Origin of the sequence: Blautia sp. MSK.20.85 (assembly GCF_013317245.1) — a bacterium.
Classification (GTDB): Bacteria; Bacillota; Clostridia; order Lachnospirales; family Lachnospiraceae; genus Blautia_A.
The window spans coordinates 115,343-162,719 of record NZ_JAAIUN010000007.1 but is presented as its reverse complement, the minus strand read 5'-3'; the positions used below and the strand labels follow the sequence as shown (position 1 = coordinate 162,719).

Below are 47,377 nucleotides of genomic sequence, written 5' to 3'. Positions count from 1 at the left end.
TCCATACCATTGTGCCTGCACCCTTGCAATCTCTTTATGAAAATATCTTTCCAATGCAAGATATCTTCTGCCCAGGATAAATGTATTCCCATTCCCGGAATCATAGCATGTCATAAGATTATGAAGTCCCAGATCAACTGACAGATAGTGTCCATTCTGCGAAAGTTCTTCCCTCTCTGAAATCTCATAAACAACAATAACTTTACATTCACCTTTTTCCGGTGGGTAGATCCGCAACTGTTTGATCTGATCCATGCCCCTGAAAATCTTATTTTCAAGATAAAGAAAGTTCTCATGGATCTGATACGTTTCTTCCATATATCTTTTTAATGCTTTTGGAAGGGACAGACGGACTTTTTCTGTGTCCCATTCATGTATAATTCCCATCTGCATATAGGTAATGGGGATACTTTCCTGTTTAAACCGCGGTGGTCTGGGATTCTCAATCCCTCCGGATCTTTTCAAGGCGTAAAAAGATTTCCATGCTTTATCCAGCAGCTTGCAGACTTCCTGGGCTGTCTGAGATGGAAGCTGTTTATACCACAGATCCTCTCTATGGGATTTTTTCTGATAATACCAGTCCGGGTATTTCTCCATTCCCATTTCTTTGTAATGCTGACGTTCGTAATTACAGACATTCCAGAGCTTGGATGCCGCATAACACATATGTCCGATGACGTTTGCATATTCCTGACTGACCTTTATGGATGTTTTCTTTGACAGCAGCATTTCCCACCTCTATGATCTCAATAAGCTTTACTCTGATGCTCAATATATCTGCGGATATTTTCTTCCGACACAGACCCGACCGTTTCCACATAATAGGAATGGTTCCACAGCTCTCCTTTCCAAAGCTGTTCTCTTATTTCCGGAAAACATTCGAATAATTTCCTGCCGGTGATCCCTTTCAGATATTTCACGATCGCAGTTATGGATAATTTGGGAGGAGCAGACACAAAACAGTGCACATGGTCTCCTTCCCCACATTCAAACAAATGGACGGTAAAACCTTTATCCGCTGCGATCTCCTGCACCAGCTCCTGAAGATATGCTTCAATCTCCGCATTCAATATCTTCCGCCGGTATTTCACTGACCATACCATATGGTAATTAATATTGCACACACAAGTGCGGTAATGTATAAGATTCTCCTTCATACATATAGTATAGCATAGTATTAAGAATATCACAATAAAATGCCGAACATATTTTCTTTTTTAATAAAGCTGGATACAGCATTTTTTAGTAAAAAAATAAATATATTTTACTTATAATGTGCAGATATGCACAGTTTACGCTTTCATCTCGGCAATTGAATTACCGAGGATTCCCGCTTATCTTCCTAAACTTATTTTTTATCTGCATTGGATCTTCTCTATGCTTTTTTATCATAACACAAACACCTTCACCTGTCGTCCTGTATGACAAAATGTTTCTTATTTTTCCAAAACCATTGACACAAAATCTCTGCGCGTTATAATGTTAGTTGTAACTAATTTATGTTGGCGGATATCTTTCCGCTTTCACTGTTCACATACGGCTTTTTATGGAGGAATCATGCCACTGAATTTAGCTGATATCAACACCGATTATATCATTCAGAAAATATGCGGGAATGAAGGGGACCGCCATTATCTGGAAACCCTGGGGTTTATCGAAGGCGCAACTGTACGGATCGTATCAATCCTTCTCGGCTCTTACATCGTCCGCATACAGGAAAGCAAAATCGGTATCAGTCAGGATTTTACAAAAATGATCATCGTGCAGGCCTGAAAAAGCCTGCTCAATTTTATTTATCAATAAACAAGGAGACTTATTTTACCCATGAAAAAAGAAAAAAGTGTACTTCATCTTTGCGAAGGCACCCTGCTTGCGCTTGTGATCCTGTTGATTATGGATCTTTATCTTCTGAAATTTCTTCAGGATCCGGAAGTATCCTACTATCCCATACTTCATCTTATGGAAGCAGCTCTGGCACTTCTGGTTGTGACCCTGGCGCTTTCCCTGATCCAGAGAGAACTTCTCTCCCGTCTTATCGTAAAGGCATTTCGGGATATCACCGGTGTCCACAACAAAACATCCCTGGAAAAGCTGGTTCAGGACTTAAGTAACCGCCCAAGCACTTTTGGCGTTGGCGTCATGATGTTTGATCTGAACAATCTGAAATATGTCAATGACACTTACGGACATGAAAAAGGCGATGAATTTATCCAGACCTTCACCTACTGTCTCACCCGGATCCTGGATTCTGACAGTTTTCTGGCCCGCTATGGCGGAGATGAGTTCATCCTGATCCAGCAGAACACCAGCCTCTCCGAGCTTCAGCATATGGCAGAGAAACTGGATTCCCTTGTTCAGGAATACAACACCAGAACTACACTGCCTTTAAGTTATGCCATCGGATATGAAGTCAGTTTCCAGAATCACTATTTTATGATGGAAGATCTGATCAATGCCGCAGACAAAAAAATGTACCAGGACAAAGCCAGCAGGAAAATTGCTGCTATCCGGGAACTTGCCCCTTCCACCCATTCCCGCAATACGGTAATCCCTGCCATCTCTTCGGAAGCCCTTTCTGAAAAGATCCGGCAGATCCAGAAAAGTACCGGAAGTTCCCTCTCCATCGCCCTGATCTCCACAGACATAGAAAATTTTCATTACATCAATGACAAATACGGATATTCCCTTGGAGACGAAATTCTGAATATTGTCTATGAAGAGCTGGCAGGAGCTTCCTTTACCATCCTTACCACCCGCTTTTTCTCCGATGTATTTGTCAGCATTGCAGATATTACGGACCTTACCAGTGAAGCGCTTCTGTCCCAGATCGCAAAACTTGATCAGCAGATCAGCCAGCGCATCCGCAATACCTACCACGTTAATTTCTTCCGCACAAACTCCGGAATCTGCTTTATCCCGGATGCCGAAACCTCACCGGAAACCGTACTGTCCTGTGCAAATGTGGCAAGGCGGCTCTCCAAAAAAATGATTCCGCCCTGCTGCATCTATTCAAGGGAAATTGACCGGCAGGAAAAAATGCAGGCAGAAATTCTCCATTCCTTCCATCAGGCTCTGAAAAATGAAGAATTTCAGATTTATTTTCAGCCCAAAGTATCTCCCACCAACGGAAAAATCTCCAGTGCGGAAGTCCTCGTCCGTTGGCTCCGTGACGAAAAAACGCTCTGGTCCCCGGCTGTGTACATTCCATTATTTGAACAGAATGGTTTTATCATCAGTCTGGATTATTATGTTTATGAAAAAACCTTCCGATGGCTTCAGAAATTTTCCATTCAGCTTCCGGCAGATTTTCGCATTTCCCTGAATGTCTCTCCACTGCACTTTGAGGAACCGGAAAATTTTGTCAAAAAGATCTGCGAACTGATCCGCACCTATCAGGTGGACACTTCACGCCTTACTTTTGAGATCACGGAATCCACCTATGTAAACAATACCGAGGCCGTCAACCGTGTGATCCGTGGCCTGAAGCAGCATAATATTCAGATTTCCATGGATGATTTCGGCTCCGGATATTCTTCCCTGAATACCTTAAAAGATCTGCTGTTCAATGAAGTAAAGATCGATCGGAAATTCCTTGGCGATTCCCTTACGGAAAATGCAAAGATCGTTCTTCAGGAAGTCTTCCATATGCTGAAACGCATGGGAAAATCCATTGTATGCGAAGGTGTGGAAACAGAAGATATTGCCGAATTTCTGAAAAAAGAAGGCTGCGATGAGATCCAGGGATTCCTGTATTACCGTCCTATGTGTGAGGAAGATTTTGAAAAGCTGCTCCTTGCACCGGGGGTATGATGTCAGTCTCTCATTTCTCCGAAGCAATCTGTTATGATAAAAAACCTCCCGGAACAGTACAGCATTTTTAACTGCTGACTGTTCCGGGAGGTTTTTATATTCATATATGTTATTTTTCGGATACTGATTTTGATCTTGCTTAAGGGAAGATCAATACCACCGTGTCATTGGCAGATCGTTGTTGATTCCTTTTGTCATAAGGATCTGATGAAGATCGATAATTCCATTATGGAAAGTTGCCGCACATGCAGACAGGTAGAGATCCCACATACGCAGAAATTCTTCGTCAAACATGGTTTTCTCTTTTTCAATGTTATCACGGAAATTCTTTTCCCAGTGAAGCAGTGTCTTATTGTAATGCAGACGGAGATTCTCGATATCCAGAGTATGGAAATTATCCTCTGCCATATGGTTCAGGATCTCACGTAAACTCGGAACGGTTCCGCCCGGGAAAATATATTTCTTAACCCACGGATCACCCGGGTGCTCCTTCAGGGCACTGATAAAATGAAGCAGGAACAGTCCACCTGGTTTCAGAACTTTCTCCACGCAATCAAGAAACAGCTGATAATTGTCACGGCCAACATGCTCCAGCATACCAACACTGACAACACGGTCAAACTGATACTCTTTCTTGGGAAGATCACGATAATCCATCAGCTCTACGGTAAGGTAATCTTCCAGTCCCTGCTCTTTGATCCTTCTCTGAAATTCCGCATACTGCTCATGGCTTAAAGTGATGCCGGTACCGTGGATCTTATACTTCTTCGCCGCCTCGATCAGCAGAAAACCCCAGCCACAGCCAATATCCAGAAGGCTCATGCCTTCTTCCAGATGTAATTTCTTAAGAATATAATCAACTTTATTTACCTGTGCCTGATACAATGTATCATCTTCATGAATAAAGTATCCACAGGAATAACTCATCGTCTCATCCAACCATAATTTATAAAAATCATTGCCAATATCATAATGGCTGGTTACTTCCTTTTCCTGGTTTTTCTTGGATGTTGAGCTGAACATGATCTTCTTCAGAGCAGACTCATTGGTAGAAAATTTCCCCATCTGTCCCAGAAAATGATCCAGTGCCTCATAAAGATTTCCCTCAATATCCAGATCCCCTCTCATATACGCCTCGCCCAGCGCAAGGGACGTACTTTTCATCAGATCTGCAAGAGGAATCGCTTTCTTAAAATTCACCGTAAATGTAGGTTCACCCTCTCCGATATGATACTCGGAATTCTTGAACTTTACCAGAAATGGATAATCTGTAAAGCGTTCAAGGAACTGCACCATTGCTTTCTCTTCTGTCTTTTCCTGTAATGTCTCAAACATAATAGTCTACCTCCTTTAACACTGCATATGATACACCCGGAGGAAGGCTTTATGTCAAGGTGCGATTTTCACAAAATATTCCCAAAAAAGCGGCCTAATTTCAGACCGCTTAAAAATTTATTCTATCATTCCTTTTTCTTTCAGAAATTCCACAGCTGTTTCTTTCGGAGTTTTTCCCTCTACATCTACCTGGTAATTCATATCCATCATCTCTTCTGTGGTGATAGCTCCTTCCATCATATCCATAACTTCCTGAAGCTGCGGATATTTTTTCAGGGTTTCATTCCTGGTAATGGACACAGCCTGATACGGCGGAAAAAACTCGATATCATCTTCCAGTTTCACAAGATCCATCTTTTTCAGTATGGCATCGGTCTCAAAAGCATCGATCACATCCACTTTTCCAGATGTGAGTGCCTGATAACGGATATTTCCTTCCAGACCATTCACTTCTTTAAAGGATACCTGAAATTCTTTTTTTAGCTTGGGCAGAAGATCCTCACGCTGGGTAAATGCTGTTGTGCAGCCCAGTTTCAGGCTGCCCGCCTGAGCCAGAAGTTCGGAAAGCTTTGTGAGATGACACTGCGCTGCTGTCTCCGGAGTGACTGCAAACACATAGGTATTACTGAATCCCAGAGAATCGGATACCTGCATGCTGTAGTTTTCTTCCATGCCTGTTTTTACTCTGTCATAGACTTCCTTCGAATCTGAAGACATTTCTTCTTTCAGGACGTTGGAAATCAGCACGCCTGTGTAATCGGTAAATGTGTCGATATCTCCCCGCTCCATGGCGGACATAGTGATCATGGTTCCGTTAAGATTAAATTTCTCTTCAACCTTGATATCTGTCTGGTCCTGGATCAGCTGGCTGTAAATATTTCCCAGGATCAGTGCTTCTGTAAAGTTCTCACTGCCAATTACGATTTTCTCTTCTTTTCTCTGGAACACACTGTATACAGAAGCGAAACATGGAACTACCAGGATCAGGACAAGAAGACAGACCGCCATAACTGTTCGTCTTTTCCGTTCTGCTTTTGTACGGTTTGTGATCTGGTCTACCGGTTTCAGGCCTTCCGGAGTCAGTGCATTCTCCACTTTTCCGAGAACAAAATCTACCACCAGGGCCAGAAGACAGGCAGGCAGTGCACCAAGAAGTACCAGATCCGCATCATTGGCATTTAAGCCCAGATTGATCAGCCATCCCAGACCTCCCGCACCTGCAAAAGCAGCAATGGTAACGGTTCCAACAGCTGTTACTGCTGAAATACGCACACCTGCCATAATATAAGGCATTGCGATGGGAATCTGTATTTTGTACAAAATCCTCCATTTTGTCAGGCCGATGCTGCTGGCTGATTCAATGGCCGACTGCTGGATACCGGTGATGCCGATATATGTATTTTTTATGATCGGAAGCAGGGCATAAATGATAACCATGATAATGGCCGGCTTCTGTCCGATTCCCACCACAGGAACCAGAAAAGCCAGAAGGCCGATACTTGGGATAGACTGCATGATATTTGCAATTCCGATCACAATAGACGAAGCCTTTTTGTTTTTTGTTACAAAAATTCCAAGAGGAATACCGATGCATATGGAAATCAGTACTGCTGCCGAAGTCATCTGAATATGTTCCAGAAGAAGCTGGACCAGCTCTTCTCTTCTCTGCATAAAAACTTCAAGAAAAGTATTCACCTGTCACCCCTCCTGTTCTTTTTTGTAACGTTTGCTGAGTGTCGAAAGAAGGATACTCTTGGTCAGTGCCCCCTTCAGTTCCCTGCGCTCGTTCAGTACCGGAATGATTCCGGATTTATAGTAATCGATCTCGTCGATGATCTCCTGAAGAGAGCTTTCTTCATAAACAGATACATAATCGGATGAGATCATATCCCCGATACTTGCGGACATATGCTGCACATCCAGTTTGCTTAAGTCTTCCAGCCAGACGATTCCCAGAAATCCCCTGGATTTTCCCTCTGTGATAAAAATACTGTTGATCGCATTCTGGCGCATAACCTGAAGCGCCTGTATCACAGTTCTGTCTTTGGAAAGTGTGTATGGTTCTTTGCACATAATGTCAGATGCATGTATATATTTCGGATTTCCCCACAAACGGTTCTTTCCTACGAATTTTTCCACATAATCATTGGCCGGATGCCTCAGGATCTCTTCTGTCTTATCGAACTGTATGACAGTTCCGTTCTGTATAAAGCAGATCTTGTCTGCACATTTGATAGCCTCATCCATATCATGGGTGACAAATACAATAGTTTTCTGGTATTCCTTCTGCAGCTTGACGATCTCGTCCTGCAGTTCTTCTCTTGTAAGTGGGTCCAACGCTGAAAAAGGCTCATCCATCAGGATCAGATCAGAATCTGTGGCAAATGCCCTGGCAACTCCCACTCTCTGGCGCTGTCCGCCGGAAAGCTGACATGGATAGCTGTTGCTGTACAGCTTGGGATCAAGATTTACCATATCCAGGAGTTCATTGATCCGCTGTTCCCGTTTTTCCGGTTCCAGTCCCTCAAGCTGGGGAACAATTTCAAGATTCTCTTTTACTGTAAAATGTGGAAACAGTCCGCCTTCCTGTACCACATACCCGATTTCTCTTCTTAATTTGATATCGGGGATCTCGCGGATGGATTTTCCGTCAATGATAATATCTCCCCGGTCCATGGGGAGAAGTTTGTTTATCATTTTCAGAAGGGTTGTTTTTCCACATCCGCTGGAACCAATGATGGCAACAAATTCCCCGGAAGAAAATGTCATATTGATATCCCGCAGGATCAGTTTATCTTTATAGGATTTCGAAACATTTGTAAATTCTATCATAGGCTTCACCTTTCCAATTCTACCTCATTATCCAGGTTGTCTCTCGATAGCTTCTTCTGATACATATCCAGAGTGAAGAAGGGCATTGACTGTGAATGCCCCTCTTCCTGTTCCATAATTATTTTACATGTTTTACGATCAGTGCATCGGCAACGCCTACACCTTCGCCTTCCGGATATACAAACAGTGGATTGATATCCAGCTCTTTCAGAGTATCTTTATTTGCGTTGGCGTATCTGCTGATTCCCGCGATGGTTTTGCACAATGCCGGAATATCGCATTTTGCGTTTCCTCTGTAGCCGTTGAGGAGTTTGTAGGATTTCAGTGATTTCAGCATATCCAGAGCTTCCTCTTCACACAGTGGAGCCGGATATAAAGCCACATCTTTAAATACCTCTACAAACACACCGCCCATTCCTACCATGATCATAGGACCAAACTGTGGATCGTTGTTTACTCCGATGATCATTTCCACGCCAGGTTTCAGCATGGGAACCATAAGGATTCCGTTGATCTTCGCATCCGGTCTCGCACCCGTTACATTATTCATGATCTCCTCATAAGCTTTTACAGCTGCTTCTTTTCCACGGATATTGAGTTTTACACCGCCAACATCACTCTTATGCAGGATGTCTGCGGATTCTACTTTCATAGCCAGCGGGCAATCAGCACTTTCTGCAAACGCAGCTGCTTCTTCCACTGTTTTTGCAATGACTTCTTTTGGAATATCTACGCCAAAATCTGCAAGTTCCATCTTGCTGTCATGCTCAGACAGTGCAAAGGTCTCCTTGCCAACTGGTGCTCCGGCAGAAAGTTCCAGTGTTTTTCCTTCGGAAGTATAGGAAATAAAATCAGCCAGATGACGGAGAATCTTAAATGCATATACCGGAGGAGGGAGAATCGGCACTCCGATCTTGAAGAGTTTTTCCTGGTATTCCGGGTTTCTGGTGTTTTCTGCAAACGGTATCATGGCAATCGGTTTGCAGTTCTTGCCTTTTTCCCGTACAACTTTTTCAATTCCCTGATACATATAGTGAATCGCAGGATCTGCCACTTCAAGAAGCAGAGTATAGCCGATCAGTACCATCTCAATATTTGGATCATCCATGACTGTACGCAATGCTTCTGCATACAGATCTGCATCGTAGGAAAGACTGGCTGTCATATCCAGCGGATTATTCGGAGATGCATAGGATGGAAGCTGTTCTTTCAGTTTTGCAAGAGTTTCCGGTGCAAAATCCGGATATTCGATTCCGTTAAGACTTCCTACATCCGCACAGATTCCGGTCTCGCCTCCGGAAAGGTTCATGGATGCAAAAACAGCCTTCTTCGGATAACGATTCAGTGTGGCAAGCATCAGTGAAGTGGCAATCAGTTCTTCCAGATCATCCACACGGATCGCTCCGAATTTTTTCAGAACTGCATCAAAGGATGCATCGGAACCTGAGAGACTTCCTGTATGGGAAGCTGCGATTGCTCCGCCTTTGGCACTTCTTCCTGCTTTGAGAATGACTACAGGTTTCTTTTTCGCAGCTGCTTTTTTCAGAACATCTGCAAATTTTGCCGCATTTTTTACACCCTCGATATAAACACTGACAACTTTTGTATCTTCATCTTCTACAAGGAAGTCCATATAGTCTTCCATCTGGACAATCTTTCCGTTTCCGGCTGAAATACTGTAGGAAAAACGCATTCCGGGATCATCCATCATGGAAAGGCACAGCTGGCCGCTCTGTGAAACAACGCCAACACTTCCTTTTCGGTCTCTCTTCGCAGAAATAAAAGCGAAAGCCTGCACATTATCAATGTAATTTACAAATCCGGCACAATTTGGTCCCATGACTGCAATGTCCAGTTCTTTTGCTGCTGCGATCAGTTCCGCCTCATTTTTCCTGCCTTCATCTGTTCCGATCTCGCCATATCCGCTGGCAAAAACAACGGCTCCGCCAACACCCTTGGCTGCTCCTTCTTTCAGAAGCGGAATGACTGTTTTCTGTGAAGTACAGATCACCATCATATCAATGGTATCCGGTATATCGGAAATACTCTTATAGCAGGGAACTCCAAATACACTTTCTCTTTTCGGATGTACAAAGTATACTCTGCTCATGTCTTCTACATAGCTGAGAGTATTACGGCATACATCTCCACCAAAACCTTCTTTTTCACTTGCGCCGATAACAGCAACTGATTTTGGTTTTAACAACTTGGTAAGATTCATATATCAGTCACCTCCTGATCTTATTTACCGGCTACTCCTCTTCGATAGCAAGCTACATTTTTCTCATTGTATTTGCCTTTTCCTTTTTTTTCAAAGAAAGAAACGATAGCGGATTCCATATATTCTACTGAGAACAGGTCGCTGTTGGCAGCCAGTGCTCCAAGCATGACAAGGTTCGCACCTTTTGGATTTCTGACTTCTGCCGCAATGTCTGTTGCAGGAATTTTTATAATTTTAATATCGTCTCTGTATTTACGGTCTTCCGGAACAATAGAGGAATTTACCAGAAGGAGTCCGCCTGGTTTTAATCTCTCTTCAAATTTGTCAATGGCAGGGGTATTCATGGTAAAAAGAATATCCGGATGTTTGGAGATCGGGCTGGCGATCAGCTTTTCGCTAACTTTTACTGTACAGTTTGCGGTACCGCCACGCATCTCGGAACCATAGGAAGGATAAAACAGTACGTTTTTGTCCTGTTCCATTCCTGCATTTATCAGAAGCATACCGGCAGTGAGGACACCCTGTCCGCCGAATCCCGCGCAAATAATTTCTTTTCCCATAATCTATGCCTCCTCTTTCTTATCCTTGAACTCTCCCAGCGGGAAGTATTTGATCATCTCGTTTTTGATACGTTCCACACTCTTTACCGGAGTCATATTCAGGTTTGTCGGACATGGAGAAAGAAGTTCCACAAGGCAGAAGCCTTCTCCTTTCATGTGCTTTTCAAAAGCTTTTCTGATGTATTTCTTGGATTGCATCATTCCTTTGGCATCTGCCATGGAGCCTCTTGCGAGGTATGCAATATCAAATCCTGTAAATGCCTGTTCTACACGGAATGGCATTCCAGCTTTTTTCGGATCTTTTCCTCTCGGAGTGGAGGTTGTGATCTGCCCTGGCAGAGAGGTCGGTGCGCACTGTCCACCTGTCATACCGTAGAGGCTGTTATTGATAACGATGGTTACCACATTGTCATTTCGGATTGCAGTGTGCATGGTCTCAGCCATTCCGATGGAATACGCCGCACCATCACCGATATATGCCATGACCGGATTTTCCGGACGGATCTTTTTTACACCGACAGCCGTTGCGATGGGACGTCCATGTGCTGCCATAATGGTATCAAATCTCCAGGAATCAATATTTAAAGAACCACAGGCAACGTCAACGATTGCCAGGAGTTTTTCACTTAAACCCATCTCTTCCATAACTTCTGCGATCAGGCGGACAGCCAGTCCATGCCCACAGCCCGGACAGAAACCGCTCTGTGTAAATGTAATTGTTTCAGGAGCTACTAATCTCATGTTATGCTTCCCCCTTTTTCAACATTTCTTTTGCTTTTGCAATGATTCCGTCAGATTCCGGAATTTCGAAGATCGATCCATAATGATCTACCGGATATCTACCGCCTGTTGCAAGTTTTACATCGTCTACCATCTGTCCGAGGATATTCATCTCTACGGTAAGAAATGCCTTTGCTTCTTTTGCCTGTTCAAAAGCTTTCACAGGAAACGGCCACAGTGTGATCGGACGGATCAGGCCCAGTTTAAAGCCTTCTTCTCTTGCGATCTCAACCGCCTCTCTGCAGACTCTGGAACTGATTCCATATGCTACCAGAACAACTTCTGCATCCTCAACCTGAATGCATTCGTATCTCTGTTCTCTCTGTTCCATCTCTGCATATTTATTGGAAAGGTAAGTTTCATAATCTGGATGTGTATAGTAAACATTCTGGATCTTTCTCTGCTCATCGCCTTTTTTACAGCCTTTGATCGTCCAGTCATATTTATTGATATCGTGCTCAATAAATTTCGGAATCTCCACTGCTTCGATCATCTGTCCGATCGCAGCGTCAGAAGCGATCAGTACCGGATGACGGTATTTCTCAGCAAGATCAAATGCTTCTGCCATCATATCTGCATTTTCCTGAACGGATGCCGGCGCAAGAACCAGTGTGTGGTAATCGCCGTGGCCGCCGCCTCTGGTAAGCTGCCAGTAGTCTCCCTGACCCTGTGCGATATCGCCAAGACCGGTTCCGATTCTCATTACATCAACGATAACTGCCGGAAGGTCTGCTGCTACAAGGTATGAAATTCCTTCCTGTTTCAGGGAAAATCCAGGGCCTGATGAAGTTGTCAGTGCACGTGCCCCGGCTGCCGCTGCTCCAAGAACCATGTTGATACCTGCAAGCTCGGATTCAGCCTGAATAAAAGTTCCGCCTACATCTTCCATTCTCCAGGATAAATACTCCAGGATCTCTGTCTGCGGGGTGATCGGATATCCACTGTAAAAACGGCATCCTGCTGCCAGTGCAGCTTCGGCCAGTGCTTCATTTCCTTTTAACAATACCTTAGCCATAACTGACCTCCTTCATCTTATTTCGAATACATAATCCGGACATACACGGTAACACATACCACATGCCACACATTTCGTTTCATCTACCTGAACTGTATTGTAACCTTTTTCATTTACAAAATCGGATACACTGAGTGCATCCTGTGGACATGCGTTGATACAATATCCGCAGCCCTTGCATCTCTTTGGATTCATATATAATTTTTCTTTATTTTCTTTTCCCATAATCGAACCCTCTCTATATAGCCTGTTCTCTGTTTTTCTTTCCAAGACGGTAAATAGTGAAAGCCAGTACCGCACCGATAATACCTGTTATCATCAGGAATGTAAAAATATAGTTATATCCCGCTGCTCCGTGCTGATCCATCCATTTTCCAAAAATAACGGAATAAATGGAATCTGGCAGGTAACCAATGATTGAAGCAATTCCTATTGTAGTTCCCGTCATCATTCTCGGGATTCCCGCCTCACTGACTGTGGAGAATACAACGCCGTACATCATCATTGCAAATGCACCCGGGATCAGTGTGTAAAGGCTTGCTGCCATTGGACTGATATCCGATGGAAGGATCATTACAATACCAAACAGCGCTGCTAGGATCAAAAATGCTGTCATCAGCCATTTACAGGTTGATTTGAACACTTTATCCGCAAGGATTCCACCTACCGGTGCAAGCAGAAGCAGAAGATAATTTCTGATAATGGAAATCAGGCCGGAACTTTCCGGGGATACTCCGATCACTTCTGTAAGGAACGGATTAAAATAAGAAGTACTTGTGTAATATCCATATCCACAGAAAATCGTAAGGGCAACCACCCATACAACCGGCATCTTTAAAAGTTTACCCAGATCTGAGAGCTGGAACTTCGGTTCTCCGTCATCTGCTGCGGATGCGTCTTTTTTGTCCTCTTTCATAAGGAAAATAAGAAGGATACCTGCAACTGCCGCAACACTTCCACCGCTTATTACGGCGCGTACAAAACCGGATGACATATCATTGCCTGCTGTTTTGTATACATTTAATGCGAAAGTATTGGTCAGGGCACCTGTGATACCATTACATGCATAATACAGTCCGTACATAAATCCCTGTTCTTCTTCTGTTCCGATAATACGGATTGCTTTCATCAGAGAGGACCAGAATACAAATGCAGTACTGAAGGACAGTCCCAGCCAAATCACCATGGCTACTGCAAAATTCATAGAAAACGCATAAATATATGCCAGCGCCGTTGTACTGAGAAGTGAGATTACCAGTGCCTTCTTCGGTGATACCTTATCCGCAATGATACCTCCTGGAATATACAAGATCATATTTCCGATTGTATACATTGTCAGCATAAGTCCTGACTGTGTATTGGTGATTCCCATAGTTGAAATCTGCGCATCATAAAATACATACTTTATATATGGTAAAAAGTAGATCGAGCCGCCTGCAAGCCCCAGCGCAATAATGGTAAGATACTTTCTTAATTTCGAATTCATACAAACCCCCTGACCCTGTCTTCTTTGAAAAAAGGATGCCCCATCACGGGGCATCCCCTTAATCGGTTCTCAATACTGGTACTTTATCAGTTATTCATCCATCACATATCCGGTGTGTCGGATTTGTCAGGAGTAAACAGTCTTCTTGCTACATCTCTTGTGAACTCGCCTGTCTTCGCGGATTCTTCAAATACAACTTTTGTCTGTTTGCGGATCAGATCTACGGTATCTTTTACGATCGCTGCAGCTGCATCTTCATCGCTCATGTTCTCAATCTTAACAATACGGAAGATAACTGCCTCGTAAATACGGATTCCACCAAGGTTGGAGATGAAGTCTACGGCTACGTCGATGCCTTTCCTGCGAAGGATCTCATCTGCTTCCGGTGTTGTCGGAATATTGGCTGCCTCTACGATAAGAGATGCTTTGATCTTATCTGCGTTATCTTTATTGATAACATCTTCCAGAGCTGCCGGAATGAGGATATCACATTCCTGGCTGAGCCATTCGGAGTTCGGAAGTACTTCATAATTATCTTCAAAAGCTTCTTTATTTAATTCACCCTTCGGAAGTCTGGTTGCTACCAGTTTCGGAATATCAAGGCCATCTTTGCAATAAACAAGTCCATTTACATCTGCGATACCAACAACTTTATATCCCATCTTATTCAGAGAGTTTACACAGCTGGCACCAACACATCCAAATCCCTGGATAACAACGGAGGCGCCTTCCTTTCCGCCTTTAAGCTTCCAGGCTTCATCTGCTGCTGCCGCAACACCGTAACCGGTGATCATGTCATACATCTTGAATCCATCGTAGGTAAGCTCTTTCTCTGCTCTGTCATGGTTTAAGATGCCCTGATGAATATCCGGATCTTCTTTCATAGCCTTTGTCTGAGGAATTCCGATTCCCAGATCATCAAGAATACGAAGAACTACAGAATAATCAACACCAAGGTCGCCGCCAATGGAAACACCAGCTTTAATATAAGGAGCTGTAGCTGTGAGGAATCTGCGAAGAACATCCTCAGCATCCGGAGCCTTGTAATCATAAGCGATACCGGCTTTACATCCGCCAGTTGTCAGAGATTCACAGGCTTTATATTTATATCCCATGGTTGTTGCAAGACGGATAACTTCTTCCTTGGTTACTGTAGGATGCATTCTTGTACCGCCGCCACAGTAATGCCCTACAAAGTTATATGCACACATCCATCCTTTTGCATCTGTCTCTGTGTCGTTCCATTCCACTACTACATAAGGTTTGTTTGCCATTTGAAAATCCTCCTTTAGCTTTACGTTCGTTCTTTATTACGGAACGTTGTTCTCAATATATTTTATTTTTTAACCCGGTCTGAGTACCGGGTTTCATTTCTATTGTTCTTTATTAGAGAACTACGTTCTTTATTTCGTGATTTAACTATAGCACTGTTGGTATATTTTTTCAATAACAAACTTTCATTTTTTTATTTTTTGTGCAATTTTCATATATATTACAAAAGTTTTTGTATCTTTCGCGCACTGGTCTTCAGAATTTCCGCATATTTCTGAATATTTTCTTTATTCATCCTCAGAGACGGAGCGCTGATACTTAAAGCACCCTCCGCTTCCCCTTCATGATTAAGAAGAGCCACGCCTACACATTTCACACCAAACATAACTTCCATATCATCCACTGCATATCCACGCTCCCGAACCAGCCGGATCTCCTCATCCAGTTCTCTCCGGTCTGTGATCGTGTACTCTGTAAAAGCTTCCAGTTCCTCCGGAATATGCTTCTCCCTGTCCTCTTCGGACATAGTCGCCAGAACTGCTTTTCCAACACTTGTACAGTACATCTTTGAGCACTCACCGGTTACAGATTTTGTTACAAGCCTCTGGTTCTCCGGAGAAACCGCCTCCAGATACAGCATATCCTCACCCTTCGGCACAGCCAGATAAACCAGTTCCTGCACCTCATTTGCGATCTCACGCATAACCGGCACAGCAATCTTCGTAATATCAAGATTTTCACGAAATGCCCGGCTCAGCATCATAACCTCCGGACCCAGCCGGAATTTCCCAGACTCCGGATCCTGCACCAGATACTCCATAGCAGTAAACGTAACCAGGATATTATGAACATTACTCTTATACAGACCCAGCTTCTCACTGATCTCCGTTACACCCAGGGGCTGCTTCACAGCAAAACAGTTCAGGATTTCCAATGCCTTCTGTAAGCTCTTAACTTTAATCTCTCCATTGTTCTCCATTTATCAATTCCCCATTTCTCTGCCCGACAGCCAAGCACGGACCCAACCGGAATCCAGTCCCGCGCACTCCTGGCCGCTGCAGTTTTTATAATAAAATTATCTCTTAAATTCATAAAACCTGTCAATAGATTTCATAAAAAAAGAACATAAATATCCTAAAATGACGTGAAAAACGTAAAAAAACGCCTGATATTTTCTGCACATATTCGTTAATCATATATCTTTTTCCATAAATTGCCTTTGTATTTTACGGTTTTTTATTGATTTATGCACAATTCAGACTTATAATAAAAGATACAAAAAAGAGCGAAAACAATATAAAAATACAATTCTGGAGGGAACCTTATGAACGAAGAACTTTTTAATGAAGCATCAAAATCCAACATCCTGTCAAAACAGCTGGTCGATCAACTTCAGGAAAGCATGACCTACAGCAGCATCTCCTTCATCAATTGGACCATCGAAGTCCTCAAGCTCCTGAAAGCCCGCATCGAACGCGGCGACAAGATCAAAGATGAGACCACCGGCGTGATCTACGATCTCTACACCTTCCGCCAATTTGTAGAAAACAACTTCTCCACCTACATCACCGGCCAGGTCTTCAACACCTCCATCCGATCCCAGAAAATCTACTTCACCCTGGAAGCCTGCCCAGGCGGCTACAACCTCCTCATGGCAGACTCCGGCAACGAAAAAACCTACCGCTGGATCTCCAGCTTAAGCAAACGCTTCTCCCTGGTAGAAATGATCGCCACAGGAATCGTCTACATCAAGGACACCCGAACCGACACCTACCAGCCATTCATCTCCGAAAACGGCAAATACTGCAAATACAACAAAGACCTGGGCAAACTCACAGAACTCTGATCAAAACGGGGAATCCGCAACCGCAGATTCCCCGTTTTTCTCATCCATCCAGCGCAGCGCCGATGACCCATTCCCCTCTTCAAGCCACAGGGAATCTCAGCCTTTCCTCCCAGCCATCCAGCGCAGCGCCGATGGCTCATCCAACTCCCGTCATACCACAAGGAATCTCAGCCTTTTCTCCCAGCCGTCCAGCGCAGCGCTGACGGCTCATCCAACTCCCGTCATACCACAAGGAATCTCAGCCTTTTCTCCCAGCCGTCCAGCGCAGCGCTGACGGCTCATCCAACTCCCGTCATACCACAAGGAATCTCAGCCTTTCCTCCCAGCCGTCCAGCGCAGCGCTGACGGCTCATCCAACTCCCGTCATACCACAAGGAATCTCAGCCTTTTCTCCCAGCCGTCCAGCGCAGCGCTGACGGCTCATCCAACTCCCGTCATACCACAAGGAATCTCAGCCTTTCCTCCCAGCCGTCCAGCGCAGCGCTGACGGCTCATCCAACTCCCGTCATACCACCCCACTAGCAACACTCCCCACGAGATTTAACACGTCTCACGGCCAATGCACAGCCAGTGAGGGGCTTCTTTCCAGGCTGACTCTGCAGGAGGGGAGCTGATTCTTAGGTGGCGGAAATCTGCGTTGCTTCAAAAAATCTCGCTGTTTGAGCGGCTTCAGACGCGAGTTCGAGATTTTTTGAAGCGCTTTTAGCAGAATTCCGGCACCTTAGAAGCCAGCCCCCGACGAAGCCCCAGCCTGGAAAGAAGCCCCTCACTGGCGTCCCCTTCCGCCATATAACTACCTCCGTTTAAATCTCCCCAAGAAATCCAAACACCTCCTCATCCTCAAGAAAATGCATCAGCATATAAGCACACATGATCGCAACCCTCTCCTCCTTCAAGATCCTCCTGACCTCATCCCGGTCCGCGATCACAACCTCGATCTCCTCACTATCCTCCTGAGCAGCCTTACTAACCTCACCACTGGCATACCCATAAACCGTAGCACAGGATTCATCCGTCATCCCTATCGTCGTAAAATAAGGCTTCTCAAAAGCCTCCGCAACCTTGATCGGCTCCAGCTTCAACCCGGTCTCCTCAAACATCTCACGCACAGCACCCTCATGGAAATCCTCCCCAGGCTCCACAAGCCCCGCCGGAAACTCATAAATATATCCGCCGATCGTATACCGATACTGACGGATCAGCACAACCTTATCCCGCTTCTCTCCATAAACACTGTAAATGATCACCCCATCCGGATGATTCTCCCCCGTAGAAAGCTTCAAATCCTCCACACACTTCGCCCTGGAGGCCACAAAATAAGAAACCGGCGTATCATGTACACTGGTCGCATCCACCCCATAAAGATTCACAAACTTATTATCTGTAAGTTTTTTCACACTGTTGATCTTACCCATCTGAAAAGCTCCTTCCCGAAAATTTTTTCTAAAAACATTTTATCCCATCCAAAACCAAAGGTCAATTTTTTATACTTACACTCACTTCACAATAGTGCTATAATAAATACCCTGCTATAAAATTTAAAATTTACTTATTACATTACCAAACAGCTACTGTAGACAAGAAAGAAGGAAAAAACATTGAAAAACCAGACCAATGCTGCCCAGGCCGAAAACCCTCTGGGAACTGCCCCTGTAGGCAGCCTGATCACCAAATTCGCCATTCCCGCCATCATCAGCATGCTAGTCAGCGCTCTGTACAACATCGTTGACCAGATCTTTATCGGACAGGGCGTAGGAATGCTTGGAAACGCCGCCACAAACATCGCATTTCCCGTAACCATTATCTCTACTGCTGCTGCATTGCTCCTGGGAATCGGCAGCGCCTCCAATTACAACCTGGAAATGGGCGCAGGAAACGAAAAAAAAGCCAGCTCCATTGCAGGAACCGGACTCTCCACGCTGATAATCTCCGGTACGATACTCTCTGTCATTGTCCTTCTGTTCCTGAAGCCACTTCTTCATTTTTTCGGCGGAACACCGGACGTCATGCCCTATGCCATTGATTACATAGGGATCACCGCCATTGGACTTCCCTTTTATGTTTTAAGCACAGGCGGCAACCACCTGATCCGAGCAGACAGGAGTCCTACCTATTCCATGGCCTGCATCCTGGCCGGTGCCGCCATCAACACCATCCTGGACCCGCTTTTCATCTTTGGATTCGGCTGGGGCATCAAAGGTGCAGCCTGGGCAACCGTGATCGGCCAGATCGTATCCGGACTTCTGATCATCTTTTATTTTTCCAGACTCCGGAAAATGTACCTGGACCACTCCATGCTGATTCCTAAGGCACGCAATCTGTCTGCCATTTTTTCTCTGGGAATGGCATCCTGTATCAATCAGGTTGCCATTGCTGCAGTGCAGATCGTCATGAACAATACACTTCGCCATTACGGAGCACTCTCCGCCTACGGGAGTGATATTCCAATCGCCTGTGCAGGGATCATTTCCAAAGTCAATCAGGTATTTATGGCCATCTGCATCGGAATCTCCCAGGGCTCCCAGCCCATCTTGGGATTTAACTACGGTGCCGAAAAATACAGCCGTGTACGCCAGACATACCGCTATTCCGTAACCTTATGTACTGTGATTGCAACCATATTTTTTATCTGCTTCCAGTTCTTCCCGCATCAGATCGTAGGCATCTTCGGAAACGGCAGCGACCTGTACTTTCATTTTGCAGAAAAATATCTCCGCATCTTCATGCTGATGACCTTTGCTAACGGGATCCAGCCTATGTCCGCCTGCTTTTTTACCTCCATTGGAAAAGCTAGGCTTGGTGTGATTATGTCCCTCACAAGGCAGGTGCTCTTCCTGCTGCCTCTGATCGTCATCTTCCCGGTCTTCTTCGGAATCGATGGCGTCATGTACGCAGGACCAATTGCAGATACCTCTGCATTTGTGCTGGCCGTTGTTTTTGCCAGACGTGAGCTTGGAGTCATGAAAGCTGCAGAACAAAACGCCTGACACAAGAAAGAATCCTGCTTGCAGGATTCTCCGCCTGCGACGGGTCGCTTCAGCGACATTATTCCTCTCCGTCGCAGTGCGATCCTGCCCGGAGGGCTTTTTTATGTTATAGGAACATTACGGAGTAATTTCCTATAACATAAAAAATGCCATGTAATTTACTGCCCATCGGCAATATATTACATGGCATTTCTCACATTCTCAGATATTTATCTGAAACCACCAATTTCTGATCTTTTCTTCATCCTCCGGCAGCTGATTACGATCAGTCACCCTTCAGTACAACACGGATCTTCTTATAAATTACAAATACGATCAGAGATGTCAGTGCATATTTAAAGATATTAAACGGCGCAATGATCAGCAGCGCAAAAGTAAGCAGTCCGTTTACGGAGCTGTGTACCGCACTTCCCATCTGGATAAATGTCTCGATCGGCATTCCAAAAGCCTTACCGTAAGCCGGAAGCAGTACAAAAGCATTAACAAAACATGCAAGAATTGCTGTCAGAACTGTACCCACTGCCATGCCTGCAACAGCATGTGCTCTGCTCTTCTTGTGATGGAAACGGTAGATTAGTCCGGCCGGTACCACATAGGCACATCCGAACAGGAAGTTGGCAACATCACCAACACCGGCAGTCATGGTTCCCTTGGTCACAAGATGTACGAGAATCTTCACAAGCTCGATCAGAATACCTGCCACAGGTCCCATGGCAAAAGTTCCTACCATAACCGGTACCTCGGAAAAATCAAGCTGATAAAAAGACGGTGCAAGAAACGGAATCGGAAACTCCAGATTCATCAGTACTCCTGCCACAGCCCCCAGCATGGCTACCTGTGCGATCGTCCTTGTTCTGCTCCTTTCCACGGCATTTCCTCTCTGCAATACCTGTTCACTCATAATTCTCTCTCCTTCTTTAGAAATATTCAAAGAAAATTTCTACAAGAAATCTTTATGCGAAAAAATATTTCCTCACATAAAAAGCCCCGGGAACTTCTTCCCGGGGCACTGAGCACGTTCATGAAATACTGCGCGTTCTTCTCTCATCCAGACTTTACTGTCGGTTCCGGAATTTCACCAGATCAGCCGCCGAAGCGGGTCGCGGACTATACCGCCGGTAGGGAATTGCACCCTGCCCCGAAGAAATTTTCTTTTATGAGTTCATTATAACTCACTCTTTTTTCAATTACAAGCCTTAATTTTTCGCTTTTCCTTACAGGATATCGATATGCTCTCCGGCAAGTGCTTTGTTCATGCTTCGTACTGCACAGAATTTACCACACATGGAGCAGGTATCTTCATGTTCCGGCTTACGTTCGTTCCAGATACGTTTCGCTGTTTCCGGATCCATGGCACACTCCCACTGTGCCTCCCAGTCGAGCTTTCTTCTGGCATCTGCCATCTTGTCATCGATCTCACGGGCCCCACGGACACCCTTGGCAATATCTGCCGCATGAGCAGCGATCTTGGAGGCCATGATTCCCTGTTTTACATCCTCAAGGTTCGGAAGTGCAAGATGCTCTGCCGGTGTCACATAGCAGAGGAATGCGGCTCCGGACATGGCAGCTACCGCGCCGCCAATTGCAGATGTGATGTGATCATATCCCGGTGCAACATCTGTTACGATCGGTCCTAATACATAGAACGGTGCACCCTGACAGATAGACTGCTGCACTTTCATATTAGCCTCAACCTGATCGAGCGGCACATGTCCCGGTCCCTCAACCATAACCTGGACATCTTTTTCCCAGGCACGTTTGGTCAGCTCACCAAGACGTACAAGTTCCTCGATCTGGCATACATCTGTAGCATCCGCAAGACATCCCGGACGGCAGGCATCTCCAAGAGAAATCGTCACATCGTACTCACGGCAGATATCCAGGATCTCGTCATAGTATTCGTAGAACGGATTCTCCTCACCGGTCATGCACATCCATGCAAATACAAGGGAACCTCCTCTGGAAACGATATTCATTTTTCTCTTATGGTTACGGATCTGGTCGATCGTCTTTCTTGTGATTCCGCAGTGAAGAGTTACAAAATCAACACCATCCTGTGCGTGAAGTCTTACCACATCGATAAAATCCTTGGCTGTCAGTGTGTCAAGATCTCTCTGATAGTGGATAACAGAGTCATAAACCGGAACGGTTCCGATCATTGCCGGACACTCGCTTGTCAGTTTGCGGCGAAATGGAATGGTATTTCCGTGGGAAGAAAGATCCATGATCGCATGTGCTCCCATGTTGACAGCTTCCATAACTTTCTGCATCTCTACATCGTAATCCTTGCAGTCTCTGGATACACCAAGGTTTACATTGATCTTGGTGCGGAGCATGGAACCTACGCCTTCCGGATCAATACATTTATGATTTTTATTTGCACAGATAACAACTTTGCCGGAGGCTACCAGCGGCAGAAGCTCCTCTGTTGTCATTCTCTCTTTCTTTGCAACAATCTCAAGCTCAGGTGTGATGATGCCTTTACGGGCAGCTTCCATCTGTGTACTGTAATTTCTCATATAAAAAAAATCTCCTTTCGTTTCGTATCTGGATCTGGAAAATCTGTCACTGCCGCCGGATTCCTGACTGCTATACAAGCTCGGTTCCTGGCAGATATTCGCGGGATCTTTCCGTAAACTCTTTATGTTTTATGCAGCAAAAAACCGGTTGCTGCAACGCATACGCATCACAACAACCGGCCCTTAATCTTTCGTACTTAATGAAAATCTTCTGTACTTCTGATATCTTCTGTACTCTCTGATCTTCTGTGCCTTTAAGACTCCTTCGTGCATATGTCCCTACGTTGGCATTATCCAAATCAGGTTATGGGTCAAGACATTCACAGTCTACTCTCAGCTCGCTTCAGCGGGCCCCCCTGTTTTCATATGTATGGGACGTCTCCGCCCATGTGGTTATTATAGTATACATGCCCTGATTTGTAAACTACAATTCCACATTTTATGACTTTTTCTTTCGACAAAACCTGTCATATTATCCCTGAAAATCCCCGGAATATTTTACATAAGCGTCAGGATAAACGCTCTGCACTCCTCTCTTTATACACATTCAGCCCATTGCGGAAAACATTTATCCACAATGAGCTGAGTTTATTTTTCTATTTTGTTTTTATTTCTTTACTACTGCGCTCTTTACATAAGAAGTTGCTCCCCAGGCGTGTTCTCCATCCGTATATACCGTATATGGAGTCACTCTTACGTAATATCTTTTTCCTTTTGAGAGTTTCGTCAGAGTTTTAATTCTTACCGGTGAATAGATGGTCTTTACACCTTTACGAAAACGATAATCTGTGGAATACTGGATACGGTATCCGATGGCATATGGAACACTCTTGCAGGATACGGTCAGCTGACCGGATTTATTGCTTTTCAGAGATGTGATGCTGCCACGTGCTAATGTAATCAAAGGTTCTGCTGTGATTCTAAAATCATGATCACGATATGTTCTCATTTTTAGATAGTACGTTCCCGCATTCAATGTTCTTGAAACTTGTCCTCTTGACGTGTCTTTCACATTATTATAGCTCCACGTCATATTGTTGCCATAAAAAACATGTCTTCCAGAAGCATTGTATAATTCTATATAATCATAACTAACACTACCATACATCGTCATGCTAAATGTGACATGTGACTTTTTTGAAAGACTAAAACGATAGCAGCCATCATTATGATATGTTTCACCAAGTGTATAATCCATAGATTCATCTTCCATAGATGCATATACCGGCACTACACTGCTCCAGAATGTTCCCACGCAGACCATCAAAGTTAAAAGCAGCGGCATCCAACGTTTCATAAATTTTTTCATTTTCATTTCTCCTTCCCGTTTTATGATGTTTCACGCCTGTATGATACTTTATACCTGTATGATATTTTATATTATAGGCTTTTCCGCTTTACCCTGTCAATTCTGTTTCACGATTTGCGGCTATATTTTCCGACTCCCCTGATACTTTTTTCTTTTCTTATTTCATCTGTACGCATTCCTCTGCCGTTTCGCTGCTCCCCTTAAGCTCTGCAAGGTTTTCTGCACCTGCACGGCGGATCCCCGCAAAAATGGAGCCCGCAATATTGTGCCATACACTGAAGATCGCGCCCGGAAGTGTTGCAAGCGGATTGGCTGCAAAATTAGCTGCTGCCAGTGAGACAGCAAGGCCACTGTTCTGCATGCCTACCTCTATAGCTATAGCTGTTGTTCTGGAATACTCCACATGGAAGATTTTTGCAGCCAGAAATCCCAGCATCATACCACAGAAATTGTGGATCGCCACTACTCCAAGCACCAGAACTCCACAGCTTACGATCTTCTCTGCATTTACAGCCACAATTCCTCCGATGATCATGACAATAGCCACAACCGATACCAGCGGCATAACATCCGATACCTTATCCACATGTTCTCCCGCAAGACTTCGGAGAAAGACTCCCAGAAGGACCGGGACCAGAATTACTTTTACCACAGAAAGTACCATCGCCCAGAAAGAGACTTCTACCCAGGCGCCAGCCAGAACATACACAAGAAACGGCGTCATCAGTGGCGCTGCCAGTGTGGAAACAATGGTCATTCCCACAGAAAGTGCCACATCTCCTCCTGCGATATAAGTAATTACGTTGCTGGCCGTTCCGCCCGGGCAGCAACCTACCAGGATCACTCCCAGGGCCAGATCTGCCGGAAGGTTCATCACTTTGCACAGCAGCCAGGCGATCACCGGCATAATGGTATACTGAGCCACCGCACCGATCACCACTTCCTTGGGTCTGGAAAAAATAGCCCGGAAGTCTTCCATCCGTATTGTAAGTCCCATTCCAAACATGATCACGCCCAGAAATACCGACGTATAATTCGTCATCCAGGCAAATCCATCCCGCCAGAAAAATGCCAGGCAGGAGAAAACGATGATAATGATCCCTATATATCTGGATGCAAAGCTGCTGATGGTTCCGATTTTTTTTAAGATTTTTTCCATATATTATACCTCGTAGCTGAAGTTATCGATCAGTCTTGTTTTTCCGATGTAAACAGCCATTGCTACGAGAACATCCCGGTCTGCTTTTTCAACCGGCTGCATGGTAAGTGCGTCTACCATGGAAACGTAATCAATTTTTGCAAGAGGCTCTGCTTCGATTACTGCTCTCATTTTTCCCAGAAGTTCTTCTGCGGCGATTCCTGTGTGAATGGTTTCCTGTCCCAGTTTTACTGCTTTTGACAGGCAGAGTGCTGCTTTTCTTTCCTCCTGGCTTAAATATGTATTTCTGGAGGATTTTGCAAGTCCGTCCTCCTCACGGATGATCGGGCAACCTACGATCTCAATGTCGAAGTTTAAGTCACGCACCATCTTGCGGATGATCGCCAGCTGCTGCGCGTCTTTTTGTCCGAAATATGCTCTGTCCGGTGCCACAATGTGGAACAGTTTGGTCACAACCGTGCATACACCTTTGAAATGGATCGGGCGTGTTTTTCCACAGAGTGTTTCAGACAGGGTGTCTATGCTTACAAATGCGTGGGGATCGTGATACATCTCGGAAGGTTCCGGGCAGAAGATCAGGTCTGCTCCCAGGCTTTCGCAGAGTTTGCTGTCACGCTCAAAGTCTCTCGGATAGGCTTCCAGATCTTCCGTCGGTCCAAACTGTGTTGGATTGACAAAATCCGATACTACTACGATATCGTTCTGCTCTCTGCACTTTCTGATCAGGCTTGCATGTCCTTCATGGAGAAATCCCATGGTTGGCACAAGACCTACTGTTTTTCCTTCTTTTTTCCACACTTTAATCTGTTTTCTTGTTTCTTCTACTGTTTTTGTTACCTGCATTGTTCTCTCCTCTTTCTCGGTTCTGAACCGGTTTTCCTTATAGATTTCGAGATAGCCTCTTTTCTGAATTCACCTTCGTCTTACTTCTGTATGTGTCTTGATTTCTTCTGTTACAAAATTCTGTCAGGCCATATCTTTCAGCAGTCCGTGTTTTTCATAATTGGTCACTCTGCTGATCTTATTCTCTTCATCTACAAATACAACTGCAGGCTTGTGGGTACGTGCTTCCTCCGGATCGTACCCTGCATAAGCCATGATGATGATCTTGTCACCGGTGCTTACGCATCTTGCTGCTGCTCCGTTCAGGCAGATCATACCGCTTCCGCGTTCTCCGCAGATGGTGTATGTCTCGAAACGGCTGCCGTTGTTCACATCTACGATCTGAACTTTTTCATATTCCAGTATTCCGGCAGCTTCCAGCAATTCTTCATCCACAGTGATACTTCCCACATAATCCAGTTCCGCCTGGACAACGGTTGCTCTGTGGATCTTTCCTTTTAACATCTCTATTGTCATCTTATATAAGTCCTTTCCTGCAGGGAATGATTTTCTGTGACACAAAAAAGGCGCTCCAGGGTACACTTCGACCTTGAAACGCTTCTGATTGATTCCCTGTATATTGAGTCCTGTTTTTTGTACACGAAAAGCATGATCTTCAACAGTTTCTCAAAATTCCATAACTGTTGTAACACCTTCGTTATCATCGATACAGGCTCGTATCTTTTATAATTTTCATATATCCGTCCGTTCCCGTTTCCCGGGTTCCGGCTGGTTATTTATATAAGATTCCAGTGATTTCAGCCAGAGTATAGTTTTGAGTCCAAATACTATCTCTGTGGGGTATTATGGCATTGTGGCACTGGTTTGTCAATAAAAACTGCTGCTATGATCTGCCACAAAGCCATTCTTCCACCGCACTGTGTACCGGAATGGAAGGTGCCGCACCTTTGGCCGAAACTGCCATCGCGGAAGCTGCCGATGCTTCTCTCAACGCTGTTTCCACTGATTTTTCCGCACAGAGTGCTGCCAGGAAATATCCGCAGAAAGTGTCTCCTGCCGCAGTTGTATCTACAGCATTTACTTTAAATATCGGATGGGAATAAAATTCTTCTTTATATCCGTAGAAAACCCCTTCTTTTCCAAGTGTCATAACAATGGCTGCCTTTGGATACTTCTTTTGAAGTGCTTTCAGAATATCCCGGAAATCCCCTTCTGTGGAAGTCCCTGCCAGAGCTGCTGCCTCCAGTTCATTTACCATAAAGATATCCACCAGTTCCAGAGGAAGTTCCTCCGGCTTCCCGGGAATCGGCGATGCATTAAAAACAACTCTGCAGCCTTTTTCATGACTGAGTCGGATAATTTCCCCAACCATATTGATCTCATTCTGCAAAAGCACAAAATCTCCGGCTTCTGCCTTTTCCAGCACATTTTTGATATATTCTTCTGTATACATACGGTTTGTTCCCGCACTGACAATAATACGGTTCTGTCCCTTACTGTTTACTTCAATAAAAGCACAGCCGCTTTCTGTATCCATGACCCGCAGACAGGAAACATCCGCACCAGCATCTGCAAGGATTTCTTTCAGAAAAAGTCCGTCACTGCCAACAGCTCCCGCATGCAGTACCTGCGCGCCCGCACGGGCAGCTGCTACTGACTGGTTCAGTCCTTTTCCGCCGGCATTGACACTGTATCCCGTTGCCATAATGGTTTCTCCTGGCTGAACAAACTCTTCCACACTGCAGACTTTATCAATATTTAAAGAACCAAAATTAATAATCTTCATAATATTTGCCATCCCCCTGTTTTTTCTTATATTCTATTTTCACACAAAAAAGTCCGCAATACAAGCCACAAAAAGCCCCTTCATACAGCAGTTTTCCTACCATATAAAAGAGCTTTTTCTTCAAAAATAATTTCGTTCTTATTTATGCAGATGCACATCCAGCTGATTATAAGGAATCTCAATTCCGTAATAATCAAAATCTTCCTTAATTCGCTGGTTGAGTCTCCATCTGGTATCCCAGTAGCGGTCGGTGTCTACCCAGACACGAAAGCCCATGATCACGGAGCTTTCTGCCAGTTCGTCTACGAATACTACCATCTCTTCGTCCTCTCTGGTGTCCGGATCATCGGTGAGGATGTCTTCCAGGATTTCCTTGGCTTTCTGGATATCTGCATTGTAGGAAATTCCTACCTTGATCTCCAGTCTTCGCTGGTCTCTGGCTGTTACATTGGTAATGGTCGTATTGGAAAGCGTACCGTTGGGGATTACGATGTGCTTATTATCGATGGATAAAAGCGTTGTGTAACAGATCTCGATCTTGGATACGGTTCCCTCACTTCCATCCTGTCCGTTGACGATGATGTAATCACCTACCTGGAAAGGTTTGAACAGAAGGAGCATCATACCTCCTGCCAGGTTGGAAAGTCCGCCCTGCAGTGCAAGACCCAAAGTAACACCGGCAGTTCCAAGAAGTGCTGCCAGGGATGATTCCTTTACGCCAAAGCTTATGGATATGTTAAAGAGCAGAAGTATGTAAAGCACGATCTTGACCAGAGATGACATGAACTGTGCCACTCCTGTATCCAGTCTGGATTTTGTCAGAGATTTTCTGACAAACTTTACGATCCATTTGATCACCGTGCTTCCTACCCAAAAAGCAACGATAGCCAGGACAACCTTGATTCCAAATTTTGTGATGTCCGGAAGATAATTCTCAAACATCTGCTTATACTGGCTTACCTGACTTCCTACCTCCTGCACTGTCTGTACAGTACTGTCCAAATAAAATCCCTCCTGTCTGATCGATCACTCAATATGTACGGATCAAAATATGGTTTTCAGGGTGCATCACGTTCTCATCATCTCTTCATTGTTTATCCTGATATAAATCTTCTCTATAATCCGCATCTGGTAATATAATAATACAGCAGCGGTTTTTCCCTGTAAAACCGATTTCTCCGGTTCCATAAAGTATAGGGTATAAACCACTGCTGCATCTGTATCGCAATTCTGTTATATTTTGTCTCGTAATGCAATGCGAAGCATTCCTGCCCGCTGCGCCTTACTGAATGTTTCTCTTTATTTATTAATTCCCTTCATGGAAAGGCTGATCCGCTTCTTCTTCATATCCACACCAAGAACACGGACATCCACAATATCACCCACGCTGACTGCTTCCAGCGGATGTTTGATGAATTTCTCGCTCATCTCGGAAATATGGACCAGACCGTCCTGATGAACTCCGATATCTACAAAAGCACCGAAGTCAATAACATTGCGGACAGTTCCCTTCAGTACCATACCCTCTTTCAGGTCTTTCATATCCAGGACATCGGTACGGAGGATCGGTTTCGGCATCTCATCTCGTGGATCTCTGGCCGGTTTTTCCAGCTCTTTTACGATATCACGAAGAGTCGGCTCACCGATCTCCAACTCTTTTGCCAGTTTTCCGTAATCGCGGATCTGTCTGGAAATGCCAGTAAGTTTACGCTCTGCCACATCTTCCGGTGTGTAGCCAAGTTTTTCCAGGAGTTTTTTGGCTGCGTCGTAGCTCTCCGGATGGACACTGGTTGCATCCAGAGGATTTTTGCCCCCTGTGATCCGTGTGAAACCTGCACACTGCTCAAAAGCTTTCGGTCCCAGCTTGGCAACTTTCAGAAGTTCTCTTCTTGTCTGGAAACGGCCGTTTTCTTCACGGTAAGTGACGATATTTTTTGCGATGGTTTTGCTGATTCCGGAAATGTATTCCAAAAGGGATGCGGATGCGGTATTCAGATCCACGCCGACTTTATTAACACAGTCTTCTACAACGCCGTTCAATGCTTCGCCAAGCTTCTTCTGGTTCATGTCATGCTGATACTGGCCCACACCGATGGATTTCGGGTCGATCTTTACAAGCTCTGCCAGCGGGTCCTGAACACGTCTTGCGATGGATGCGGCACTTCTCTGTCCCACATCGAAATTCGGGAACTCTTCTGTTGCAAGCTTGCTTGCAGAATATACGGAAGCTCCTGCCTCGTTGGTGATCACATACTGAACTTTTTCCGGGATTTCCTTAAGAAGTTCCACGATGATCTGCTCGGACTCTCTGGATGCGGTTCCGTTTCCTACGGAAATCAGGGTCACGTGATATTTGCTGATGAGTTTTTTGAGGGTTTCCTTGGCTGCACGGATCTTGTTCTCGTTGGTAGGCGCTGTTGGATAGATCACTGTAGTATCCAGAACTTTTCCGGTTGGATCTACCACTGCAAGCTTACATCCCGTACGGAACGCCGGGTCCCATCCAAGAACTACCTGCCCCGCAATTGGAGGCTGCATGAGAAGCTGCTCCAGGTTTTTGCCAAAGACATGGATAGCACCGTCTTCTGCTGCCTCTGTAAGGGCACTTCGGATTTCACGCTCAATGGCCGGTCCGATGAGACGTTTGTAGCTGTCCTCAATGGCTTCTTTCAGCACCGGTGTGGTATTGGGATTGTCGCGGACGATCACCTGTTTCTCCAGATAGCGGATGATCTCTTCCTCAGGTGCAAGGATCTTTACAGTGAGGAATTTCTCTTTCTCACCACGGTTCAGGGCAAGGACACGATGGCCGGCAAGCTTCTTCACCGGCTCCTCGAAATCATAATACATCTCGTATACGGACTGCTCTTTCTCATCTCTCGCAACGGAACAGATCGTTCCTTTATCCATGGTTCTTTTACGGATGCTGATACGGTAGTCTGCCTCATCAGAAATATGTTCCGCAAGGATATCCCTGGCGCCGCTGATGGCTTCTTCCACAGTTTTGACTTCTTTCTCTTCTGAAAGAAATGCTTTCGCCTCTTCCTCAAGAGGTTTCTTCGTCATCTGAAGAAGAATGATATCCGCCAGCGGTCCCAGGCCTTTTTCCCTGGCAATGATAGCTCTTGTACGGCGTTTCGGCCGATATGGGCGGTAAAGATCTTCTACCACTACAAGTGTCTGCGCTGCCTCGATCTGTTTCTTCAGTTCCGGAGTCAGCTTGCCCTGTTCCTCGATGCTTCCGAGAACCTGGGCTTTTTTGTCCTCAAGGTTTCTTAAATAGGCAAGTCTTTCGTTAAGGTTACGAAGCTGTTCGTCATTGAGTGTACCGGTTGCTTCTTTGCGGTATCTGGAAATAAAAGGAATGGTGCAGCCTTCGTCGATCAGTTTGACTGCTGCCTCGACCTGCCATTTCTCAACGTTCAATTCTCTGGTAATTACCTGAATAATATCCATTTTTATCTTTCTCCCGTTGTTTCAAATTTGCCTGAGGCTGCATTTCCCTCTTTACACAGCTTCTGACATTTATCAAAGATCAATCTGTGCGATCACGTCCTTCAGAGCATTGGCGCTTGCATGAAGCTTCTCTGTCTCCTCCTCGGTCAGCGGAACACGAACGATACGTTTTACACCTTCCGGTCCGATAGAAGCCATGGTACTAAGACATACGTCTTCAACACCGTACTCTCCGTGAAGCATGGTTGATACACTGACTATTGTATCAGATGCTGCAAGAAGAAGCGAGCAAAGTCTGCAAACAGATACGGCTACCGCATAAAATGTAGCACCCTTCTTGGCGATCACAGTTGATCCTGAAGTATGAACATACTCCAGAACCTCTTCTCTGTCAAGTGGCTGCAGATCTTTCTGATCCTCATGAACGATCTTGTCAAACTCATCAAGGGTCGCACCTGCAACAAAGGCTCTGGACCACGGTACAAAGGAAGTATCTCCATGCTCTCCGAATACATAGGCGTGGATGTTTTTCTCAGATACACCGTAGTGCTGAGAAAGTCTGCAGCGGAGACGGGCCGTATCCAGGGCGGTTCCGGAACCAAGGATCTGATTTTCCGGCAGTCCGGAAAGCTTTGCAAATGCATAAGTCATAACATCACATGGATTACTTACGATAATATAAAGCGCTTTGGGAGCCACCTTTACGATCTCCGGAGTAATACTCTTCATAATGTTGACGTTGGTCTGTGTCAGCTCGATGCGAGTCTGTCCCGGTTTTCTGGCAATACCGGAAGTGATGATCACAATGTCAGAATCTGCAGCATCCGGGTAATCTCCTGCCACGATGGAGATCGGCTCACGGAAACTGGTTCCCTGCTCAATATCCATAACCTCACCTTCAGCCTTATCTTTGTTAATATCGATCAGAACGATCTCTGATGCAATACTCCTCTGTGATAAGGTATAAGCGATAGTTGCTCCTACACTTCCTGCTCCGATGATCGTAATTTTACTGCTCATGTTTGTTCTCCTTTCAGCGTTGTTTGTCACATAAATAACGATTTTAATTGTATCTACTCAAACATAACATAAAACATTGGTGTACGCAATAAAATTATGACTGGATTTTTTAATGGATTTTGCGTTAATTATTGATGTAATTCAAAATTCTTTTTGTATATTCTGTATTTTTATATATTATTCTGTGCATTTATATGTTATTTTTTTGTCGATACAAGAGTAAAAAAGTGGATTATGCGTTTATATATAGATGCAAAAACCCCGGGAACTTCCTGGATTTTGTGAAGTTCCCGGGGACTTTGACTTAGATCAAGAGTATTGGTTATAGTCAAGCAGATATTCGCAATCCGCATTCGCTACTTGCTCATAACCGAATAACTGCTTTGCAGTTAATTCGGTTATTTTTTTGCCTGTGCAAGTGCTTTCTGCGCTGCTCCGAGAATGCCCTCGGATGAGAGTGTCGCACCACTGACAGTATCAATACCATCTGCAGTCTGGTTTGCCATAATCTGCGGATAAATGGTATTCCATGCCTCATTAAAGAATTCCGGAGTATCATTATTCGTCTGTGTAATCTCAACAATCTGACCTCCGGAGATGGTTACGGTCAGTCTTGTTTTGCCACCATATCCAAAAGCTGAGCCCTGATAAGTTCCGTCATTATACATTCCTGCAGGGGTCGGTTCCGGATCTTCGGTAGGCTCCGGTGTTACATCAGGATTCTCCGGATCTGGAGTCGGTGTTACATTTGGGTCATCCGGATCGGTTGTAGGTTCCGGTGTTGCCGTTGGAACCGGAGTTGCGGTCGGCTTCGGCGTTGCCGTTGGTTTCGGTGTTGCCGTTGGCTTTGGTGTCGGTTTCTTTGTCGGAGTTGGAGTTACTTTCTTTCCATATTCTGGATTAAGCGCAGACTTCAGAGCCTTTTTCACAGCATTCAGAATTCCGTTGGAGGAGTAGGTTGCTCCGCTGACGGTATCAATATCGTCTACATAATTCGTTCCCACAATCTGCTCTTCCAGCACACTCCACGCTTTTTCAAAAAACATCGGAGTATCTGAGTTTTCCTGTTTTACCGCTGTGATGATTCCATCCTTGATGGTTACGGTCACTTTTACATCTCCGCTGTAACCTTTTGCGGATGCTTTGTATGTACCATCCAGATATTTTTTCGGACTGTCAGGATCTGGATTTGCAGTTGGCTTTGGTTTCTTTGAAGGGGCTTTTGTTGGCGTTGGTGTGGAGGTTGCCACAGGTGCAGGGGTGACCTGCTGGCTGCTTCCATCTGCCGCTGCCTGGGATAACGCATTCTGTACTGCCTGGATAATTCCGTTGGAAGAATAGGTTGCTCCGCTGACTGCATCTACATTTGGTGTATTTCCCGCGATCATTTTGCTGATCACTCCCTGGGCAGATGCAAAATAAGAAGCAGTCTCCCCGGATGCATCCAGAATATCGATCGCCGCGATCCTTCCTCCGCTGATTGTTACACGCACACGAATGGTTCCTCCGAATCCGGTTCCGGTTCCTTCGTAAACTCCGTCTTTATATCCATTGGCCGGAACATCTGCCACCGGTGTCTGAGTAGATCCTTGGCCGGCTGCACCGCCACTGTTTTTTGCAGATTCTGATACAGTTCTTTTTCCTGAACTTTTTTTTGCTGCTGTTTTTTTCGTACTTTTTTTTGATGTGGTTTTCTTTGGCGTACTGCTCTTTTTGTTGTCTGCCGTGCTGGCGCCGGAAACAGAAGTTTCCTCTTCATATCCGAAATATTTTTCCAGTTCGGACGCAGACATTACCGTCGAATCTGCCTTCGGGACAGATTCCGTACTTTCATCAGAGCCCTGTGCTTTTATACCTGAAAATACAAGTGCCGCAATGACAGCAGCTGCAGGGATCAGTTTTGGCCAGGGTACTTTGGGTGTGCCATTTTCAGCTGGCTTTTTGTCTTTTAAATCTTTTTCCATAATTCTTTTTCTCCCCTCTTTTTGTGCGGCTTCTGTCAGGTATATGCTCTTTACGGCGTTTCCGGTCATTTTCCGAACCGCCACAGAAAATGAGCAGACCTCTGCCGCAGATATTTCCGTATACCTGCGGCAGAGGTTCCTACTCTTTGATGAACCGTTGTATTATTTAACAGTTACCACAAATTTCTTTGTAATTCCGTTGCATTTAACTGTGATGGTTGCTTTACCTTTGCTGATTCCTTTTACAACACCTTTGCCTGTTACGGTTGCAACTTTCTTGTTGCTGGTTGTGTATGTAACAGTGGATACTGGTGTTGCTTTGGATCTGATGGTTGTTGTTTTTCCTTTTGCAATTGTTGCAGAGGATTTTGTAAGTGTAAAGGTCGGGTTCTTAACTGTCAGCTTGTAGGTTGCTTTCAGTTTTCCGCTTGTTGCTGTGATCGTTACAGTTCCGGCTTTGATTCCCTTTACGGTACCTGTCTTGCTGTTTACTGTTGCGATCTTTGTATTGCTGCTCTTGTATGTTACAGAAGATACTCCGGCCAGTGTTGCTTTTACAGTGGCTGTTTTTCCTTTGTAAACAACTGCAGATTTCTTTGCGAATTTTACAGATGGAGCTTTTACAGTTACTTTGCAGGTTGCTGTTGCGTTTCCACAAGTTGCTGTGATCACTGCTGTTCCGGCTTTCACACCTTTTACAACACCTGTGCTGCTTACTGTCGCAACTGCATTGTTGCTGGTTGTATAAGTTACTGTTTTAGCTGCATCATTGGAAGTTGTTTTCAGAGAAGCTGTTTTTCCTGTGTAAACAGTTGCTGATGTTTTGTCAAGAGTAACTGTCACTTTTACAAGTGCTGCCTCTGCGGCTTTAAGATGCTCAAGTGCCTCGTCAACTTCTGCCTGTGTTGCGTCTTCTCTTGCAAGAAGCTCCTCTGCCTCCTGAAGCTCTGTCTGCATTGCTGTCCAGGATTCTTTTGTATAATCGTTTTCCGCAAGTGCTTTTGCTGTTTCGACCTCTTTTGTAAGAGCTGTTGTGTCTGCCGGATTTTCCGCTGGTTTTACAATATTTGCATCTGTAGCCTGTACTACAAAGCTGTAGTCTGCATAGCCAAGTGCATATACGGTCAGTCTCCAGTATCCGGTTCCGTCTGTTCCTTCCGGAAGCTGGCATCTTAAAGAATCGGTAAGTCCAAGCTGGATTCCCATGGCTTTATGCATCCAGTTATCTGCCGCAAACTTGGTTCCGAAAGATCTCAGCACCTTTGTTCCTGTAGCGTCATCTCCACAGTAATCCCAACGTACTGCCTGCATGTTTGCTCCAAGATCTCCGTATCCGTCTCCTGTAATATCTACACGGAGGAATTCTCCGTAGCTTCCGCTTGCATCTTTTACAGTCGGTGTTACATTTGTCGCTGTTTTCTGAGCCTGATCCTTGATTCCGGAATCTGCTCCTGTTTTTCTTGCCTCAAATGTAAAGCTGTCGCCGTTTTTCACTGCATATTTCAGACCGTTGGTATCTGCTGTTACTGCTGCTGTTGCTGTATAGGCGCTCAGCTGTACCTCACCATATCCACCTTCCAGTACACCATCATTGGTAACTACGTTGTATTTCTGGCAAAATGCTGCATAATCTTCTGTTCTTACAGCAACCGGAACGTATTTCAGGCCATATACTTCATAATGATCCATATCTACGGTTGTTCCGTCTGCTTTTGTAATGGTTCCTTTTTTAAATCCTACAGTTTTTCCGTCTGTCAGCTTGATAGTATTCTGATCCACCCATGTTGCGATCGGATATCTGCTTCCGTCCTCTGCCACGATAGTTGTCTCTGTCTGGAAGCTTCCTCTGTGAAGTCCATGGTTTGTAGTTGCTCTTGTTACCGTATCAAAAGCACCTTTGTCAAGTTCCTTATGGCCGTCCAATTCCTCAGAAGAAGTTGTATCTCCTGCTGCATACACACCTTCAGATGCCCAGTACTCTGCCCAGGTCAGGCCTGCATACACATACTGATACTCTCCCTGAAGTTCATCAGAATCCGCAAATGCCTCTGTCTCATCTTCTGCTGCTGTAAATTCGTCTGCACCGGAAGCTTCTTCCTCCGTATTCTCTGCTGCGCTTTCCTCTGTGATCTCATCAGCGCTCTGGTCCTCTGCCGCAATTTCTTCTGCATCAGCAGCCTCTCCCGCAGCTGCCTCGTAATCGGAAACCTCAGCAATCTCTTCCTCATCGCTCTGCTCGGTTTCGTCTGCTACAATGCTGCTGTCCAGGTCTGTTGCCATTACAGCTGTAGGAAAACTTGTTGCTGCCACTGCAAGACTTAAGATGCAGGGAGCCGTTTTTTTCAGTAAATTCCACTTATGCATTACTTATTCCTCCTAAAAATATGAAATATTTATAGAAACCTTTCCAGGGGTTACTACCGTAAATACCGTCAAACTGCTTTGAAACTTACGTTTATTCGATGATATCCTCCACGCTGTAGGAATCCGCAAGCAGGCTGAACCGCTCTTTCATCCCCTCAGTGAGATACACATGGTGATCTTCATCCACAAAGAGTCCGTCCGCACCGTAAGTTTTCAACAGTTCGGCACCTTTTTCCACCCCCAGCACAAAACATGCGGTGGAAAGTGCGTCTGCCTCAAGGCCTGTGTCGCAGACTACCGTAACTCCGGTCACTCCGCTTTTTGCCGGATAACCGGTGGACGGATCCATAATGTGGTGATACCTTACACCATCTTCGATAAAATATTTCTCGTAATCTCCGGATGTGGAAAGAAATTCTGTGCCATTTAAGGCAACCACACCAAGATAATCGTCGTCATTTTCAGCACGGGGATCTGTCACTGCCACGTTCCAGGAAGAACCGTCCGGTTTGCTTCCATAGGTCATGACACTGCTTCCCCCAAGGTTCATAAGCGCCGCAGAAACATCCTTCTGTGTTTCCAGATATTCCAGAATCGAGTCACAGCCAATTCCTTTTCCGGCTGCACCAAGATCCAGCGAACATCCCTCGTCCATGCGGATCGTCGTTCCGTCAAGAGAAACTTTCTGATATCCGGAATCTTTCAGAACATTTTTGATTTCTGCTTCTTCAGGAATTTTCTGATTTTCCCCGCCAATATCCCACAGACGGATCAGTTTTCCGATGGTCGGATCAAAAGCTCCGTCAGAATCTTTCGCAATTTTCAGAAGGCGTTCCAGATATCCGGAAAGTTCATCGGAAATCTCCTTATCTTTTCCGCTGTCTGCGTTCACCTTGTAAATCTGGGAACTTTCATTGGTCCATGAAAGAAGGTTTGTTTCCACATCTGTCAGTACAGATGTCAGTTTACTGTTTATATCGTCTCCTGTGGTATAAAGTGTTTCTGATACCACAGTATCCATGGCAAAATCTGTATTGGTATATGTCTGTATGTCATTTTCCGAAGCTGCGCATAATACAGGAAAAACCATGGTAATTCCTGCAGCTGCAGCCGTTGCCAGAAAAGCTTTCTTTTTCAGAGCATGAGATCTCATAGATTAATTTCCCTCATTTGTTCCAATGTGAATATTTTTTCTCGGACAGGTTGCCGCACATGCGTGGCAGCAAAGACATTCGCCGGACCTGGCCGTGTCGCCGTCAATATCCAGATGAGCCGGACATCTTTTTTTACAGAGACCGCATTTCGGCGGACATTTTTCACGGTTTCTCTGAAAAAGTGCTCCCGGAAGGATCGGCATTAATGCAAAAACCGCTCCCATAGGGCAGAGAAACTGGCAGAAAAAACGTTCCTGTGTACACATTCCCACCATGATCAGAACCAGAATCACGATTCCCGCCAGATATTTACTGTTAGGGAAACGTCCTGCTGTAATCATGGAAAAAACATCCCACGGGCTGGTTCCTGTAAGCTTTCCGTATACTCCTGTAAGGCAGGAAAGTAAAATCAGGGCCAGTACGATATATTTGACTTTCTGAAGTCTGTGTACCATTCTTTCAGAAAGAGCTGGTTTCTTTTTTTTATGAAAACATTTCATCCAGATCAGAGAAAAACCTTCATACACGGCATCTCCAAAAGATCCGAATGCACATGCATATCCGCAGAAATGTCTTCCGAAAAAACACGTAAAGATCAGAAGCACTGCTGTTACAGTCAGAAAGGAGTTCCACTCTACCGGCTGACCGGCCGCAATGGCGAGAAAAATTGATTTGATTCCCGCAAAAGCTGTGGAAAACAGAGACGGGGCAGCAATAAAAAATGCCAGCTGTATCCCCGCACGCATCAGCCTTACTTCCCGCTGTCTTTTTTTCATGAGTTTTCCGCCTTTCCAAGTGCATCATCCACCGCATTCAGGATTCCTGTAGAACTGAAAGTTGCTCCTGATACAGTATCCACATCTGTACTCTGCGCACTTAAGATGGAATCGATCACACTCTCTGCCTGTGAAAGATATGCGCTGTCCTCACCTGGTGCACTGACCACATTAATGGATGTAATTTCATCACTGGCAAGTGTCACTTCCACCTGAATGGTTCCGCCGTATCCATCAGCTTCTCCTGTGTAAGTTCCATCTTTATATACGTTATCGGAATCTGGCGCTGCTGTGTCCTCTGCGTTTGCATCGGATGTCTTGCCGTCCGAAGTGTCTGCTGCCTTGTCACCGTCTGTTGAATCTGCATTACTGCTGTCAGTTCCTGTGGATGCTGCCTGATTCTGCATACGGTTTGCATAGCTTGTCTCCAGTGCACTGAGAAGTTCATTCTGCTGCTCCTGAAGCGTGTCTACCTTATCTGTCAGAGCCGAAATTTCTTTTTCGTTTGCCTGGGCTTTCATACTGCTGTTATAAAAAAGCACAGCCAGAACTACCAGCAGTAAAGAAATCACTCTCATATAAAAATTCTGGTTTTTCATCTCTTTTCTCCCCTGTATTTAGTCAGTCAGATATTCACAGTCCGTTCCTATCATCTGCACATAACCGTTTTTTGAATAAGTTATATATCTTTTACTCGTATTTATAGATTAGTTCTAATTAATCATTTTTCTTTAATTAGATATTGCTAACTTACAGCTAGGTATTATATCACCTGATTTTTTTCTTGTCTATACTTTTTGTTAGTACGCGGTAACTTTTTTCTCCGTATCTTTAATTTTTGCTGTAACTTTTCCAGATATTGGTTAGATATCCTTAACTTATATTTGCCTTTTGAATGGGAGTATGATATGATTTTTTCTGAATCTGTGACAGAAACGGAGTTTTTATTTTGAAGAAAAAAGAAGTGATTTTTATTGCCGGGATCCTGATTCTGGCCGGGGTTCTCTGGCTTGGTTTTCAGATCACAGGGAAACGTTCCCACAATACGATCCGTATTACCGTTGACGGAAAAGAATTCGGAACTTATTCTCTTTCCCAGGATCAGGTCATACATATCGGAGACACCAATGTCTGCGAGATCAAAAACGGAAAAGTTACCATGATCGAAGCAACCTGTCCGGATCATTACTGTATGAAACAGAAAGCTGTGGATGAACATGGCGGTTCTATTATCTGTCTTCCTAACAAAGTGGTGATAGAAGGAGAAAATACCACGGAGGATTCGGATTCGAAGAGTTCACCGAAGATTGATGCGGTGACGTAAGATGAAGATGTTACGGAATATATGCGTAATGTGCGTTCGCCATGCAGCTCTCCTCCGACAGATGACATTTGGTCCGGGGCACATCTGTAACAAATGAAAGGGTTTATTTATGAAACGAAAAACAGCTTATCTTGGATTATTTTCCGCAGTAGCGATCATTTTGGGATATGTGGAGTCGCTGATTCCTGTGTTTGCAGGAATTCCGGGAATCAAGCTCGGACTTGCAAACCTGGCAGTGCTTTTTATCCTGGATCGGTATTCTGCGAAAGAGGCGGCTCTTGTGTCCGTTGTCAGGATACTTGTGATTGGGTTTATGTTTGGAAATCTGTTCAGTATTTTATATAGTATGGCTGGCGCCGCGCTTAGTTTGACTGTGATGAATCTGCTGAAAAAACATTCCGGGTTTAGTCTGATCGGGATCAGTGTGGCTGGTGGGGTTACGCACAATATTGGGCAATTGATCGTTGCCATGATCGTGGTGAGTAATACGAGTCTGATGGTTTATGCACCGGCACTGCTGGTGGCCGGGGTCCTGGCGGGGATTCTCATAGGTGTTTTGACAAAGGAAGTTGTGGGACGACTTCCTTTGAATCTGTAATGTTTGTGTGTTTCTTTTTTGGGATTATGGTTTTTACTTTGTGAAGTGGATTTTTGAAGTGTGTGTATTTCTTTTTGGGATTATAGTTTTTACTTTATGAAAGTAGGAAATTTGCGAGAAGGGGAAGCACTCATAGTTGCGAAGGCCGTCTCCCCTTCTCGCGTTCTTCCCCTCCTGGCCACGCCGCTGTGATGCGTTATGGAATGTGTAACTTTATCGGCTCAGTCCTGTATTCTGCTGTACTGGCAGTGTCAGGCTGAGCCGATTGTTGGTTCAGGGCGGACGGGAAAGCGGCCTGCGTAGCAGGCCTGTTCCCTGAATTACAGCGTATAACTTGTATGGCTGTTATTTCACTGTTATTCAGAAACAGGTCTGCTTCGCAGACCGCTTTTTGTACGGAGCGAATAAAAAACACTTCGTCAATATATTTACGTCAGCATAAATCGGCTCAACTTTCCGCAGCCGACACAGTAGAATCCATCGCCCCGCCAATACTTTCACACATTCTCACAGCCTACAACAACTGCGTGCCCGGAAAGGGGGAGCTCGAGGGGGAAAAGCGGGCTTCGCAACTTTGAGTGCTTTCCCCCTCGTACCTGCCCATGCCAAAATGGTCCCCCTGAAAGGAAAAAATGCCTACGCTTCTAGTATCCTCTCTGGAAAGGAAAAAGCCTACGCCTCTAGTATCCTCCCTGGAAAGGAAAAAGTCTACGCCTCTAGTATCCTCCCTGGAAAGGAAAAGTCTACGCCTCTAGTATCCCCTCCAGAAAGAAGATGCCCGCCGCATCCAGGCGCCCTCGCCGGGAGGCATCAGGCTTCGGTTTCATCATGAAACTGAGGAACCGGTGTCACCGGGTGATACGGCTCCGCCGGTGGCTCATCAAATTCTCCGGAAATATTCCGATAGAAAACTGCCATGCAGGTTTCTATATAAGGCACCAGCCAGATCAGTGCCAGATAAAGCGTAAACATAGAAAAAATAATCCACGGTATAAAACTTAAGAGCATTTTCAAATACTCCCAGTAGTGCCCCTTCATAAGTTTCGCACTTGCTTTCAGTGCCTGTGTTCCTTTCATGTCCGGATTATCGGACAGAATATAATAACTCATGGTGAAAGGCATGGCTATCAGCAGGTTCAGCCCAAACCCGAGAAGTGTCAGCAGCATATAAGTCACTGCCCAGTTCATCTGCTCTTCCACTGTATTTCCCATATCGCTTGTGAACGAAAACCACGCCAGTGGAAGTGATGTCACCAGATTGATCAGTGCCAGCACAAAGGATACCACGATCACATGGTCTGGCTGGTGGCTGAAAAAGTACAGAAGATCTCCAAAAGAATATGCTTCCCTTCTGGAAATATTCAGGTAGATCCGGTAAAGTCCTGCGGAAAAAACGCAGATCACCAGAGAAAGGATAAAGCTGAATACTTCTCCTCCGATGATCGCGTACGCGGAATCTCCCGGAAAAAGTGCTGTGGAAATGTAGCTTGAAACCACACTCATCGCCGCAACCGCAATACTGCCGATCACCGGAACCGTAAAATTACCAGTCAGCGTTTCCCTTGCAAGCTTCTTACAGCCCTTCAGATTTTTTCTCATAAAAATTCTCTCCTTATGAACGGCCACATCTTTCCGGCGGACAGCCCGAATGCACGCACCGTTCCGTTATAGAAGGCGGAGACTTATACCAAGCCTCCGCCCCGTCATTTCTCATTTTCGCTCTGGCATATCCTGCTGCTTATGCTGCATAACTGCACGCCAGATCATTTTTCTGCAATGTCAAACGGATATTCGCAATTCGCAATCCGCATTCACTACGCAGCTCTACACCGATTAACTGCTTCGCAGTTTATCCGGTTAATCTGCAAGATTAAACGCATCATGTACCGCATTCATGGCACGTACGCCATCTTTCTCATTGATGAGAACAGTCACACGGATCTCAGATGTCGCGATCATATTGATGTTCACGCCCTCATTATAAAGGCTCTCGAACATTTTTGCGGCAACACCCGGATTACTCATCATACCAGCTCCCACGATGGAAAGTTTGGCGATGTTTTTCTCCGCATGAAGCTCATCATAGCCGATGCGTGCCTGGTTGGATTCCAGGACTGCCATTGCATCGTCCAGATCATTTTTATCAACAGTAAAGGAAATATCCTTGGTTCCGGCACGGCCGATAGACTGAAGGATCATATCCACATTGATATTTTTCTTGGCCAGGGTATCAAAAAGCTTAAATGCTACTCCTGGTGAATCTTTAAGTCCGATCACAGCAATACGTACTGCATCTGTATCCAGAGCAACACCGCTGATCAGCATTCTCTCCACTGTTACTTCCTCCTTTACCACAGTTCCTTCGCTGTTGTTGAGACTGGAACGTACCACTAGCGGTACACCGTATTTCTTCGCCATCTCCACAGAACGGTTATGAAGCACTCCCGCACCCAGAGTTGCCAGATCCAGCATCTCATCGTAAGTGATCTCCTTAAGCTTGCGGGCTTTCGGAACCTTACGGGGGTCAGCAGTATAAACGCCATCCACATCGGTATAGATCTCACAGGCATCTGCATGAAGCGCTGCTGCAAGAGCTACGGCTGTGGTATCCGAACCTCCACGGCCAAGTGTGGTGTAATCATTATATTTATCAATGCCCTGGAATCCTGTAACCACAACAATTCTGCGGTTATCCAGTTCTCTGCGGATACGTGCGGCATCGATCTTTTTCAGACGGGCACTGCCGTGTGCGCTTGTTGTGTGCATAGCCACCTGAAATGCATTCAGGGAAACTGACGGTACTCCCAGGCTGTCCATAGCCATGGCCATCAGTGCTACCGACATCTGTTCTCCGATGGTAAAAAGCATATCCATCTCACGTTTCGGAGGTTTGTCGTTGATATCTTTCGCCATGGTGATCAGCTCATCGGTATATTTACCCATTGCGGAAAGCACGACCACCACGTCGTTTCCTTTTTTATAATCTTCGATACATCTTCTGGCAACATTAAAGATACGCTCTTTGTTTGCCACAGAAGTACCGCCGAATTTTTTTACGATTAACATGTTCTTATTTCTCCTCAGGCATCAATCCTTCACGCGGATCATTGCCAGTACTTTTCCGGTAAGCTTACTGATCTTCTCTTTATATTCAGCCTGCTTCATCACCGGTGTGATAAATCCGAATTCGTCCGGAAGGTCATCCGGCTCGATGGTCTGTACATCACCAAAAGCTTTTTCCACTTCATCCATAGTAGTATCAGACACACGTACGAAGAAACGTCCCTCAACTTCATCCATATCCATAAGCTTCAAGGCATAGCTGCTCCAGTTTGTCATGATATTTCTGTGGAGATGCTTTGCTTCATCCACAACATCTGCAACTACTGCACTTGCAGTCGGAAGCTTACCTGCTCCGCTTCCGTAGAACATGGCATCTCCGAGAACATTTCCGTGCACAAATACTGCATTAAACACATCATTTACACTGTAAAGCGGGCTACTCTGGCCTACCAGGAACGGCGCTACCATTGCATAGAAAGAATCTCCGATCCTACGGCTTGTGGCAAGAAGCTTGATAGTCATGCCAAGCTCTTTTGCATATTCCATATCTGCCGGTGTGATCTTTGTGATTCCTTCTGTATAAATATCCTCGTAATTCAGGAACTTTCCGTATGCAAGTGAAGAAAGGATGGCGATCTTACGGCATGCGTCAGCACCTCCTACGTCTGCAGTCGGATCTGCCTCTGCATAGCCCTTTGCCTGAGCTTCCTTCAGAACCGTATCAAAATCACAGTTCTCTGTGCTCATCTTGTAAAGCATGTAGTTGGTGGTTCCGTTAAGGATTCCTGTGATCTCATCGATCTCATCTGCTGTCAGTGAAGAATTCAGTGCACGAATGATCGGGATACCGCCGCCGCAGCTTGCCTCAAAAAGGAAATTGATATTTTTTTCTTTTGCGATCTCCATGAGCTCGGAACCATGCTTGGCTACCAGAGCCTTATTGGATGTGCTTACGCTCTTTCCTGCCTGAAGCGCTCTTTTTACAAAGGTATAAGCCGGCTCGATCCCGCCCATAACCTCAACAACAATATCTACCTCCGGATCGTTTACGATCACTTCATAATCATGAACCAGAACTTTCTCAACCGGATCTCCCGGAAAATCTCTTAAATCAAGAACGTACTTGATGTTAATCTCATCTCCAGCTCTCTTGTTAATGCTCTCATGATTGGTGTTGATGACTTCAACAACTCCGCTTCCTACTGTACCGTAGCCTAATACTGCTATGTTTATCATATGCTTACTCCCTGCCTAAAATTTTCAAATAGTGTATACCGTCTCTCTGCTCAATATTCTCCACCATAGCCTCTGCGTCGCCTTCTCCCGGAAGGATGTCAACGCTCAGCGTCAGCGTTGCGACTCCGTTAATGGGAATACTCTGATGTATGGTCAGGATATTACCGTGAAAACGGGCAATCGTCTGCAGCACCATTGATAAAAGCCCCGGCTCATCGTCCATCTGAATGATAAAGGTGATGGTCTTTCCCTTGGTCTCCTCGTGGAAAGGAAAAATATCGTCCTTATATTTGTAAAAAGAGCTGCGGCTGATCCCGGTCCTTTCAGCAGCTTCCTGAACAGTAGCCACCCGTTTGGATTCCAGCAGTCTCTTGGCCTCAACCACCTTGAGAAGTACCTCCGGCACTGCCCGTTCTCTTACTACATAGTATTTTTTCTTCTCAACCTGTTTCTGCATAGCAACCTCTCTAGTTGCTGTTCACATTGTGTGCAGCAACCTTTCTGTCCGTTTCATAAAGACAAGTGTTTTTGTATAAAAGATATATTATCATAATAAAAGAAACTCCACAAGCGATTTTTTGCCTGCGGAGTCCTTTTCTCTGTCTTTATGGGGTTCCGTGACAGTAATGTTATTCTTTCTTTTTCGCCAGCGCGATCCATTTCAGGTATGCATTGATAAAGATGTCAATACCACCGTCCAGAACTGCGTCAACATTACCGGTTTCTTCATTGGTTCTATGGTCTTTTACCATGGTGTATGGCTGCAGGACATAGGAACGGATCTGGTTTCCCCAGCCGATATCTGTCACTTCGCCTCGAATGCCGGAAAGTTTCTCCTCAGCTTCCTGCTGTTTCAGAAGATACAGTTTGGCTTTCAGCATCTGCATGGCCTTGTCCTTGTTCATGTGCTGAGAACGTTCATTCTGGCACTGTACCACGATTCCTGTAGGGAAATGGGTGATACGGATCGCAGAGGATGTCTTGTTGATGTGCTGTCCACCGGCACCGCTGCTTCGGTAGGTATCAATACGGATATCATCATCATTGATCTCAACGTCCAGATCTTTCTTGATATCCGGCATAACATCACAGGATACAAAAGATGTCTGTCTCTTTCCTGCCGCATTAAACGGGGAAATACGTACAAGACGGTGAACACCTTTCTCGGATTTCAGATAACCGTAGGCGTTCTCTCCGTTTACCTGGAAGGTTACGGATTTCACACCGGCCTCATCACCGTCAAGGTAATCCAGTACTTCCAGTGCAAATCCTTTTTTCTCCGCCCATCTGCTGTACATACGGTAAAGCATTCCACACCAGTCGCATGCCTCTGTACCACCGGCTCCTGCGTTCAGCTTAATGATGGCATTCTCTCCGTCATACTCTCCGGAAAGAAGTGTCTTCACACGGATGCTGTCAAAGCTTGCCTGGAATTCGTCCAGCATTTCCTGGATCTCAGGGATGATCTCCGGATCATTCTCCTCATATCCCATCTCGATCATGGTTTCCATATCTTCCATCTGTGTTTCCAGATTATGGTATGTCTCAATATCATCCTTGAGACTCTTTAACTGTTTCATCTTCATCTGAGATACTTCTGCGTTATCCCAGAAATCAGGCGCTTCCATCTCGCGCTCTAATTCTTCGACCTTCTGCTCTTTGTTAGCGAGGTCAAAGTGAATCCCTCACTTCCACTAATGGCTCTGTGTATGTTGCAAGAATACTCTTGAACTGATCTAACTCAACCACAGCTTCACCTTCTTTCTATATATTGATGCAGGAACTCCTGCCTGTCTTATACAATACCATATGGGCCTGAAAATTACAACGAAAACGTGGTTCAGGCATTTCTATTTTATCTGCGACAATTCATAGATATCCCCTCTCCGGTGCTTCAGAAGCGGCAGCTGTTCCCGGACTTTTTTTATCTCATCCAGATCCAGTTTCACAACCTTCACGTCCGGCTTTTCTTCCATTTCCATGAGGACTTTTCCCCAGGGATCTACGGCAATGGAATGGCCCCAGGAATGGTATCCGGCGTTCAGATCTCTGGCAGGTGCAGCTCCAATGGTGTATACCTGGTTGTCCACAGCTCTCTGACGGAACATCAGCTCCCAGTGGAGAGGCCCTGTTGTCATGTTAAAAGCAGCCGGCACAATGATCACCTCTGCGCCCTGGTCCACCATCAGCCTGGCAAGTTCCGGGAACCGGAAATCGTAGCAGATGCAAAGGCCAATCTTTCCAAATTCTGTGTCAAAAACTGTCACCTGATCTCCCGGTGTCAGGGTATCCGATTCTTTAAAATACTGGCCACCTTTTACATCAATGTCAAAAAGATGCATTTTCCGGTGTTTCCCGATCTGATGCCCGTTTCTGTCAAAAACATAGGATGTGTTGTAAATATGACCGGCTGCATCTCTCTCCGGCATGCTTCCGGCTACAAGATAAATTCCACGTTCTGCTGCCAGCCTGGAACATTTTTCCCAGGTGTCCCCACCTTCGGCTTCCGCATACTCCGGAAAGTATTTATTCTCGTAGGGACAGCAGAACATTTCGGGCAGGACTGCCAGGTCGATTCCCTGAAGTTCCGGGCGGGCAAGAATTTCTGCTGCCTGGGTGATGTTACGGGATTTTTCTGTATATACATGTGTCTGAAGAATTG

41 protein-coding genes and 1 riboswitch (1 of these 42 only partly in view) are annotated in these 47,377 nt (G+C 45.2%); of the genes, 6 read left to right on the top strand and 35 right to left on the bottom strand.

The genetic code is table 11. The features are described from left to right. The coding region (locus G5B12_RS06240; protein ID WP_244096049.1) for an RNA-guided endonuclease InsQ/TnpB family protein at positions 1-729 on the bottom strand (729 nt) is incomplete at its 3' end. Positions 730-746: 17 nt separating this feature from the next. Beyond that, positions 747-1,157, bottom strand: coding sequence for an IS200/IS605 family transposase (gene tnpA, locus G5B12_RS06235; RefSeq protein WP_180214417.1), 411 nt, complete (start codon positions 1,155-1,157; stop codon positions 747-749). 400 nt (positions 1,158-1,557) lie between these two features. Between tnpA and G5B12_RS06230 the strand changes: the two genes are divergently transcribed. Next, on the top strand, positions 1,558-1,773 hold the full coding sequence (locus G5B12_RS06230; protein WP_021975815.1) for a FeoA family protein: 216 nt from the start codon (positions 1,558-1,560) through the stop codon (positions 1,771-1,773). A 51-nt stretch (positions 1,774-1,824) separates the two neighbouring features. Beyond that, positions 1,825-3,810 carry an EAL domain-containing protein gene (locus tag G5B12_RS06225; RefSeq protein ID WP_021975816.1) on the top strand — a complete coding sequence of 662 codons (1,986 nt, stop codon included), beginning with the start codon at positions 1,825-1,827 and terminating at the stop codon, positions 3,808-3,810. A 150-nt stretch (positions 3,811-3,960) separates the two neighbouring features. Here the strand turns inward: G5B12_RS06225 and G5B12_RS06220 are convergent, their stop codons facing one another. The 11 genes from G5B12_RS06220 to G5B12_RS06170 form a co-directional block, all read right to left on the bottom strand. Further along, the gene (locus tag G5B12_RS06220; RefSeq protein ID WP_021975817.1) at positions 3,961-5,145 is read right to left on the bottom strand and encodes an SAM-dependent methyltransferase; all 1,185 of its coding nucleotides are present in this window, start codon (positions 5,143-5,145) and stop codon (positions 3,961-3,963) included. Positions 5,146-5,262: 117 nt separating this feature from the next. Continuing rightward, a complete protein-coding gene (locus G5B12_RS06215; protein ID WP_202031870.1) occupies positions 5,263-6,840 on the bottom strand; it encodes an ABC transporter permease/substrate-binding protein in 1,578 nt (525 codons plus the stop codon). 3 nt (positions 6,841-6,843) lie between these two features. Further along, a complete protein-coding gene (locus G5B12_RS06210) occupies positions 6,844-7,977 on the bottom strand; it encodes an ABC transporter ATP-binding protein (protein ID WP_021975819.1) in 1,134 nt (377 codons plus the stop codon). Between the two features lie 118 nt (positions 7,978-8,095). Beyond that, entirely contained in the window at positions 8,096-10,198 is a 2,103-nt protein-coding gene (locus tag G5B12_RS06205; RefSeq protein WP_021975820.1) for an acetate--CoA ligase family protein, read from the bottom strand. Positions 10,199-10,218: 20 nt separating this feature from the next. Then, complete coding sequence (locus G5B12_RS06200) at positions 10,219-10,758, bottom strand: 2-oxoacid:acceptor oxidoreductase family protein (protein WP_021975821.1); 540 nt, start codon at positions 10,756-10,758, stop codon at positions 10,219-10,221. A gap of 3 nt (positions 10,759-10,761) precedes the next feature. Then, positions 10,762-11,499, bottom strand: coding sequence for a thiamine pyrophosphate-dependent enzyme (locus G5B12_RS06195; RefSeq protein WP_021975822.1), 738 nt, complete (start codon positions 11,497-11,499; stop codon positions 10,762-10,764). Between the two features lies 1 nt (position 11,500). Then, on the bottom strand, positions 11,501-12,553 hold the full coding sequence (vorB, locus tag G5B12_RS06190) for a 3-methyl-2-oxobutanoate dehydrogenase subunit VorB (RefSeq protein WP_021975823.1): 1,053 nt from the start codon (positions 12,551-12,553) through the stop codon (positions 11,501-11,503). 12 nt (positions 12,554-12,565) lie between these two features. After that, positions 12,566-12,778 carry a 4Fe-4S binding protein gene (locus G5B12_RS06185; protein ID WP_118061818.1) on the bottom strand — a complete coding sequence of 71 codons (213 nt, stop codon included), beginning with the start codon at positions 12,776-12,778 and terminating at the stop codon, positions 12,566-12,568. Positions 12,779-12,791: 13 nt separating this feature from the next. Continuing rightward, a complete protein-coding gene (locus G5B12_RS06180; protein WP_174087925.1) occupies positions 12,792-14,039 on the bottom strand; it encodes an MFS transporter in 1,248 nt (415 codons plus the stop codon). Positions 14,040-14,140: 101 nt separating this feature from the next. Beyond that, positions 14,141-15,313 carry a Glu/Leu/Phe/Val family dehydrogenase gene (locus G5B12_RS06175; protein WP_021975826.1) on the bottom strand — a complete coding sequence of 391 codons (1,173 nt, stop codon included), beginning with the start codon at positions 15,311-15,313 and terminating at the stop codon, positions 14,141-14,143. Positions 15,314-15,531: 218 nt separating this feature from the next. Next, positions 15,532-16,290, bottom strand: coding sequence for an IclR family transcriptional regulator (locus G5B12_RS06170; RefSeq protein ID WP_118070912.1), 759 nt, complete (start codon positions 16,288-16,290; stop codon positions 15,532-15,534). 345 nt (positions 16,291-16,635) lie between these two features. On the opposite strand from G5B12_RS06170, the gene G5B12_RS06165 reads away from it, so the two are divergent. Beyond that, a complete protein-coding gene (locus tag G5B12_RS06165; protein WP_174087924.1) occupies positions 16,636-17,157 on the top strand; it encodes a hypothetical protein in 522 nt (173 codons plus the stop codon). A gap of 803 nt (positions 17,158-17,960) precedes the next feature. Here G5B12_RS06165 and G5B12_RS06160 read toward each other — a convergent pair. Further along, positions 17,961-18,572, bottom strand: a complete 612-nt coding sequence (locus G5B12_RS06160; RefSeq protein WP_118070910.1) for an NUDIX hydrolase — start codon at positions 18,570-18,572, stop codon at positions 17,961-17,963. 183 nt (positions 18,573-18,755) lie between these two features. On the opposite strand from G5B12_RS06160, the gene G5B12_RS06155 reads away from it, so the two are divergent. Beyond that, the gene (locus G5B12_RS06155) at positions 18,756-20,144 is read left to right on the top strand and encodes an MATE family efflux transporter (protein WP_244096048.1); all 1,389 of its coding nucleotides are present in this window, start codon (positions 18,756-18,758) and stop codon (positions 20,142-20,144) included. Between the two features lie 265 nt (positions 20,145-20,409). On the opposite strand, the gene G5B12_RS06150 is transcribed toward G5B12_RS06155, so the two are convergent. The 15 genes from G5B12_RS06150 to G5B12_RS06080 form a co-directional block, all read right to left on the bottom strand. Beyond that, positions 20,410-21,045, bottom strand: a complete 636-nt coding sequence (locus tag G5B12_RS06150) for an ECF transporter S component (RefSeq protein WP_021977426.1) — start codon at positions 21,043-21,045, stop codon at positions 20,410-20,412. Between the two features lie 131 nt (positions 21,046-21,176). Continuing rightward, positions 21,177-21,294: riboswitch (FMN riboswitch) on the bottom strand. Positions 21,295-21,358: 64 nt separating this feature from the next. Further along, positions 21,359-22,663, bottom strand: a complete 1,305-nt coding sequence (thiC, locus tag G5B12_RS06145) for a phosphomethylpyrimidine synthase ThiC (RefSeq protein ID WP_021977425.1) — start codon at positions 22,661-22,663, stop codon at positions 21,359-21,361. 607 nt (positions 22,664-23,270) lie between these two features. Continuing rightward, entirely contained in the window at positions 23,271-23,972 is a 702-nt protein-coding gene (locus G5B12_RS06140; protein ID WP_021977424.1) for a hypothetical protein, read from the bottom strand. 157 nt (positions 23,973-24,129) lie between these two features. Next, on the bottom strand, positions 24,130-25,131 hold the full coding sequence (locus tag G5B12_RS06135; protein ID WP_174087923.1) for a bile acid:sodium symporter family protein: 1,002 nt from the start codon (positions 25,129-25,131) through the stop codon (positions 24,130-24,132). A gap of 3 nt (positions 25,132-25,134) precedes the next feature. Next, entirely contained in the window at positions 25,135-25,974 is an 840-nt protein-coding gene (panC, locus tag G5B12_RS06130; protein ID WP_174087922.1) for a pantoate--beta-alanine ligase, read from the bottom strand. Between the two features lie 123 nt (positions 25,975-26,097). Beyond that, positions 26,098-26,490, bottom strand: coding sequence for an aspartate 1-decarboxylase (gene panD, locus G5B12_RS06125; RefSeq protein WP_021977421.1), 393 nt, complete (start codon positions 26,488-26,490; stop codon positions 26,098-26,100). 367 nt (positions 26,491-26,857) lie between these two features. Then, positions 26,858-27,760 carry a ribokinase gene (locus G5B12_RS06120; protein ID WP_174087921.1) on the bottom strand — a complete coding sequence of 301 codons (903 nt, stop codon included), beginning with the start codon at positions 27,758-27,760 and terminating at the stop codon, positions 26,858-26,860. Between the two features lie 138 nt (positions 27,761-27,898). After that, the gene (locus G5B12_RS06115; protein WP_021977419.1) at positions 27,899-28,762 is read right to left on the bottom strand and encodes a mechanosensitive ion channel family protein; all 864 of its coding nucleotides are present in this window, start codon (positions 28,760-28,762) and stop codon (positions 27,899-27,901) included. A 297-nt stretch (positions 28,763-29,059) separates the two neighbouring features. Continuing rightward, complete coding sequence (locus tag G5B12_RS06110; RefSeq protein ID WP_174087920.1) at positions 29,060-31,216, bottom strand: Tex family protein; 2,157 nt, start codon at positions 31,214-31,216, stop codon at positions 29,060-29,062. Between the two features lie 72 nt (positions 31,217-31,288). After that, positions 31,289-32,236, bottom strand: a complete 948-nt coding sequence (locus G5B12_RS06105; RefSeq protein WP_173761993.1) for an L-lactate dehydrogenase — start codon at positions 32,234-32,236, stop codon at positions 31,289-31,291. 398 nt (positions 32,237-32,634) lie between these two features. After that, on the bottom strand, positions 32,635-34,200 hold the full coding sequence (locus tag G5B12_RS06100; protein ID WP_118070930.1) for an FMN-binding protein: 1,566 nt from the start codon (positions 34,198-34,200) through the stop codon (positions 32,635-32,637). A gap of 162 nt (positions 34,201-34,362) precedes the next feature. Next, positions 34,363-36,564, bottom strand: a complete 2,202-nt coding sequence (locus G5B12_RS06095) for a penicillin-binding Tp47 domain C-containing protein (RefSeq protein ID WP_174087919.1) — start codon at positions 36,562-36,564, stop codon at positions 34,363-34,365. 91 nt (positions 36,565-36,655) lie between these two features. After that, positions 36,656-37,717 carry an FAD:protein FMN transferase gene (locus G5B12_RS06090; protein WP_118061808.1) on the bottom strand — a complete coding sequence of 354 codons (1,062 nt, stop codon included), beginning with the start codon at positions 37,715-37,717 and terminating at the stop codon, positions 36,656-36,658. Positions 37,718-37,720: 3 nt separating this feature from the next. Further along, complete coding sequence (locus G5B12_RS06085) at positions 37,721-38,494, bottom strand: 4Fe-4S binding protein (RefSeq protein ID WP_021977948.1); 774 nt, start codon at positions 38,492-38,494, stop codon at positions 37,721-37,723. Continuing rightward, positions 38,491-39,093 carry an FMN-binding protein gene (locus tag G5B12_RS06080; RefSeq protein ID WP_021977949.1) on the bottom strand — a complete coding sequence of 201 codons (603 nt, stop codon included), beginning with the start codon at positions 39,091-39,093 and terminating at the stop codon, positions 38,491-38,493. Before G5B12_RS06080 ends, G5B12_RS06085 begins: the two co-directional genes overlap by 4 nt. A 350-nt stretch (positions 39,094-39,443) precedes the next feature. On the opposite strand from G5B12_RS06080, the gene G5B12_RS06075 reads away from it, so the two are divergent. Together G5B12_RS06075 and G5B12_RS06070 are read left to right on the top strand one after the other, a co-directional pair. Beyond that, the gene (locus G5B12_RS06075; RefSeq protein WP_021977950.1) at positions 39,444-39,818 is read left to right on the top strand and encodes a NusG domain II-containing protein; all 375 of its coding nucleotides are present in this window, start codon (positions 39,444-39,446) and stop codon (positions 39,816-39,818) included. A 109-nt stretch (positions 39,819-39,927) separates the two neighbouring features. Further along, the gene (locus G5B12_RS06070; RefSeq protein WP_118061806.1) at positions 39,928-40,416 is read left to right on the top strand and encodes a Gx transporter family protein; all 489 of its coding nucleotides are present in this window, start codon (positions 39,928-39,930) and stop codon (positions 40,414-40,416) included. An 810-nt stretch (positions 40,417-41,226) separates the two neighbouring features. Here the strand turns inward: G5B12_RS06070 and G5B12_RS06065 are convergent. From G5B12_RS06065 to G5B12_RS06040, 6 genes are all read right to left on the bottom strand, one after another. Next, positions 41,227-42,015 carry a DUF975 family protein gene (locus G5B12_RS06065; RefSeq protein WP_174087918.1) on the bottom strand — a complete coding sequence of 263 codons (789 nt, stop codon included), beginning with the start codon at positions 42,013-42,015 and terminating at the stop codon, positions 41,227-41,229. A 258-nt stretch (positions 42,016-42,273) separates the two neighbouring features. Further along, the gene (locus tag G5B12_RS06060) at positions 42,274-43,482 is read right to left on the bottom strand and encodes an aspartate kinase (RefSeq protein ID WP_118061804.1); all 1,209 of its coding nucleotides are present in this window, start codon (positions 43,480-43,482) and stop codon (positions 42,274-42,276) included. Positions 43,483-43,503: 21 nt separating this feature from the next. Further along, the gene (locus tag G5B12_RS06055) at positions 43,504-44,715 is read right to left on the bottom strand and encodes a homoserine dehydrogenase (RefSeq protein ID WP_174087917.1); all 1,212 of its coding nucleotides are present in this window, start codon (positions 44,713-44,715) and stop codon (positions 43,504-43,506) included. Positions 44,716-44,719: 4 nt separating this feature from the next. After that, the gene (locus G5B12_RS06050; protein ID WP_021652696.1) at positions 44,720-45,172 is read right to left on the bottom strand and encodes an ACT domain-containing protein; all 453 of its coding nucleotides are present in this window, start codon (positions 45,170-45,172) and stop codon (positions 44,720-44,722) included. A gap of 172 nt (positions 45,173-45,344) precedes the next feature. Further along, a protein-coding gene (gene prfB / locus G5B12_RS06045) for a peptide chain release factor 2 (protein ID WP_118061801.1) occupies positions 45,345-46,464 on the bottom strand; the annotation gives its coding sequence in 2 pieces (ribosomal slippage) (positions 45,345-46,388 and positions 46,390-46,464; 1,119 coding nt in all). 101 nt (positions 46,465-46,565) lie between these two features. Beyond that, positions 46,566-47,377 carry the 3' portion of a carbon-nitrogen hydrolase family protein gene (locus G5B12_RS06040; protein ID WP_174087916.1) on the bottom strand. The gene runs 19 nt beyond the window's last position, so only the last 812 of its 831 coding nucleotides appear in the window; the start codon falls outside the window, past its right edge; its stop codon occupies positions 46,566-46,568.

Coding starts and splice junctions, on each gene's coding strand:
- G5B12_RS06090 (WP_118061808.1), bottom strand. CDS start 37,717: ATGAGATCTCATGCTCTGAAAAAGAAAGCTTTTCTGGCAACGGCTGCA.
- G5B12_RS06060 (WP_118061804.1), bottom strand. CDS start 43,482: ATGTTAATCGTAAAAAAATTCGGCGGTACTTCTGTGGCAAACAAAGAG.
- G5B12_RS06210 (WP_021975819.1), bottom strand. CDS start 7,977: ATGATAGAATTTACAAATGTTTCGAAATCCTATAAAGATAAACTGATC.
- G5B12_RS06080 (WP_021977949.1), bottom strand. CDS start 39,093: ATGAAAAACCAGAATTTTTATATGAGAGTGATTTCTTTACTGCTGGTA.
- G5B12_RS06225 (WP_021975816.1), top strand. CDS start 1,825: ATGAAAAAAGAAAAAAGTGTACTTCATCTTTGCGAAGGCACCCTGCTT.
- G5B12_RS06185 (WP_118061818.1), bottom strand. CDS start 12,778: ATGGGAAAAGAAAATAAAGAAAAATTATATATGAATCCAAAGAGATGC.
- G5B12_RS06050 (WP_021652696.1), bottom strand. CDS start 45,172: ATGCAGAAACAGGTTGAGAAGAAAAAATACTATGTAGTAAGAGAACGG.
- G5B12_RS06140 (WP_021977424.1), bottom strand. CDS start 23,972: ATGAAAAAATTTATGAAACGTTGGATGCCGCTGCTTTTAACTTTGATG.
- G5B12_RS06150 (WP_021977426.1), bottom strand. CDS start 21,045: ATGAGTGAACAGGTATTGCAGAGAGGAAATGCCGTGGAAAGGAGCAGA.
- G5B12_RS06070 (WP_118061806.1), top strand. CDS start 39,928: ATGAAACGAAAAACAGCTTATCTTGGATTATTTTCCGCAGTAGCGATC.
- G5B12_RS06220 (WP_021975817.1), bottom strand. CDS start 5,145: ATGTTTGAGACATTACAGGAAAAGACAGAAGAGAAAGCAATGGTGCAG.
- panD (WP_021977421.1), bottom strand. CDS start 26,490: ATGACAATAGAGATGTTAAAAGGAAAGATCCACAGAGCAACCGTTGTC.
- G5B12_RS06170 (WP_118070912.1), bottom strand. CDS start 16,290: ATGGAGAACAATGGAGAGATTAAAGTTAAGAGCTTACAGAAGGCATTG.
- G5B12_RS06110 (WP_174087920.1), bottom strand. CDS start 31,216: ATGGATATTATTCAGGTAATTACCAGAGAATTGAACGTTGAGAAATGG.
- G5B12_RS06205 (WP_021975820.1), bottom strand. CDS start 10,198: ATGAATCTTACCAAGTTGTTAAAACCAAAATCAGTTGCTGTTATCGGC.
- G5B12_RS06120 (WP_174087921.1), bottom strand. CDS start 27,760: ATGAAGATTATTAATTTTGGTTCTTTAAATATTGATAAAGTCTGCAGT.
- G5B12_RS06180 (WP_174087925.1), bottom strand. CDS start 14,039: ATGAATTCGAAATTAAGAAAGTATCTTACCATTATTGCGCTGGGGCTT.
- G5B12_RS06165 (WP_174087924.1), top strand. CDS start 16,636: ATGAACGAAGAACTTTTTAATGAAGCATCAAAATCCAACATCCTGTCA.
- thiC (WP_021977425.1), bottom strand. CDS start 22,663: ATGAGAAATTACAGTACACAGATGGAAGCTGCCCGTAAAGGCATCATC.
- tnpA (WP_180214417.1), bottom strand. CDS start 1,157: ATGAAGGAGAATCTTATACATTACCGCACTTGTGTGTGCAATATTAAT.
- G5B12_RS06105 (WP_173761993.1), bottom strand. CDS start 32,236: ATGAGCAGTAAAATTACGATCATCGGAGCAGGAAGTGTAGGAGCAACT.
- G5B12_RS06085 (WP_021977948.1), bottom strand. CDS start 38,494: ATGAAAAAAAGACAGCGGGAAGTAAGGCTGATGCGTGCGGGGATACAG.
- G5B12_RS06055 (WP_174087917.1), bottom strand. CDS start 44,715: ATGATAAACATAGCAGTATTAGGCTACGGTACAGTAGGAAGCGGAGTT.
- G5B12_RS06175 (WP_021975826.1), bottom strand. CDS start 15,313: ATGGCAAACAAACCTTATGTAGTAGTGGAATGGAACGACACAGAGACA.
- G5B12_RS06160 (WP_118070910.1), bottom strand. CDS start 18,572: ATGGGTAAGATCAACAGTGTGAAAAAACTTACAGATAATAAGTTTGTG.
- G5B12_RS06195 (WP_021975822.1), bottom strand. CDS start 11,499: ATGAGATTAGTAGCTCCTGAAACAATTACATTTACACAGAGCGGTTTC.
- G5B12_RS06065 (WP_174087918.1), bottom strand. CDS start 42,015: ATGAGAAAAAATCTGAAGGGCTGTAAGAAGCTTGCAAGGGAAACGCTG.
- G5B12_RS06200 (WP_021975821.1), bottom strand. CDS start 10,758: ATGGGAAAAGAAATTATTTGCGCGGGATTCGGCGGACAGGGTGTCCTC.
- panC (WP_174087922.1), bottom strand. CDS start 25,974: ATGCAGGTAACAAAAACAGTAGAAGAAACAAGAAAACAGATTAAAGTG.
- G5B12_RS06230 (WP_021975815.1), top strand. CDS start 1,558: ATGCCACTGAATTTAGCTGATATCAACACCGATTATATCATTCAGAAA.
- G5B12_RS06100 (WP_118070930.1), bottom strand. CDS start 34,200: ATGGAAAAAGATTTAAAAGACAAAAAGCCAGCTGAAAATGGCACACCC.
- vorB (WP_021975823.1), bottom strand. CDS start 12,553: ATGGCTAAGGTATTGTTAAAAGGAAATGAAGCACTGGCCGAAGCTGCA.
- G5B12_RS06095 (WP_174087919.1), bottom strand. CDS start 36,564: ATGCATAAGTGGAATTTACTGAAAAAAACGGCTCCCTGCATCTTAAGT.
- G5B12_RS06135 (WP_174087923.1), bottom strand. CDS start 25,131: ATGGAAAAAATCTTAAAAAAAATCGGAACCATCAGCAGCTTTGCATCC.